The sequence below is a fragment of the Paraburkholderia sp. ZP32-5 genome (assembly GCF_021390495.1).
Taxonomy (GTDB): domain Bacteria; phylum Pseudomonadota; class Gammaproteobacteria; order Burkholderiales; family Burkholderiaceae; genus Paraburkholderia.
This window is the reverse complement of sequence record NZ_JAJEJP010000001.1, coordinates 3,516,609-3,571,495: the sequence shown is the minus strand read 5'-3', so window position 1 is coordinate 3,571,495 and position 54,887 is coordinate 3,516,609. Positions and strand designations below refer to the sequence as shown.

The following is a 54,887-nucleotide window of genomic DNA, read 5'->3' as shown; positions in this document are numbered from 1 at the left end:
ACTTCTCGAGCACCGACGCCGGCACCGGTACGTTGGCGCGGCCGATCACCTCGCCATGCTGGAACATCAGCAGGTCGCCCGGTGCGAACGCGGTCCACACTTCGTTGTCGGTCAGCGGCTTGGTCGCGATCACCGCGACGCGGTCTTCCGGCGTCGTGTACTTGGCGAAATCGATCGATACATCCGCGTCGACCAGATGCGCGGTCGAAAACGGCCAGCGCCTCACCAGGTAGTGCAGATGCGTCGAGCAATGCGCGAACAGCGCCTGGCCATTCGACATCAGGAAGTTGAACACGCCGTACTGCGTGATGTCGCGTGTCAGCGATTCGAGCGCGGTGAACAGCTCTTCGAGAGGTGGCTGCTGTGCGCCGGGAAATGCCTTGCGCAAGCCTTCCAATAGCGCGCAGAACGCGAGTTCGCTGTCGGTCGTGCCGACCGCCTGATAGACGCCGGTCAATTCAGGCGCATACGCTTGCAGGTCGCCGTTGTGCGCGAAGATCCAGTGACGCCCCCACAATTCGCGCATGAACGGGTGGCAGTTTTCGAGCAGGATATGTCCCTGCGTCGCCTTGCGGATATGCGCGATCGTGTTCTTCGATTTGATCGGGTAGCGCTTGACCATCTCCGCGATCGGCGAGGTGGCCGACGATTGATGATCGATAAAGAGACGGCAGGCTTTGTCTTCGAAGAAAGCGATACCCCAGCCGTCGGCGTGGTGATCGGTGACGCCGCCGCGCGCCGCAAAGCCGGTGAATGAGAACGTGACGTCCGTCGGCGCGGCGCAGTTCATTCCGAGAAGTTGGCACATGTTGCTGGTGAGCCTGTGAACGGAACGAGCCGTTACAATGATGATTTTCCAAGCATATCACCGAGCCGAAGCCGCCAAATAGCAAAATTGACGTGTGTTTAAGCCGCAACAGCGCGGTTTGACCGGGTCGATTGGCTGTGCGCGCAAAGTCTCGTTCCCCTTGCCATGACCGCTAACATTTCCCCCGATTCCATCACGCTCGTCCGTCCGGACGACTGGCATCTGCACGTGCGCGACGGCGCGATGCTGGCGGCCGTGCTGCCCGATACCGCTCGCCAGTTCGGCCGCGCGATCATCATGCCGAACCTGAAGCCGCCGGTCACGACGACCGCGATGGCGCAGGCGTATCGCGAGCGCATCGTCGCCGCGATTCCGGAAGGCTCGAAGTTCGAACCGCTGATGACGCTGTATTTGACCGACAACACGCCGCCAGACGAAATCCGCCGAGCGCGCGAAAGCGGCTTCGTGCATGCGGTGAAGCTGTACCCGGCGGGCGCGACGACGAACTCGGACGCGGGCGTCACCAATCCGATGAAGTGCGCGAAGACCTTCGAAGCGATGCAGGAAGCCGGCATGCCGCTGCTCGTGCACGGCGAGGTCACCGATTCGGACATCGATCTGTTCGATCGCGAGAAGGTCTTCATCGACCGCGTGATGACGCCGCTGCGCCGCGAGTTTCCGGCGCTGAAGGTAGTGTTCGAGCACATCACGACGAAAGACGCGGTCGACTACATCCGCGATGCGGGCGCCGCGCCGGAGCTGCTTGGCGCGACGATCACCGCGCACCATCTGCTGTACAACCGCAACGCGATCTTCCAGGGCGGCATTCGCCCGCATTACTACTGCCTGCCGGTGTTGAAGCGCGAGACGCATCGCGTCGCGCTGGTCGAGGCGGCGACCTCGGGCAATCCGCGTTTCTTCCTCGGCACCGACAGCGCGCCGCATGCCAAGGGACTGAAGGAGCACGCGTGCGGCTGCGCCGGCTGCTATACGGCGCTGCACGCGCTCGAACTCTATACCGAAGCGTTCGACAAAGCCGGTGCGCTTGACAAGCTCGAAGGCTTCGCGAGCTTCTACGGCGCGGACTTCTACGGTTTGCCGCGCAATACGGAGAAGGTCACGCTGCGCCGCGAGCAATGGACTCTGCCGGCGGAACTGCCGGCGGGCGATACGCCGGTCGTGCCGCTGCGTGGCGGTGAGTCGATCGGCTGGCGGATGGTGTGAGGTCGCGGTAAATGCGAGAGCGTGGGGCTGATCGGGGAACTGTCGATGACGCCGCGCGCGATGTGATGCGCGAGGCGGCGTCCGGTGCCGGGCTTGAACTGGCACCGGCGCATGAGGTCACACCCGCAACATTGCGCGAAGCTGCACGCAAAGCAATGCCCAAGACCGAACCCCGTTCGACTTGTGGGCCAACACCGCATGCCACGCGCGAAGAAGTAGTGCAGGCATCGCCGCAATCTGCCTTCGAAGCGATCGACTGGTCGCAGCCCTGGTTCGCGCAACTCACGCCACGCGGTCCGCGTTGGCAGCACGCGGCGCTGGCTGGCTACGCCGAACTGCTCGCCGCAATGAACGCCGATGCCGCACGGATGCGGCAAACCACCGGCCGCGGCGAACCTCTCGCCTTCATCGCACAGGACGATCTGCCGCCGGGCGCTGCGTATGAGGCGCATATCGCGTCGACCGGCTGCGTGCCGACACGCCATAATCTCCACGACTTCTTCAACGGATCGATGTGGTTCGCGTTTCCGCGCATCAAGGCAGCGCTGAATGCGCGACAGTCGGCGGCGCTCGATGTGCTCGGCGTCGGTCCGACGCGCGGCGGCGTGCGCGACATGCTGACCCTCTTCGACGAAAACGCGCTGCTGTTCGCGTGCGCCGATCCGGCATTGAGCGCCGCGCTGCGCGGTTTCGACTGGCGCACGCTGTTCGTCACGCGGCGCGACGCATGGACGCGCAGTTGCGAAGTGCGCTGCTTTGGGCACGCTTTGCTGGAAAAATTGATCGCGCCGTTCAAAGGTTGTACCGGGCATGCATGGATCGTCGATGTGCCCGTCGCGTACTTCGAATGGGACTCCGCCGCGCGCGATGCCTGGCTCGACGAAGCGGTAAGCACGGCGTTGCTGGAAACCTCCGCGCTGACCAGCCGGATGTTTGCGCCGCTGCCCGTGCTCGGCATTCCCGGCTGGTGGTCCGGCAACGAATCACCGGCGTTTTACGACGACGCCACCGTGTTTCGCGCGGGGCGGCGCGAACGTTGAATATCCTGTTGGCTTTTTCTCTCCCTTAAGCCTGAAGCCGGCCGGCCGTGCCGCCGTTCGGTGTTAAAATCCGCGCCAGCAAAGCAGGTCAGGCAGTCGCGGCCTCGGCGGTTTCGGCCAACGAGGGCGAGGAAAGTCCGGACTCCACAGGGCAGGGTGATGGCTAACGGCCATCCGTGGTGACACGCGGAACAGGGCAACAGAAAGCAAACCGCCGATGGCCCGGCGCAAGCCGGGATCAGGTAAGGGTGAAACGGTGCGGTAAGAGCGCACCGCGGCTGTCGCAAGGCAGACCGGCACGGTAACCTCCACCCGGAGCAATTCCAAGTAGGCAGGCGCGCATCTTCGAGATGCAGGACGGGGCCCCCGTCTCGTCTGCGGGTAGGGAGCTTGAGCGCGTCAGTAATGGCGCGCCTAGAGGAATGGCTGCCACGCGCGCCGCGTCTTCGGACGCGGCGCGTGCACAGAATCCGGCTTATCGACTCGCTTTGCCGCTGAATAGAAAAAAGCCGGCGTCCATCGGGACGCCGGCTTTTTTATTTGGGAGGTTCGTCGCGGGCCAGGTTATTGTCCCTGCCGCCGCCGCGCTCAGGTAGCGACGATGTCGAACGAGTGCGTGAGTTCCGCGGTCTTCGCGATCATGATCGACGCGGAGCAGTATTTATCGTGCGACAGATTGATCGCGCGCTCGACGGTGGCCGGATTCAGATTCTTGCCGGTCACGGTGAAGTGAAAGTGGATCTTCGTGAACACCTTCGGATCTTCGCTTGCTCGTTCGGCTTTCAGCGTTACCGAACAGCCGGCGATTTCCTGACGGCTTTTCTTCAGGATCATCACCACGTCGTAGGCGGTGCAGCCGCCGGTGCCGAGCAACACCATTTCCATCGGACGCGGTGCCAGGTTGCGGCCGCCGCCTTCAGGCGCGCCGTCCATTGCAACCAGATGGCCGCTGCCCGTCTCGGCCGCGAATGCCATCCCGTCCTGCCCCATCCAGCTTACTTTGCATTCCATGCTGTCGCTCCACCGCGCATAGCTATTCGAGTCGGCATTGTAGCCCGGGGTTTGACGATCCGTGCGAGACCGGCTCCGTCGCGAAACTATGCACAATGACTGAGTTTGTGCTGCGGCGCGTCATCGATAGGTAATTCGGGATGCCCCTAACGATTTAGGGGTTTTACTCTAGAGGATGTCTGATGTGCATGTGATCGCCGAAAACCTTGATGATTGATCTAGAAGGCATTTTCGTGATTTCAGCGCATGCAACTAATTTGTCACATTATGAAAACTCATTTCGCAATGTAAATATTCTTGCATCGCACAAGGGTGACTTATATAATCGATTTCATTGTTGCAGCAGTTGGGCAACTTCCGCTGTCTCCTCCACCTCCTCCTTTGGTGGATTAAACCCGAACCGCTTGTTCGGGTTTTTTTTCGTCCGCGTTTTGCGTTTGCGTGTCGCTGCATTTCGCCCCATTGCGGCGAACCCATCGCACGTTTTGACTCCCCGACACGATTTCCTTTATAATTCAGGGCTTTTCCGCATCCGCGCCCGCGGAGGAAGAACCAGGGAGAGCCTGCACGCGCCTCGATGCGCACACTACAAGCAGGAAAAAACACATTGGGCGCAGCAATTTTTTTGGATCGATCATGAAGACGTTTTCCGCAAAAGCCCATGAGGTGACGCGCGAATGGTACGTGATTGACGCGACGGATAAGGTTCTCGGGCGTGTCGCCAGCGAAGTGGCACACCGTCTTCGCGGCAAGCACAAGCCTGAATTCACTCCCCACGTCGACACCGGTGATTTCATCATCGTTATCAACGCCGGCAAGCTGAAGGTCACGGGCAACAAGGTTACCGACAAGAAGTACTACCGTCACTCGGGCTACCCGGGCGGTATCTATGAAACGACGTTCGGCAAGATGCAGGAACGCTTCCCGGGCCGCGCGCTCGAGAAGGCGGTCAAAGGCATGCTGCCGAAGGGCCCGCTCGGCTACGCGATGATCAAGAAGCTGAAGGTCTACGCAGACGCAACGCATCCGCATTCGGCGCAACAGCCGAAGGCGCTCGAGATCTAAGGGGAGCCCACATGATCGGTAACTGGAATTACGGCACGGGCCGCCGCAAGAGCGCCGTCGCACGTGTGTTCATCAAGGCAGGCAAGGGCGACATCGTTGTGAACGGCAAGCCCATCGCCGACTACTTCTCGCGCGAAACGTCGCTGATGATCGTGCGCCAGCCGCTGGAACTCACGAACCACGGCACCACGTTCGACATCAAGGTCAACGTGACCGGTGGCGGTGAAACGGGTCAAGCCGGTGCGGTTCGCCACGGCATCACCCGTGCGCTGATGGACTACGACGCAACGCTGAAGCCGCAACTGTCGCACGCTGGCTTCGTGACGCGTGACGCTCGTGAAGTCGAACGTAAGAAGGTCGGCTTCCACAAGGCACGTCGCAGGAAGCAATTCTCGAAGCGTTAATCGTTTCGAGCGCGAACCGGCTTTCCAGCCGGTTTGCAGCGAAAGCCGCCAACGCTTGTGCGAAGGCGGCTTTTTTTATGGTTTATCCGAGTTCGCTAGCGAGCGCTGCGACGAGACGGCGGCAAATCGATGCCCAGCTGTTTCGACGGAAGAACCCATTGATTTTGTGGGCTTCAGCACGATATCCCGATCAGCCCTACAATAGCGGCTAAAGCTTTTTGGAGAGTTCGAATGAACGCAGTCACCGATACCCCCGTGACCGAGATGCCGGCCCCCTTCGTTTTCACCGACGCAGCGGCTGACAAGGTCAAGCAACTGATCGAAGAAGAAGGCAATCCGGAGCTCAAGCTGCGCGTATTCGTGCAGGGCGGCGGCTGCTCGGGCTTTCAGTATGGTTTCACCTTCGACGAAACGACCAACGAAGACGACACCGTGATGAACAAGAGCGGCGTCCAGCTGCTGATCGACTCGATGAGCTACCAGTACCTGGTTGGCGCTGAGATCGACTACAAGGACGACATCAACGGCGCGCAGTTCGTCATCAAGAATCCGAACGCGACGACAACCTGCGGTTGCGGCTCGTCGTTCTCGGTCTAAGCGCAACGGCTGGTCGAATCAATAAAAAACGGGGCTTCGGCCCTGTTTTTTATTGCCCGCTCGCCGCCCGGGATTGCGCGCGGCGACGCAACACCCTTGGCAGCCTACCGCGGATAGATCGCCCCCAATACGCGCTCCGCTGACGCGCCGGTCACGCTCGGCAGATTGCCCGGCAGCCGCGCGATGCAGCGCATCGCGAGCCACGCGAACGCGAGTGGTTCGACTTGGCTTGGCGGCACGCCGAGGGCATCGGTCGTCATCACGGGCACACCGCTCACGCCGCTGTCTTCAAGCGCCTGCTGCAACGCCTTCATGATTTCCGGATTGCGCGCGCCGCCGCCGCAGACGTACACCGCGCGCGCGTCGGACGCATGCCGCTCGATTTCGCGTGCGACCGTTACCGCGGTGAGCGCAACGAGTGTCGCTTGCACGTCGGCGGCAGCGACGCCGGCGAACGGCCCAAGCTTCGCGTCGAGCCAGTCGGTGTTGAACAGATCGCGGCCCGTGCTTTTCGGCGGCTGCTCCGAGAAGAACGGCTCGTCGAGCAACGCGTTCAGCAACTCGCGATTCACGCTGCCGCTCGCCGCGAAATGGCCGTTTTCGTCGAACGGCTTGCCGAGATGACGCTCGGCCCACGCATCGAGTAACGCGTTCGCCGGCCCGCAGTCGAAGCCGCGCACGCCGCCAGTCGCGTTCAGGATCGTGATATTGCTGATGCCGCCGAGATTGCAGACCACACGCGTTTCGTTCTTCGCGCCGAATATCGTCGCGTGGAACGCGGGCACGAGCGGGGCACCCTGGCCGCCGGCGGCGACATCACGGCTGCGAAAATCGGCGACCACGTCGATATGCGTCATTTCCGCAAGCAGCGCCGGATTGTTGATCTGCCGCGTGTAGCCCTTTTCCGGCCGATGTCGCACGGTCTGCCCATGCACGCCGATCGCACGGACGTCCTCGGCCGCCACGCGGCTATCCCGCAGCAGATCGTGGCAGCACACGGTATAGCGCGTCGCGAGCGCGTTGGCGGCCAGCGCCTCGCGCTCGATCTCGTTGTCGCCCGGTTGCTGGAGCGCGAAGAGCGCCTCCCGGACACCGGCCGAAAAGCCGACGAACGCCTCGGCCAGCACTTCCGGTGGCTTCCCTTCAGCGAACCGGACGGCCACGCCGTCCACGCCATCCATGCTGGTGCCCGACATCAACCCGAAATAAATGCCGTCTGCGGGGTCTTGCATCACGTCGCTGCTCCTGTCGATGTTCATTGCGATTCGTTGTAGCAGATTATCGATGCAAGCGTCGCTGAAGATAAGCTGATCGCCACCGCCGCCCGTACCGGACGCATGAAAATCCCACGCCGTCAGCCGGCCCGAGTCGCGTCAGTGGGCGCGGCCGCGCGCATCTATGGGACAATCCTGTTTTTTCGCGACTTCACGTTTCCAGCATGAGCACCGAGTCCACCAAGCCCACCCCCGCGTTTCCGATCACCGACGAAGTCCGTCATGCCCTCGCTGTCACCAAACGCGGTGTCGACGAACTGCTGATCGAAGACGAATTTGCGCAAAAGCTCGCGAGGAGCGCGGCTACGTCCAAGCCGCTGCGCATCAAGCTTGGGCTCGATCCGACCGCGCCCGATATCCACATCGGCCACACGGTCGTGCTCAACAAGATGCGCCAGTTGCAGGACCTCGGCCACACGGTGATTTTTCTGATCGGCGATTTCACATCGCTGATCGGCGACCCTTCCGGCCGTAACGCGACCCGCCCGCCGCTCACGCGCGAGCAGATCGAATCGAACGCGAAGACCTATTTCGAACAGGCCGCGCTCGTGCTCGATCGCGACAAGACCGAGATACGCTACAACAGCGAATGGTCGATGCCGCTCGGCGCAGACGGCATGATCAAGCTCGCGTCGCGCTACACGGTCGCGCGGATTCTCGAACGCGAGGACTTCACGAAGCGCTTCCAGGGCGGCGTGCCGATTTCGATCCACGAATTCCTGTATCCGCTGATGCAAGGCTATGACTCGGTCGCGCTGAACGCGGACCTCGAGCTCGGTGGCACGGATCAGAAGTTCAACCTGCTGGTCGGCCGCGAGCTGCAGAAGCAATACGGCCAGGAACAGCAGTGCATCCTGACGATGCCGCTGCTCGAAGGGCTCGACGGCGTCGAGAAGATGTCGAAGTCGAAGAACAACTACATCGGGATCAGCGAAAAGCCGACCGACATGTTCGGCAAGCTGATGAGCATTTCCGACACGCTGATGTGGCGTTACTTCGAGCTGCTGTCGTTCCGTCCGATGGACGAGATCGCCGGCTTCAAAAAGCAAATCGAGGCGGGCCGCAATCCGCGCGATTTCAAGGTGATGCTGGGTCAGGAAATCGTCGCGCGCTTCCACTCGCAGGCGGACGCCGAGCGCGCGCTCGAGGACTTCAATCATCGCGCGAAGGGCGGTGTGCCCGACGATATCCCGACGGTGACGCTCGCCGGCGCGCCGCTCGCGATCGGCCAGTTGCTGAAGCAGGCGAACCTCGTGCCGTCGACGAGCGAAGCGCTGCGCAATATCGAGCAGGGTGGCGTGAAGATCGATGGCACGACGGTGTCCGACAAGGGCCTGAAGGTCGAAGCAGGCGAGTACGTCGTGCAGGTCGGCAAGCGCCGCTTTGCGCGCGTGACGCTGACGGCTTGAGCATCGCGTGACGATGACGAACGCGATCACCCTTGAGCGCGCGGCACTTCCGGAGTCGAGTCGATGATCGCGCTGATCCAGCGTGTGCGGCGCGCCGAAGTGCGTGTCGTGGACGGTGAAAATGAGCGCGTGACCGGCGCGATCGACTCGGGCCTGCTTGCGCTCGTCTGCGCGGAGCGCGGCGATACCGAGGCCGCTGCCGACCGCCTGCTCGCGAAGGTGCTCGGCTATCGCGTATTCAGCGACGCGGCCGGCAAGATGAACCTGTCGGTGCAGAATCTCGACGGCGCCGGGCGCGCGGGCGGCTTGCTGCTCGTGTCGCAATTCACGCTCGCGGCCGATACCAACAGCGGCCTGCGCCCGAGCTTCACGCCCGCCGCGCCGCCCGACGAGGGCAAGCGCCTGTTCGACTACTTCGTCGCGGCCGCGCGCGCGAAGCATCCGATCGTCGAGACAGGCGAGTTCGGCGCGGACATGCAGGTGTCGCTCGTCAACGACGGGCCCGTCACGTTCTGGTTGCGGACCAACGCCTGAGCTTCCCCAGCTTTTCAGGCCATACCATACGCGGCGCCCCGACACCTTTGGCACGCCGCCGGCTAGGCGTGCATCCGAGCTGCCGCAGCATCGACCTCCCGAGGCGCGCCGCGTGCGCCGACCCGCGCGTCGCTTTTTGCGACAATAGCGGCTCGGCATAACCGGCGAACGGCGCTCTCTTCTTCCCATGATCACGCAGATTCTGTTTATCCGGCACGGCGAAACCGACTGGAACCGCATCAAGCGCATTCAAGGCCACATCGACATCCCGCTGGCAACCACGGGCTTCGACCAGGCGCAACGTCTCGCGCGACGCATCGCGGACGAGGCGAAGCAGGGTGCGCGGCTCGATGCGATCTATTCGAGCGACCTGCAGCGCGCACAGCAGACCGCACAGCCGATGAGCGACGCGCTCGGCCTGCCGCTACAGTTGCGCGAGAACTTGCGCGAGCGCTCGTACGGCGCCTTTCAAGGTCACGATAGCGACGAGATCGCACTGCGTTTTCCCGACGAATACGCGCAATGGCAGACGCGCGATCCGGGCTTCACGCCGCCTGAAGGCGAATCGCAGCGCGTGTTCTACCACCGCATCGTCCATGCAATCGAGCCGCTGATCGCCGCGCATCCGGGCGGGCGGATCGCCTGTGTCACGCACGGCGGTGTGCTCGATTGCGTGCGCCGCTTCGCGTGCGGCCTGTCGCTCGATGCACCGCGGGACTATCCGTTGCTGAACGCGAGCGTGAACGTTGTCGATTTCGATGACGGCCACGCGACGATCGTGTCGTGGGCGGATGTCGCGCATCTCGATGCGGGTGGTGCCGACGATGATGGGTTCAGGACCGCGCTGGACCCGAGGCGGTGAATCGGGGGAACACTGTGGGGGCGGGAAGCGAAAGGAGTGAAGCTGTCCGTTTAAGCACGTACAGTGTCGGCGCCGTGCGCTTGAGGTGCGCATGAGCCTCGCGGCTCCCAGAACAGCGCCGTCATCGATACGGTTCGATCTATTGCGGCAAGCACCGCTGCGTGCTCGTTTCTACTTCAATCCGGCTCACGCTCATTCTCACGCTCACGCATCGCCGCCGCCCGGCGCCGTGCCCGTTTCGACACTCCATTGACCAGCGCCCAGCGAATCACCGGCGCGACGAGCCGCACGCCGGGTCGCGCGAACGTCTTGCGCAGCGCCGCGTAACGGTTCAGGCCGAGCATCGTCTGCGCCCAGCCGGGTAACAGATCGACACCCGCGTTGAGCATCAGCGTGCCGGCAGGCCGCATCGCGAGGCTCGGTGCCGGCGCGTTCATCAAAATCCTGACGACTTCACGGGTGCGTTCGCTCGCCACCAGCGCGGGCCGCATCGCAAGCAGATACGCGTCGATCTCGGCGCGCGAGCGTGGAATATCGGTGGCGCCGAGCATTTCGGCGATGCGCGCGGTTTCCGCGAAATATTGATCCTGCGCCGCGACGGACAGCAGCGGATTCACGTAGCGCAGATGCGCGGTCATGAAGCTCGACACCTCCGCGACGTGCACCCAGGTCAGCAGCGCGGGCTCGCTCGCGCGATACGGCTGGCCGTCCGGTGCAATGCCGGTCACGCCGCGATGAATGGACTTCACGCGCTCGATCAGCGCGAGCGCGTCGTCGCGGCTGCCGTACGTGGTGCCGGAGATAAACGTCGCGGTGCGCCGCAGGCGTCCGAGAATATCGCTGCGAAACGTCGAGTGGTCCCACACGCCGGCGAGCGCCAGCGGATGCAACGCCTGCAGCAGCAGCGCGCTGATGCCGCCTGTCATCATCGACGTGAAGTCGGCATGGACTTTCCAGCAGATGGAGTCGGGCCCGAACAGGCCGGGGTCGCCGGGCGGCGACGAGTAGTCGAGGACGGGACCGCTGCCGGTCGTCAGATGGGTAACGCCGGCCGCGAGTTTCGCGCGCAGCCGCTGCGTGAGCGCTTGCACGAAGTTCCCGGTCGGCCGGGTCTGCTCGGACATCCTGGGCCGCCTCGCTTGCGCGCTCAGTTCGACGAATCCCACAAGCCCGGCAGCGCGCTCGACGAATCCGGCGCGGCCAGACCGAAGTGCCGGTAGGTCAGCAGCGTGGCGATGCGCCCGCGCGGCGTGCGCTGCAGGAAGCCCTGCTGGATCAGATACGGTTCGAGCACGTCCTCGATCGTGTCGCGCTCCTCGCCGATTGCCGCGGCGAGATTGTCGACGCCGACCGGGCCGCCGTCGAACTTGTGCAGGATTGCTTCGAGCAGCTTGCGGTCCATCAGGTCGAAACCGACCGCGTCGACGTCGAGCATCTTCAGTGCCGCGTCGGCGACCTGCGCGGTGATGTTGCCATCGGCCTTGACTTCGGCGAAGTCGCGCACGCGGCGCAGCAGCCGGTTGGCGATACGCGGCGTGCCGCGCGCGCGCCGGGCGATTTCGAACGCGCCGTCCGGATGGATTTGCGCATTGAGCAGCGACGCCGAACGCGTGACGATGCGCGCGAGTTCCTCGGCGTTATAGAACTCCAGCCGCGCGACGATACCGAAGCGGTCGCGCAGCGGGTTGGTCAGCATGCCCGCGCGGGTGGTCGCGCCGACCAGCGTGAACGGTTGCAGGTCGAGCTTCACGCTGCGCGCGGCCGGCCCTTCGCCGATCATGATGTCGATCTGATAATCCTCGAGCGCCGGGTACAGGATTTCCTCGACGACCGGCGAGAGCCGGTGGATTTCGTCGATGAACAGCACGTCGTTGGCTTCGAGATTGGTCAGCAGCGCGGCGAGGTCGCCGGCGCGTTCGAGCACCGGCCCGGAGGTTTGCCGCAGATTGACGCCCATCTCGCGCGCGATGATGTGCGCGAGCGTGGTTTTGCCGAGCCCTGGCGGGCCGAACAGCAGCACGTGGTCGAGCGATTCGGAACGCCGCTTGGCAGCCTCGATGAAGATCTCGAACTGGCCGCGCACCTTTTCCTGCCCGACATATTCGTCGAGCTGACGCGGGCGCAACGCGCGCTCGAACGCTTCTTCGTTCGGCGACGCGGGCGTGGCCGCGATGATGCGCTCGGCGGCGAGTTTGTCGGTTTCGATCATGCGGCCATTGTACCGCGCGCGGGTGGGGCGTCAGGCCTTCGACAGCGCCTTCAGCGCGAGCTTGATGCCCTCGGACACACCGGTGCCGGCCGGCACGTTCTTGATCGCGGCGAGCGCTTCTTTCTCCGAGTAGCCGAGCGCGAGCAGCGCGTTGAGGATGTCCGATGCGTGATCGGATGGTGACGCCGCACCGGCCATTGCGCCGAGGTCGGCACCGAGCTTGCCCTTCAGTTCGAGCAGCAGCCGCTCGGCGGTTTTCTTGCCGATGCCCGGCACGCGCGTGAGGCGCGCCGCATCCTGCAGCGTGACGGTCTGCGCGAGTTCGGCCACGCTCATGCCCGACAGCACCGCGAGCGCCATGCGCGCGCCGATGCCGGAAATCTTCAGCAGTTCGCGGAAGGTCGCGCGCTCCTGCGCGGTGCCGAAGCCGTACAGCAGATGCGCGTCCTCGCGCACGATCATCTGCGTGAGCAAAACGATGCGCTCGCCGGTCGACGGCAGGTTGTAGAACGTGCTCATCGGCACGTCCACTTCATAGCCGACGCCGTTGCAGTCGACGAGCAGATGCGGCGGGGTTTTTTCCAGCAGAACGCCGGCGATGCGACCGATCATGGCGGATTCAGTTTTTAGAGTCGGGTGGGAAAGGGCGAGTGTAGCGCAGCGAATCGGCGGCGCGTAGGCGGTTGTCGAGCGGAGCGCTTTGCTTCCCCCTTCGCTATCCGACGAGGCGCCCGCGCCGAACGCGCAGTCCCTTCTTCGCCAGCGCGGGCGCGATGCCGCCGAGCGTGCTCAGGGTCGTGCCGCCGTGCGCGTGACAGATCGCCATGCCGAGCGCGTCGGCGGCGTCGGTGCCCGGCACGCCCGACAGGCACAGCAGCCGCACGACCATCTGCTGCATCTGCTCCTTGGTCGCGCGGCCGTAACCGACGACCGCCTGCTTCAGTTGCAGCGCAGTGTATTCCGCGACCGGCACGCCGCCCGCGACCAGCCCGCAGATCGCCGCGCCACGCGCCTGGCCGAGCAGCAGCGTCGACTGCGGATTGACGTTGACGAACACTTTTTCGATCGCCGCCTGATCCGGCGAATGTTCGCGGATCAACGTCGAGATGCCTTCGAAGATGGTGCCGAGCCGCGAGGGCAGATCGGCGTCGGCGGTGCGGATCACGCCGCTCGCGACGTAGCTGAGCGCGTGGCCGTGTTGTTCGATCACGCCGAAGCCGGTTACGCGCAGGCCCGGGTCGATGCCGAGAATTCTCATGAGGTGCCGCGAAAGCGATAAAAACCAGGTGCCTGCGATACTACAACGAACGCATCGCGCGGCGGTCCGCGGATGTCCTGTCCGGCGGAATAAAAACTGCTGGTTCTTCGTCGCAAGGAGGCGGGGCGCAGATGCAGCGTTACGGCAATCTCAGTGGCGACTCGGGCGTCGACGCTTATGAGATCGGCGACGATTTCATCGCGGTGCGGTTTCGATCGGGGGTCGTGTATTGGTACACAGAGCGAAGCGTCGGCGCGGCGCATCTTGATGAACTGAAGCGTCTCGCGCGGCGGGGAAGGGGGTTGGCCACGTACATCAGCCAACATCCGGACGTAGGTGATGGTTACGAGAGAAAAGAGCCGGACGATTGAGCGACCACACACCGGCGCAAACGCTCGCCATCAAAACAAACGGCCCGGTGGAAAATTCCACCGGGCCGTTGTTCGTCAGTCATGCCGGCAAGCGTCGCTTCTCGTGCTTACGTTCGGTTCTTCAGTTCATCGCGAACGCAGCAGCCGTTACCGGCCAAGCCTGCATCGATCAATGACGGAAGTGACGTACACCCGTCAGCACCATCGCGATGTTGTGTTCGTCCGCTGCGCTGACCACTTCGTCATCGCGCATCGAGCCGCCCGGCTGGATCACGCAGGTCGCGCCCGCGGCCACCACGACGTCCAGACCGTCGCGGAACGGGAAGAACGCATCCGATGCGACCGCCGAGCCGCTCAGCGTCAGACCGGCGTTCTGCGCCTTGATGCTGGCGATCCGCGCCGAGTCCACGCGGCTCATCTGGCCCGCACCGACGCCGAGCGTCATGCCGTTCGCGCAGAACACAATCGCGTTCGACTTCACGTACTTCGCGACGCGCCATGCGAACAGCAGGTCGTCCATTTCCTTCGGCGTCGGATGACGCTTCGTCACGACGCGCAGCTCGCGCGGCTGCACGTTCTTCGAGTCGAGCGACTGCACCAGCAGACCGCCGCCGACGCGCTTCAGATCGAACGTGTTATGCCCATCGCCCAGCGCGATTTCGAGCAGACGCACGTTCTGCTTGGCCGCGAACACCTGGCGCGCTTCGGCGCTGAACGACGGCGCGATCAGCACTTCGACGAACTGCTTCGCGACCGCTTGCGCAGCCGCTTCGTCGACTTCACGGTTGAACGCGATGATGCCGCCGAATGCCGAGGTCGGATCGGTCTGGAATGCCTTCGAGTACGCCTCGAGTGCATTCGCGCCAATCGCGACGCCGCACGGATTCGCGTGCTTGACGATCACGCAGGCCGGCACGTCGAAGGTCTTTACGCATTCCCACGCCGCGTCGGAGTCGGCGATGTTGTTGTAGGACAGTTCCTTGCCCTGCAACTGGTTGTAGTTCGCGAGCGCGCCGGCCGGCACCGTCAGGTCGCGGTAGAACGCCGCGCTCTGATGTGGGTTCTCGCCGTAGCGCAGATCCTGCACCTTCTCGTACGCCATATTGAAGGTCGCCGGATACGCATTGCGCGACGAATGCCGCAGTTCGTCGGTCAGGCTCGTCAGATAGTTCGTGATCGCGCCGTCGTACTGCGCGGTGTGCGCGTACACCTTGGTCGCGAGGCGGAAATTCGTTTTGTACGACACCGTGTTGCCGTTCGCGCGCATTTCGTCGAGCACGACCGCGTAGTCGGCCGGGTCGACCACCACCGTCACGTCACGGTGATTCTTCGCGGCCGAGCGCAGCATCGTCGGGCCGCCGATGTCGATGTTCTCGATCGCGTCTTCGAGCGAGCACTCTTCCTTCGACACCGTCTGCACGAACGGGTACAGGTTCACGACCAGCAGGTCGATGGTCGGGATGCCGTGCTTGTCGAGCGCGGCCATGTGTTCGGGCAGATCGCGGCGCGCGAGGATGCCGCCGTGCACCTTCGGATGCAACGTTTTCACGCGCCCGTCGAGCATTTCCGGGAAGCCCGTGTAGTCGGCGACTTCGGTGACGGACAGGCCCGCGTCCGCGAGCAGTTTCGCGGTGCCGCCGGTCGACAGGATCTGGATGCCGAGGTCCGACAGCGACTTGGCGAAGTCGACGATGCCTGACTTGTCGGAAACGGAGATGAGCGCTTGCTTGATCATGATGAAGACGAAAAGCCGAAGGGGAAACGTGGCAGGGCGCGAGAAACTACAACCCGCTACAGCAAACCGTGTTGTTGCAGCTTCTTGCGCAGCGTATTGCGGTTGATGCCGAGATACTCGGCGGCCAGCGACTGATTACCGCCGGCCTGCTCGAGCACCACTTCGAGCAAGGGTTTTTCCACGCATGAAATGACCATGTCGTAGACGTCGTGCGGATTGGAGCCGTCGAGATCCTGGAAATACACGTCCAGGCTGTCGCGGACAGATTGTTCGATATTGTTCTTGCTCATGCTGCTAGTCGGTCGGTGTGGTCCTCGCCCTGGCTGTCGGCTGATTCGTCGACATAGACGAGGCGGTCTGAGATCGCCTTCTGTGCGTCAAAAAATTCGTTGACGGCGAGGAGTTGTTCGCGCGTGGTGTCCAGCGTATTCATGCGATGCCGGAACAGGTTGGCGCCGGAAAGGCCGCGAGTGTACCAGCCGATGTGCTTGCGCGCAGTGCGCACGCCGGTAAATTCCCCGTAGAACGCGTAGTGATCTTCGAGATGCTCGTTCATCACCTGCTGGATTTCGTCGATACGCGGCGGCGGCAGCAGTTCGCCGGTTCGCATGAAGTGTTCGATTTCGCGGAACAGCCATGGCCGGCCCTGCGCGGCGCGGCCGATCATGATCGCGTCGGCGCCGGTGGCGGCGAGCACCTCGCGCGCTTTTTGCGGCGATGTGATGTCGCCGTTCGCGACGACCGGAATGCCGGCCGCCGCTTTCACCGCGGCGATCGTGTCGTACTCGGCGTCGCCGTGATAGAGGTCGGCGCGCGTGCGGCCGTGCACGGTCAGCATCGAGATACCGGCCGCTTCGGCCAGGCGCGCAACGTTCAATGCGTTCTTGTTCTCGCGATTCCAGCCGGTGCGGATTTTCAGCGTGACGGGCACCGCATCGGGGCCGACGCCGACCGCGTTCACCACCGCTTCGACGATACGCTGCACGAGCGGTTCGTTCTGCAGCAGCGCCGAGCCGGCCGCGACGTTGCAGACCTTCTTGGCCGGGCAGCCCATGTTGATGTCGATGATCTGCGCGCCGTTGGCGACGTTGTAGCGCGCGGCTTCGGCCATCATCGCCGGATCGGCGCCGGCGATCTGCACTGCGATCGGCTCGACCTCGCCCTCGTGGTTCGCGCGGCGCATGGTCTTTTCGCTTTTCCACAGCTGCGCATTCGACGCGACCATCTCCGACACCGCGTAGCCCGCGCCGAGCCGTTTGCACAGCTGGCGAAACGGCCGGTCGGTCACGCCGGCCATCGGGGCGACGAACAGGTTGTTACGCAGATTGTGAGAGCCGAGAGTGGGCATGACGTGAGCGTGCGCCGGCGGCTGTGCGATTTAACAATCGATGCCGCTGCGAAATGCGAGGGAAAACTGCCATTTTAGCGTTAACAGATAAGCGGAACTCGCCATCTGTATCTCGTAACTCGTTAAATCTTCTATGAAAGTGGCGTCTTTCATAGAACCGGGCGACGACGGGCGCGGCTGTTATGCGCGGCTGCGGCGTGGCTGCGAACGGGCCACTGCGGCATCGAGTTGAGCGGGATGGCGCGCTCGGGCAGCGCGATTGCTGCCCGAGTGTCGTGTATGTGTTGCGCGTTTCTTATGACGCCGGTCGCCGCAACAAAGTCGCCGCGGCGCAAGCGCGCTGCCCGCCTAGCGGCGTTGGCCGAACATCATTTGCCGCGCGAGCGCGGTCTTCACCGGCGGCACGAATTCGAGCGCGGTGAGCGCGAGGCCACGCAGCACCGCGAGCGGCGGGAAGTCGACGGTGAACAGACGCGCGAGCGTGTCGGTCGAGCCGATCGTCAGGCGCCGGTCGAGCGCGCGGCGTTGCGTGAACGTCGCGAGCGCGAGCGGCGTCGGGCCTTCGGCCGACAGCGCATCGGCGAGCGCGTGCGCGTCGCGCAACCCGAGGTTCAGGCCTTGACCCGCCACCGGATGCAGCGTCTGCGCCGCATTGCCGATTGCGACGACGTGGCCGTTCACCAGCGTGTCGGCCGCGTTGAGCCCGAGCGGGAACGACGCGCGTCCGACGATTTTTATAAAGCGTCCCATCCGGTCGCCGAACGCCGCATCGAGTTCGCGCAGGAACGCTTCGTCGGGGAGCTGCGCGCGGCGTGCGGCTTCCTCGGGCGCGCAGCACCAGACGAGCGCGTAGTCGGCGCCGCGCACGCCGCCCATCGGCAGCAACGCGATCGGGCCTTGCGACGTGAAGCGCTCCCACGCGACGTGCGGGCGCGGCGCGGACACGGTGACCGTGCCGACCAGCGCGGTTTGCCCGTAGTCGCGCGAGCCGGCGCCGCTGCCGCCTTTGCCCGGTCCGCCGGTTGCCTTGGCAGCAGTGTTGAGTGTGGAGGTTGCCACGCCGGTTGCAGTTTCGACGGCGCCATCGGCCTCGCCGGCCGTGTCGTCCGCCTCGTCGCCCGCATGCTTGCCGATACGGCCGCCGCGCTTCTGATCACCAAACACGCCGCCCTCGGCATTCACCAGAATCCGCGTGCGCAGCTGCCGCGCGACACCGGCGGTCTCGATCGGCAGCGTGGCGCCGTCGAGCTCCTGGGTCGGCGCGCCAGCCGACGTCGAGCGGAACCAGTGGACCGGCGTCGCGCGCACCGCGTCGGCCAGACCATGCACGATCGAGCCGTAGCGCAGCACGTAGCCGAGCGCGGGCAAGCCGTGCTCGCGATGATCGATCAGCGTGCGGCCGAAGTGACCGCGCTGCGACACGTGGATGCGTTCGATCGCGGTTGCGTCGGCGGGCCAGCGCAGCGGTTCGAGGATCATCCGGCTGCCGTGCGACACCGCGATCGCGCGTGGATCGGCGATCGAGTCTTCCGGTTCGCGCGCGTCGACGAGCGCGATTTTCAGCTCGCGCGTCACGCTGCGGCGCGCGAGCCAGCCGGCGAGCGCGAGGCCGACCGGCCCGGCGCCGACGATCGTCACGTCGAAATCGAAGGCCTGCTGGTGAGAGGCGGGCTTCAGGATCACCACCGATGGAGAGGCTTCGTTCATCGCGCGTCAGATCCCCGCTGCATGTGCCGTTGCTTGCGCCGTGCGCGCCTGCTGCATCAGCGCTTCGATCTCGGCCGCGGCCACCGGCACGTCGCGCGTGATCAGCTCGCAGCCGTTCGGTGTCACGATCGCGTCGTCTTCGATACGGATGCCGATGTTCCAGTAGCGCTCGGGCACGCCTTCAGTCGGGCGGATGTACAGGCCCGGCTCGATCGTCAGCGTCATCGACGGATGCAGCGTTCGCCACGGCAGCGCGCCCGTCTCGTCGCGCGGCGCGCCGCGCTCGCGGTAATCGCCGCAGTCGTGCACGTCCATGCCGAGCCAGTGGCCGGTGCGATGCATATAGAACGGCGCATACGCGCGCTCGGCGAGCACGTCGTCGACCGACGCGAATTTGTCGCGCGCGACGATGCCGGTGTCGAGCAGCCCCTGCGACAGCACGCGCAGCGCCGCCTGGTGCGGATCGTCGAAGCTCGCGCCGGCGCGTGTCGCATCGATCGCGGCCTGCTGCGCAGCCAGCACGATGTCGTACAGCTCGTGCTGCGCGGGCGTGAAGCGGCCGCTCGCCGGGAACGTGCGCGTGATGTCGGATGCATAGCCGTCGAGTTCGCAGGCTGCGTCGATCAGGATCAGATCGCCGTCCCGCGCGATCGCGTTGCCGGCCGGGTAGTGCAGCACGCAGGCGTTCGCGCCCGCCGCGACGATCGACGTATAGGCCGGCGCCTGCGCGCCGAACTTGCGGAACGTGTACAGCAGTTCGGCCTCGAGTTCGTATTCGCGGATACCGGGCCGGCACGCGGCCATCGCGCGGCGATGCGCGGCCGCGGAAATCCGGCCGGCGCGGCGCATGATCGCCAGTTCGTGGTCGTCCTTGAAGAGCCGCATCTCGTCGAGCAGCGGCAGCAGATCGCGCGCGACGACAGGCGCCGCGACACCGCCGCGGCCTAGCGCGCGCACTGAGTCGAGCCAGCCGCGCACCTGCTCGTCGAGTTTCGCCGACGTGCCGAGCGCGTAGTGCAGCGCCGGCTGATCGGCGAGCAGCCGCCGCAATTGCGTATTGACGTCGTCGAACGGGAACGCGGCGTCGAAACCGAACGCGTCGCGCGCGCCTTCGGGTCCGAAGCGGAAGCCCTCCCACGTCTCGCGCTCGATGTTTTTCTCGCGGCAGAACAGGATCGATGCCGGCGCGCCGGGCGGCGGGTTCGCGATCAGCACGAGCAGCGCCTCGGGCTCGGTGAAGCCGGTCAGATAGTAGAAGTAGCTGTCGTGACGATACGGGTAGTCGGCGTCGCGGTTGCGCAGCGCTTCCGGCGCGGTCGGCACGATGGCGACGCCGCCGCCCGCGGCGCGCAGCGCGGCGAGGACGCGCTCGCGGCGCGCGCGGTAGACGTCGATGGCGATGGTGGGTTCGGTCGGCTGGTTCATCGTGCGATTGTAGCGCTCCGTTCTGGCGCTTACCCGCGCGCCGGTCGTGGTCGGCCAGCCCGGCGCCCGCTTGCGGCGTGACGCGGGCCTTGGGGGCAGGCGTTCGATACACCGACTTATTTTGTGCGGATACTGACGGTCGGGCGGCCGCGAGCATGTTGCAATCCGCCCACAGCGAGGCCACGCGCAGCTTGCGAAGATGCCGCGTAGCACTCGTGAAAGCTTTAGACCACTTATACTTTCGCCGGATTCAGAAAAAGGCAGATGGTCATGATGAAACTCATCGGTTCAGTCGCCAGCCCGTTCGTGCGTAAAGCGCGGATCGTGCTCGCCGACAAGAAGATCGACTACGAACTGGTGCCCGAGAACGTCTGGGCGCCGGATACCCGGATTCACACCTTCAATCCGCTCGGCAAGGTGCCGTGCCTCGTGATGGAAGACGGCGAAGCCGTGTTCGATTCGCGGGTGATCTGCGAATACGTGGATACGCTGTCGCCGGTCGGCAAGCTGATTCCGCCGTCCGGGCGTGAACGCGTCGAAGTGCGCTGCTGGGAAGCTCTCGCCGATGGGGTGCTCGACGCGGCCGTGCTGATCCGTCTCGAAGGCACGCAGCGCGCGCCCGAGCAACGGGTCGACGCGTGGGTCGCGCGGCAGCAGCGCAAGATCGACGAAGGTCTGGTCGCGATGTCGCAGGGCCTCGGCAGCAAGCCGTGGTGCGCGAGCAATCACTACACGCTTGCGGATATCGCGGTGGGTTGCGCGCTCGGCTATCTCGACTTCCGCATGCCCGAGCTGAACTGGCGCGAAGCGCATCCGACTCTGGACAAGCATTTCCAGAAGCTCGCGCTGCGCCAGTCGTTCATCGATACGGTGCCGGCGAACTGACGGACCTAGGTGAATCCCGAGTTCGGGCGCGTGACTGATGGCCTGAACCGGAACGCTTGCCTGTGAAGAAAAAAATGCGCCTGAATCTGTCAGGCGCATTTTTTTATGCGTGTTGCGTTTCCGTGTTGGGGGGGGCGTGCGGCGCCGTTTGTGCGTTGCCTGCCCGGCTGTTGTCCGGCTGTCGCCCCGCCCGTCGCCGCTTACTTCGCGCCGTTACGCCGCCGCACGATTGCCGGTCCGAATGCAAAACCGAACGCCAGCAGCAGCACCGACACCGCCAGCACCGTGTTGTTGCCGCTCGTCACGTAAGGCGTATTGCCCGATGTGCCTTGCACGGTCACGTCGAGCGAGCCGATCGTGAACGGCGTGAGACGGCCGATCACGCGTCCGTTCGCATCGATCGCGGCGGTCATGCCCGTGTTGGTCGCGCGCAGCATCGGCCGGCCGGTTTCGAGCGAGCGCATGCGCGCGATCTGCAGATGCTGGTCGAGCGCGATCGTGTCGCCGAACCACGCGAGGTTGGTCGAGTTGACCAGCACGCCCGCCGGGGTTGCGTTCTCGCGCAGCGTGCGCGCGATTTCCTCGCCGAAGATGTCCTCGTAGCAGATGTTCAACGCGACCGGCTGGTTATGCACGATGAACGGTTTCTGCACCGGCGCGCCGCGGAAGAAGTCGCCGAGCGGGATGTTCATCAGATTGACGAACCAGCGGAAGCCCCACGGCACGAATTCGCCGAAGGGTACGAGGTGATGCTTGTCATAGCGGTACATCACATGCGAGCCGGGCGTGACGCCGAACAGGCTGTTCGTGTAGTCGACCACCTGGCCATCCGGCGTGATCGTGCCGCCGATCGCGCCGAACAGGATCGCGCTGCCGGTCGAATCCGCGAACTGGCGGATCGCCGCGGCGAACGGTAGCGGCAACTGCTGCGCGAGCACCGGAATCGCCGTTTCCGGTGTGACGATCAGATCGGCCGGCTTCGCGGTGATCATCTGCTGATACTCGTCGACCGCCGCGCGCAGGCCAGCTTCCTCGAACTTCATCTCCTGCTTGACGTTGCCTTGCAGCAGACGCACCTTCAGCGGCGCGTTGGCCGGCGTGGTCCACTGGATCAGCGGCAGCAGCAGGCCGATGACGATCAGCGCCAGCGCGACGCCGGCCGGCAGCGCGATGCGCGCGATGTGGCGCGGCGCGGCCTCGCCGCCGCGCGGGTCATGCGCGGGCTGAGCAGGCGGCGCGACAGGGGCGGCGCGCGCCTGAGTCAGCGGCAGCAGCGCCTGCACGATCAGCGCGGCCGCGAGCGCAAGCACCCAGCCGACGCCATACACACCGACCACCGGCGCAAACCCGGCAAACGGGCCATCGACCTGCGCATAGCCGGAGGCCAGCCACGGAAAGCCGGTAAACACGGTGCCGCGCAGCCATTCGCCGATCGCCCACGCGCTCGCGAACGCCAGCGCGCCATGCCAGGTCGGCGAGAACGGCCGACGGTCATCAGCCGCGCCGTTGCGCGCGTGGCCCGCGCAGAACGACCACACCCCGGCCGCAAGCGCCGGGTAGACAGCCAGATACAGCGAAAACAGCGCCAGCGCGGCGCCGGCGAGCGGCGCCGGCATCCCGCCGTAGAAGTGCATGCTGACGTACAGCCACCACACGCCGGTGACGAAATTGCCGAAGCCGAACGCACCGCCCGTCAGCGCCGCGCTTTTCCAGCCGGTGCTGCGCGTGAGCCACGCGAAAAAGAACACGAAGATCGCGAGTTGCAGCCAGCCGCCGTGCGGCGTCGGCGCGAACGACAGCGTATTGAGCGCGCCGACGGCCAGCGCGACGAGGTAGTGCCACAGCGGCAGCGCGCGGCTGCGGGTGTTGTCGGCGAGGGCGGCGGCGCTGATGTCGCGCCGCGGACGGGAAGTGATCGGGTCGGCCATTGTTGCGCGGTCGGCGTCGGAAGTTGAAAAAAGCGAGCGGAAAGCCGGCGAATCAGCGAAAGCCGGCGGCTCAGGTTTGCACGTGTTGCGCCTCGCGCTCGCGCTGGCCCGCGAGCGGGTCGCGGCGCACCAGCAGCATATGGATCTGGCGCGCGTCGCCGCGCAGGATTTCGAAGATCAGATCGTCGATACGCACCTTTTCGCCGCGATGCGGCACCCGGCCGAAGTGATGCGTGACCATCCCTCCGATCGTGTCGACCTCGTCGTCCGAATAATCGGTGCCGAAGGTTTCGTTGAACTGCTCGATCTCGGTCAGCGCGCGCACCCGGAAGCGCCCGTCCGGCGACGCGATGATGTTGCCGCTTTCCTCGTCGAAATCGTATTCGTCCTCGATGTCGCCGACGATCTGCTCCAGTACGTCTTCGATCGTGATCAGGCCCGCGACGCCGCCGTATTCGTCGACCACCACCGCGAGGTGGTTGCGGTTCACGCGGAAGTCGTGCAGCAGCACGTTCAGGCGCTTCGACTCGGGGATGAACACGGCCGGGCGCAGCATGCCGCGCACGTCGAATTCCTCTTCCGCGTAGTAGCGCAGCAGATCTTTGGCGAGCAGCACGCCGATGATGTTGTCGCGATTGCCCTCGTAGACCGGATAGCGCGAGTGCGCTTTTTCCAGCACGTACGGGATGAATTCGGCGGGATTGTCCGCGATGTTGATCGCGTCCATTTGCGCGCGCGGCACCATGATGTCGCGTGCGCTCAATTCCGAGACCTGGAACACGCCTTCGATCATCGACAGCGAGTCGGCGTCGATCAGGTTGCGCTCATGCGCGTCCTGCAGAATTTCCAGAAGTTCGGCGCGCGAGTCGGGCTCGGGCGAGATGAAGTCGGTCAGGCGCTCGAGCAGCGAGCGCTTTTCCTGCGGTTTGTCGAGTTGGCGTCCGGTATGGCGTCGACTGGGATACGTGTCGTTCATGGTAGTGCGCCCGGCGAGACTGGGCGCGCTGTTACAGAGCATTAAGGATACACCAGGCGCATGGCGAAACCGTGTCCCGCCGGGCCTGGGGATGAGTGAAGCGTTGGATGAAGCGGCCGCGCCGCGATGGCGCGTAGGGCCATCCTAACCGATTACCCATGGAAAAGCGCCTGTGGGCAAAAAAGTCGCGGGGCGGGATGGGGCGGGGTGCAACGGCGCGTCATGGCGGGGTGCGGCTGAGCGGCGAAGTGCGCGCTGACACGAGGTGACGCGAGGTTGCGCTAGGTGGCGTGGTTTGGCGCGAGACGGTGCCGGGATTTAACCGCGTGCCGTGCCGCTCGTCGGCGCAGCCGCGTCCGGGTTCGCGTCGCGCGCCGACGCGTCGCAGCGCGCGAGCAGCGCTTCGAGCGCGCGATCCGGCATCCCGCTTTCGCGCAGCGCGTGCACGGTACGGCTGACATAGTCGAGCGTCGTGCCATAGCGGCCGCTCGCGCAGCCAAGCACCGCCCGGATGATGTCGTCGCGCAGCTTGCCGGTGTAGCTCGGCACGTCGCGACGCATCACGAACGCGAGCGCGTCGACGCGCCGGCCGTCCGCTAGCACGCACGGCAGCCACGCAGGGCGGTACGAGCCCATCGGCATTTCGCGGCGCCACAGTGCTTCGAGATGAGGCATCGCGCCCTCGGCGGCGAGCCGGAACGCCATGCCGGTGCACGAACCGCCGCGATCGAGCGCGAGCACGAGGCCCGGCTGCTCGGGCGTGCCGCGATTCACGCGCGACCACAGATACAGCCCGCGGTGATAGTCGTGCACCTTCGAGCGCGCCGCCTCGACAGTCGGCAGCCCGGGGTTCCAGATCAGCGAGCCATAGCCGAACAGCCACAGGTCGCTCGCGCGGTCCCAGTCGCGCAACGTGCAGTCGAGTGATGCGCGCAGTTCGTCGTCCGTCAGCAGCTGTGAGTCGCCGAGCGCCGGCGGATAGTCCGGGCAGCGCGTGAAGGAATCGGCTTCGGGGGACGGGGTGCTCACGGTAGGTTCGATCGTGGTTGGCGGACGGGAGCGAGGAGACGCGGGCTGAAAGCGGCAAGCCTATTGATAGGGATCCGGAAATCCGAGCTTACCGAGGATATCGGTTTCGATCGCTTCCATTTCCTCGGCTTCCTCTTCGATCTCGTGATCGTAGCCCTGTGCGTGCAGCGTGCCGTGCACGAGCAGATGCGCGTAGTGCGCGGCGAGCGGCTTGCCCTGTTCGGCGGCTTCCTTTTCGACCACCGGGCAGCACAGGATCAGGTCGCCCGTCACCGGATCGTCTTCCGATTCGGCGTACGCGAAGGTCAACACATTGGTCGCGTAGTCCTTGCCGCGATAGGTGCGGTTCAGCGTGCGGCCTTCTTCGGCATCGACGAAGCGCACCGTCAGTTCGCCGTCCGCGAACAGCGCCGCCTTGATCCAGCCGGCCACGGTCGCGCGCGGCAGCAGCGCCTTGTGCTCCGGCCACGCTTTGGCGGCCGGGAATTGCAGGTTCAACGTCAGTTTCGGGGCGCGGCTCATGCGGTGTCGGGGTTCGGCGTTGCTGGCGTGTGTGGTTGGCGTGCGTTGTCGGTGGCGCCTCAGCGCGGGTCGACCGGCGCCGGCGCCTTCTGCGAATGCGCATCGTACGCCTCGACGATGCGCGCGACCAGCGGATGGCGCACCACGTCCGCGCTCGTGAAGCGCGTGAGCGCGATGCCGCGCACGTTCGCGAGCACCTGCTGCGCTTCGATCAAGCCGCTCTTGTGGCCGCGCGGCAGGTCGATCTGCGTCGTGTCGCCGGTGACGACCGCCTTCGAGCCGAAGCCGATCCGCGTGAGGAACATCTTCATCTGCTCGGGCGTCGTGTTCTGCGCCTCGTCGAGGATGATGAACGCATGATTCAGCGTGCGGCCGCGCATGTACGCGAGCGGCGCGATTTCGATCATCTGCCGCTCGAACATTTTCGCGGTCTTGTCGAAACCGAGCAGGTCGTACAGCGCGTCGTACAGCGGGCGCAGATACGGGTCGACCTTCTGCGCGAGATCGCCGGGCAGGAAGCCGAGCCGTTCGCCGGCTTCGACCGCCGGGCGCGTCAGCACGATGCGCTTGACCTGATCGCGTTCGAGCGCATCGACCGCGCACGCTACCGCGAGGTAGGTCTTGCCGGTGCCGGCCGGGCCGACGCCGAACGTGACGTCGTGGGAGACGATCTGCTTCAGGTATTCGCGCTGCGCCGGCGTGCGGCCGCGCAGGTCCGCGCGGCGCGTGTACAGCTTCGGGCCGTATTGCTCGAAGTCGTCTTCGCTCGCATTGAGGTCGGCGGGCTGGTCGAACGGATGATCGGGGTTGCCGGCGAAGCGCGGGTCGGCGGCGTCGTCAGCCTCGCCATTGCCGTTACCGTTGCCGTTCGGGCGATGGCGCGCCGGGTGGCGCACTTCGACGAGCGCGAGCTGGATGTCGTCGACCGACAGCGGCTCGCGCGCATTGTTGTAGAAGTTTTCGAGCGCGGTCAGCGCGAGTTTCGCGCCGCGCCCGCGGATCGTGATGCGGTGGCCGCGGCGCTGCAGGGTCACGTCGAGCGCCTGCTCGATCTGCCGCAGATTTTCGTCGAGCGGTCCGCAGAGGTTGGCGAGCCGCGCGTTGTCTTCGCGCGGTGCGGTGAATTCCAGATGCGGCTGAGTGGTCTTCAAGGCGGTGAGTCGATCCTGTCGGTTGCGGTACGCGGGTTCTTGCCTGTTTCGCTTTGCGAATTTGCCGTGAGTTCGTTCAGTGCGTCGCCGTGGAGCTGTCGTCGTGAACCATCACGAGTTCGCCGCGCAGCGAGTGCGGATATGCGTGCACGATCTTCACGTCGACCATCTGGCCGATCAGCCGCGAGTGCGATGCGACCGGCGCCGGGAAATTGACGACGCGGTTGTTCTCGGTGCGGCCCGCCAGTTCGTTCGGGTCCTTGCGCGCCGGGCGCTCGACCAGAATCCGTTCGACCTTGCCGACCATCGCATTGCTGATGCGCTGCACGTTCTCTTCGATGGTGGCCTGCAGATGTTGCAGGCGTTTGAGCTTCACTTCACGCGGCGTGTCGTCGTGCAGATTCGCGGCCGGCGTGCCGGGGCGCGGGCTGTAGATGAACGAGAAGCTGGTGTCGTATTTCATCTCGTCGACGAGCGCCATCATCTTGTCGAAATCTTCCTCGGTCTCACCGGGGAAGCCGACGATCATGTCGGTCGACAGCGACAGGTCCGGGCGGATCGCGCGCAGGCGGCGGATCACCGACTTGTATTCGAGCACCGTGTAGCCGCGCTTCATCGCCATCAGGATGCGATCGGAGCCGTGCTGCACCGGCAGATGCAGGTGGCTGACGAGCTTCGGCACCTTCGCGTAGGTGTCGATCAGGCGCTGCGTGAATTCCTTCGGATGCGACGTCGTGTAGCGAATCCGTTCGATGCCCGGAATATCGGCGACGTATTCGATCAGCGTCGCGAAATCGGCGATTTCCGCTGCGCCCGAAGTCAACGCGCCACGGTATGCATTGACGTTCTGGCCGAGCAGCGTGACTTCGCGCACGCCCTGGTCGGCGAGGCCGGCGATTTCGGTCAGCACGTCGTCGAGCGGGCGCGACACTTCCTCGCCGCGCGTGTATGGCACCACGCAGTAGCTGCAGTACTTGCTGCAGCCTTCCATGATCGATACGAATGCGCTCGGACCGTCGACACGCGCCGGCGGCAGGTGATCGAACTTCTCGATTTCGGGGAACGTGATGTCGACCTGCGCGCGGCCGCTTTCGCGGCGCTTGTCGATCATTTGGGGCAGACGATGCAGCGTTTGCGGACCGAACACCAGATCGACATATGGCGCACGCGCGACGATCGAAGCGCCTTCCTGGCTCGCAACGCAGCCGCCCACGCCAATGATCAGATTGGGATTCGCGTCCTTCAGCTCGCGCACGCGGCCGAGGTCGGAGAAGACTTTCTCTTGCGCTTTTTCGCGCACCGAGCAGGTGTTGAACAGGATCACGTCGGCATCTTCCGGCGTGTCGGTCTTGACGAGTCCTTCAGCGGCACCGAGCACGTCGACCATCTTGTCGGAGTCGTACTCGTTCATCTGGCAGCCAAAGGTCTTTACATAAACTTTCTTGGTCATCGAATTTCGCCGGTCGCAGTGGTTAACCTGGGGGCGTGGATAAAGAGGGTGAAGGGGCCGCGGGGCAGGGCAGCGCGGCGCATCTGGCCGACGTGCGAGCGTCTTTGCAGCGTAACTCGAGATTATAGCCCTTCATGGAACGGGGGTTTGGCAGCCGGTCTTGCCGGAGCGGGCGCGCTTCGCAGCGTTGTCTACCGTTTCGCCCGGTGTGCTGTTTGCCATGTCGTTTGCCATGCCGCGCGGCGGATCCGGCGGCAGCCCCAGCAGACTTTCCAGTTCATCCGATACCTGCGCGAAGCGCTCGCTCAGGAAATCCAGTAGCACGCGCACGCGCGGCGCCATGAAGCGGTTGCGGTGATAGAGCGCGTGCAGCGGCGCATCCGGATAACGCCATTCGGGCAACAGGCTTTTTAGTCCGTCTGCGCGCAGATCCGACTCCACGTCCCACATCGATTTGATCGCGATGCCGTAGCCGCGCAGCGCCCATTCGCGCGCGACCGCGCCGTCGTTGGTCTCGCGGGAGGTGTCGAGCGGCACCGTGTAGTGCTGCACCTCGTCGCCGCGCGTGAAGCGCCATTCGTTCGCCGGCCCGGATGCGGTGCCCAGCACGATGCAATCGTGGTTGGCCAGATCCTGCGGGTCTTTCGGCTCGCCCTTGCGCGCGATGTAGTCCGGCGACGCGCATAGCACGCGCCGGTTCGGCGCGAGCCGGCGCGCGACCAGCGAACTGTCCTGCGGTACGCCGAAGCGGATCGCGAGGTCGATGTCTTCCTGCACCAGGTTCGACAGCGAATCCGACAGCGTCAGCGCGAACGTCACTTCCGGGTACAGCAGGTTGAATTCGTCGAGCCAGTGCATCAGCAGATTGCGGCCGAAATCCGACGTGGCGGAAATCCGCACCTTGCCGCGCACGACGCCCTGGCCGGCTTGCAGCGCGGCTTCGGCATCGTCGAGCGATTGCAGCGCCTGGCGGCAGCAATTCAGATACAGACGGCCTTCGTCGGTCAGACGCAACTGGCGCGTGGTGCGCTCGAACAGACGCGCTTTCAGATTGGCCTCCAGTTTCGCGAGCCGCGCGCTCGCCGCGGCGGGCGTCAGGCCCATTTTGCGGCCCGCCGCCGACAGGCTGCCCTGCTGCGCCGCTTCGACGAAGAGGCGGATGTCGCCGAGATTATCCATCACTCGTTTTCAAAGAGAATTTGAAAATGCTTCAAATGCTACGCCAATTATCAAATCGCTACTGCGCGCTGATAATGCGCTCCGTGAAAACCCTTATATCGCGCGCGCACACGCCGCGACGCTTGAACCCCGATTCCATCTCGTTTGCGGAGCAGAACATGCCCATTCCTTTACTCGCGCTGGCCATCAGCGCTTTCGCGATCGGCACGACCGAATTCGTCATCATGGGCCTGCTGCCCGATGTCGCACGCGATCTGTCCGTATCGATTCCGTCGGCCGGCCTGCTCGTCAGCGGCTATGCGCTCGGCGTCGCGGTCGGCGCGCCGCTGCTCGCGGTGATCACCAGCCGGATGTCGCGCAAGTTCGCGCTGCAACTGCTGATGGGCGTGTTCATCGTCGGCAACGTGCTGTGCGCGGTGGCGCCGAGCTATTCGGTGCTGATGGTCGCGCGCGTCGTCACCTCGTTCGCGCACGGTTCGTTCTTCGGCATCGGCGCGGTGGTCGCGGCGTCGCTGGTACCGGCCGAGAAGCGCGCGAGCGCCATCGCGCTGATGTTCACCGGGCTCACGCTCGCGAACGTACTCGGCGTGCCATTCGGCACTTTCGTTGGGCAGGAGTTTGGCTGGCGCGCGGCGTTCTGGATCGTCAGCGGCTTTGGCGTGCTGTCGCTGCTGGGCGTTACCGCGCTGGTGCCGAACCGGCACGACACCGGCCCCGCCGGCCTCGGCCATGAAGTACGCGTGCTGAAGGACCCGCAGGTCTGGACCGCGCTCGCGATGACGGTGCTCGGCTTCGGCGGCGTGTTTGTCGTGTTCACCTATATCGCGCCGGTTCTCGAACAGGTGAGCGGCTTCTCGCCGCGCGGCGTGACGCTGATCCTCGTGCTGTTCGGCGTCGGCCTGACGGTCGGCAACACGCTCGGCGGCAAGCTCGCGGACCGCGCGCTGATGCCGTCGCTGATGGGCATTCTCGCCGCGCTCGCGGTGGTGATGGCGATCTTCACGCGCACCAGTCATTCGCAGGTGGCCGCGGCGATCACGGTCTTCGTGTGGGGCATCGCGGCATTCGCGACGGTGCCGCCGCTGCAGATGCGCGTGGTCGAAAAGGCCGCCGCCGCGCCGAACCTCGCGTCGACGCTGAACATCGGCGCGTTCAACGTCGGCAACGCGGCGGGCGCGTGGCTCGGCGGTCTGGTGATCGGTCACGGTCATGCGCTCGATACGCTGCCGTGGGTCGCGGCGGCGGTCAGCGTCGTGGCACTGCTGCTCACCTGGTTCGCGGCGCGCATGGATGCGCCGGCCACGCCGGTTGCGCAGCGCGCGTAAATGCTTGCCTTCGCGATGCTGATAACAGTGTGAAGATAACTTCGTTTGGCCGCGCGTAAGCCGATGCTATCTTGCCTCCACTTACTGCTTTCGCGCCGGCTGCCGGCGCTCTGGAGGCCAATATGTATTCTCCGCTCGCGCTGGTTCGCGACCCCTCGGCCGATGCCGATCCTGACGCGGTGGCGCGTCCGGCCGAACCCTTCGATGCGCTCGAACAACTGGTCGGTGTGAACCTGGCCCGGCTGCGCGCCGAACGGCAGTTGTCGCTCGACGCGCTGGCTCGCGCGTCCGGCGTATCGCGCGCGATGCTCGCGCAGATCGAATCGGCGCGCAGCGTGCCGTCGATCAAGGTGCTGTGCAAGGTGGCCGCGGCGCTGAAGGTATCGGTGGCGGCGTTTTTGCGGCGTCACGCGACCAACGGTTTCGAGCATTTGCCGGCCGAGCGTTCGGCGCGCGTCGTCAGCGCGAACGGACGCTATTCGGCGCGGCCGCTTTATCCCGACGACGAACCGGCCGCCGCCGAGTTTCACGAGCTGCGGATCGCGCCGCTGCACACCGAGACGGGCATCCGCCGCGCGCCGGGCACGACGGTGAATCTGGTGGTCAGCGACGGCACGCTCGAAGTCAGCGTGCACGATCAGCGTCAGTTGCTCGCCACCGGCGACGCGATCGTGTTCGACGCCGATCAGCCGCATAGTCTGCGCAATCCCGGCGACACCGAAGCGCGAGCGTTTCGCGTGACGCTGCGGGCCGAGACGCCGCCGCGCTGGGAGGTGCCGGCGGCGCCCGGCGCGCGCGACGATGCCGGGAGCGACAGAGCGCCGGCATGACGGCGGCGCGTTTAGCACCGTCGGCAGGGTCGTCAGTAGGGTCTTTATGCGCCGCGCTGCACGCGTGGCGTAGCTGTTGTATGCTTCGCGCGCCGGTCGATTCCGGCAATCAGTGCGTCTTCAGGGCGGGGTGAAATTCCCCACCGGCGGTAGGCCGGCAGCGCGATAGCGCGAAGCCGGCAAGCCCGCGAGCGCCCGCATCGCATCGTCTTCGCAGTCGCGAAGGCCGCGGCGGGGTCAGCAGATCTGGTCAGATTCCAGAGCCGACGGTCATAGTCCGGATGAAAGAAGATGTGCAGATAGTCATCTGCGTTCCGTGAGCTCGCCGGTTGTTCAGGCGATGCCTCAGCGCCGCTTTACGCGGTGCCTTTCGGTCGTTCGAGTCTGTTTGCAATGCCCTGAAACGTTTCTCGCCCCACTTTTGCGATGAGCGTTTCAATCATGTCTATTGCTGCTTTTCCCGCCCCGTCGACGATTGCCGAAGATGCATTCGCCGATCTCCCCTTGCTCGCCACCGAAGCCGTGCCGCCGCGTATCGCCGCCGCCTTGCAAGCCATGCGCGACGGTCGCGCGGTCGTGCTGCAGGACGACCATGATCGCGAGAACGAAGCCGATCTGATCGTGTCGGCCGAGCGTCTGTCGGTCGAAACGATGGCACTGCTGATCCGCGAATGCAGCGGCATCGTGTGCCTGTGCCTGCCCGACGACAAGATCCGCGTGCTCGAATTGCCGCCGATGGCCGTCAACAACGAAAGCCGTCATGGCACCGCGTTCACGGTATCGATCGAAGCGCGTGACGGCGTGACGACCGGCGTATCCGCGCTCGATCGCGTGACGACGATCCGCGCCGCGATCGCCGATACCGCGAAGCCGGCCGACATCGTGCGTCCGGGCCACGTGTTCCCGTTGCGCGCGATGCCCGGCGGCGTGCTGGCGCGGCGCGGCCATACCGAAGGCACGGTCGATCTCGCGATCCTCGCCGGCCTGAAGCCGGCCGGCGTGCTGTGCGAACTGATGAACGCGGACGGCACGATGACGCGCGGCGCGGACGTCGAGCGCTTCGCTGAGCAACACAACCTGCCGATGCTGACGATTGCCGAACTGGTGGAGTTTCGCGAGTCGCTCGCGCGGGTACGAGAAGGCGCGGCGGTCGAGGCTTGAGATGAGTCGCGCGTTGCGCTGACGCCAACGTCAGCGTCAGCGGCAGCGCCACCGTCAACGTGAGGGAAAGTCCGCTACGACTGCACGTCGCCGAACTCTCCTCGCACGCCCGCCTCGACGAGGCCGGGCAATTCGTCCATGTGCTGCATGATGCGCGTCATGCCCATGCCGCGCAGCGCATCCGCGTAGCCGTCCGGGATATGGCTCGCGCCGACGAAGGCGATCGTCTTCATGCCCGCCGCGCGCGCCGCGTTCAATCCCGCGACACTGTCCTCGACGACGAGGCAGCGCGCCGGCTCGACGCCGAGCGTCTGCGCCGCGAACAGGTACACATCGGGATAGGGCTTCGGCCGCGCAACCTGCTGGGCGCTGAAAATCCGCTCGCCGAAAATCTGCTGTAAGCCGGCGCGCCGCACCGATGCGGTGACGCGCGTCATGCGGCTGTTCGAGACGACCGCGGCGGGCAGCGTCACGCGTTGCAGCGCGTCGCGCACGCCGTTGACCGGACTCAGCGACGCGGCGAGTTCGAGCTCGACGTTGTGTTCGATCGTGTCGAAGAAATCGACGGGCAACGTGATGTCGAACTGTTTCTCGATGCTGGCGAGAAAGCGCGAGGTTTGCTGGCCGAACGCGGTTTTGACGATGGCGGTGAAATCGAGGCCGGGGAAGGTGGCCGTCAGCGTTTCCAGCATCACGCGATCGGCGATGACTTCGCTGTCGACGAGCACGCCGTCGCAGTCACAGATGAGGTGGTCGATCATGCCTGAAAAACGATAAGCGGGCTGCGCGCGGGCGCTGTGGTTGCCAGAGCGCGCACCGCGGTGGAAAGCCTCATCATACGTGCTTTGCGGCTGGCTTCCGCTCAGAGCTGGGACAAGTGCAGGTACAGACTGGCCGCCGCGGCGCCGCCGAGCAGCGGACCGCAGACCGGAATCCACGCGTAGCGCCAGTCGCTGTCGCGCTTGCCCGGAATCGGCAGCAGCGCGTGCATCAGCCGCGGCGACAGATCGCGCGCGGGGCTCATCGCGTAGCCGGTGGGCCCGCCGAGCGAGATGCCGATGCCGAGTACGAGCAGCGCGACCGGCAACGCATCGAGCGCGCCGAGGCCCACTTGAGGCGTCGCCAGATACAGCACGCCGAGAATCAGTACGAAGGTTGCGATCGTCTCGGTCAGCAGATTGTGCGGCACGCTGCGAATCGCGGGCGACGTGCAGAACACGCCGAGCTTCACGTCGGCGTCGCTTTCCTTGACGAAATGCTGGCGATAGGCGGCCCACATCAGCAGCGCGCCGGCCATGCCGCCGAGCATTTGCGCGGCCACGTAGCCGGGCACCTTTGACCACGCGAACTTGCCGGCGAGCGCGAGACTGACCGTCACGACCGGATTCAGATGCGCACCGCTATACGACGCGGTCACATACACCGCGATGAACACGGCCATCGCCCAGCCCATGACGATCACGATCAGGTCGGCGCCTTTGCCCTTGGTGCGCGCCAGCAGCACATTGGCAACGGCGCCGTTGCCGAGCAGCACGACGAGCGCCGTGCCGACGAATTCTGCGATGTACGGAGACATAGTCTGTTTTCGAAATAAATGGCGGATGCCGCCGCTCGGGTAAGCGGGGCATCGCGAGGAAGGAAACGGGGGGCGGCGCGCGATGTTGCTGGCGTTGATGGAACGCGGGGAACGCCGCCGCGGGTGCGCTCAGCGCATTCAGTGGGTATCGGCCCAGGCCTTCGCGGCGCGGACCGCGCGCTGCCATCCGTCGAGGCATGTCTTGACTTCGGCGTGCGGCAGCGCGGGCGTGAAGCGGCGCTCGAGCTTCCACTGGCTCTGCAGTTCGTCGATGTCCTTCCAGTAGCCGACCGCGAGACCGGCGAGATAGGCCGCGCCGAGCGCGGTCGTTTCCGCGATCCGCGGCCGCACGGCGTCGACGCCGAGAATGTCCGCCTGGAACTGCATCAGCAGATTGTTCGCGCAGGCGCCGCCATCCACCCGCAGCTCGCCGATGCGAATGCCCGAGTCGGCTTCCATCGCCTTCAGCACGTCCAGCGATTGATACGCGATCGAGTCGAGCGCGGCGCGGGCGATGTGCGCCGCGCTCGTGCCGCGCGTGACGCCGAACAGCGTGCCGCGCGCGTGCGGATTCCAGTGCGGTGCGCCAAGGCCCGCGAAGGCCGGCACCAGATACACGCCATCGCTATGCGGCACGCCGCGCGCGAGCGTTTCGATCTCGGCCGCGTTTCTGATGATGCCGAGCCCGTCGCGCAGCCACTGCACCACCGCACCGCCGATGAAGATGCTGCCTTCGAGCCCGTAGTCGATCCGCTCGCCGATCTGCCAGGCAATCGTCGTGACGAGGTTGTTGTTCGATTCGATCGGCTTGTCGCCGGTGTTCATCACCAGAAAACAGCCGGTGCCGTAGGTGTTTTTGACCATGCCGGATGTCGTGCACATCTGGCCGAACAACGCGGCCTGCTGATCGCCGGCGATGCCCGCGAGCGGAATCTTCGAGGCGAACACCGTGGTCACGGTCGAGCCGTACACGTCGGACGAAGGCCGCACCTGCGGCAGCATGCTGCGCGGAATGTCGAGCGCGGCGAGCAGTTCGTCGTCCCATTCGAGCGTGTGGATGTTGAACAGCATCGTGCGCGACGCGTTGGTCACGTCGGTCACATGCAGGCCGCCCTGGGTGAAATTCCACACGAGCCAGCTGTCGACCGTGCCGAATGCGAGACGACCCTGACGCGCTTTTTCGCGCGCGCCTTCGACGTTGTCGAGAATCCAGCGGATCTTGGTCGCGGAGAAATACGAATCGATCGGCAGGCCGGTTTTCGCGCGCACTTTGGCTTCGAGTCCTTGCGCCTTGAGCTCGTCGCAGAAGTCGGCGGTGCGGCGATCCTGCCAGACGATCGCGTTGTAGATCGGCAGGCCGGTCTCGCGATCCCACACGATCGTGGTTTCGCGTTGATTGGTGATACCGATCGCGGCGATCGACGCGCCGTTCATGCCCGCGCGCGTGACGGCCTCCGCGGCGACGCCGGCCTGGGTGGACCAGATCTCGCGCGGATCGTGCTCGACCCAGCCGGGCTGCGGATAAATCTGCCGGAATTCTTTTTGCGCGGTCGACACGACGTTGCCGAGCCGGTCGAACAGCATCGCGCGCGAGCTGGTGGTGCCCTGGTCGAGCGCGAGGATGTACTGCTTCTGCATTGTCTCTTCTCCGTCTGTTTTATGAATTGCCGCACGGTTTGCCGACGTTGGGGCTGTTGTTCTAGCGGGTTCTCGTGCGGTGTGATCGTGTCCGGCCGGGTGTGCCGCTTTCTTCAGCGGAGCCGGACGCGCGCGGTGCGTGCACGCGGCGCGGTTTTACGTTCCGTCGCCGGATTGCCGTTTCGCTTCGTATGGCTTCCAGTCTAGTTCGCGACTTCGTTACGGGCCTTGTCGCGCGCAGAGGCGTGCGCAATCCATATATCGATGTCGCGCGCGACCTGTTCGAGCGTGCCTGGCTCGACATGCAGCCCGAGTTTCGACCGTCGCCACAGCACGTCCTGCGCGGAGCGCGCCCATTCGGTATTGCACAGATAGCTCAGCTCGGCTTCGTAAAGGCCTGGCGCGAACTCGCGGCCAAGCTCGGCGAGCGAGCGTGCATTGCCGATCACGCGATGCGCGCGCGTGCCGTACGCCCGAGCCAGCCGATGCGCGAGCGCGGCTGGCAGCCACGCATGCTGCCGGTGGAATTCAGCGAGGAAGCGCTCGAAGTTCGCGTGCGCGATATCGCCGCCGGGCAACGGCGCGCCGACAGTCCACACGGGCGCGTTGCGTTGCAGCGCTTCGGCGAGCGTATCGACCGCCTGCTCGGCGAGCTTGCGAAACGTCGTGATCTTGCCGCCGAACACCGACAGCAGCGGCGCTTCGCCGGCCGGCGCGTCGAGTTCGAGCGAGTAGTCGCGCGTGAGCGCCGACGGATTGTCCGCGTTCTCGTCCTCCAGCAGCGGGCGCACGCCGGAGTAGGTCCAGCGCACGTCGGCCGGCGAGATTTTCTGCTTGAAGTAGCGGTTGATCGAATCGCACAGATACTGCGTTTCGCTTGCGTCGATCGCGACCTGCGACGGGTCGCCGCCGTATTCGAGATCGGTCGTGCCGATCAGCGTGTAATCGTGCTCGTACGGGATCGCGAAGATGATCCGCTTGTCCGGGTTCTGAAAGATATATGCGTGGTCGTGCTCGAACAGGCGCCGCGTGACGATGTGGCTGCCCTTGACGAGCCGCACGCTGTGCGACGCCGGCCGGCCGAGCGCGCCCTTCAGCAGTTCGCCGACCCATGGGCCCGCCGCGTTCGCGATGGCCGCGGCACGCACGTCGAGCGTCGAGCCGTCCGCGCGGCGCAATTGCGCACGCCATTCGCCGCTGGCGCGTACCGCGTTGACGAGCTTCGTGCGCGTGAGGATCGTGGCGCCATGCTCTTGCGCGTCGAGCGCGTTCAACACGACGAGGCGCGCGTCGTCGACCCAGCCGTCCGAATAGACGAAGCCACGCTTGATCGAATCGACGAGCGGCGCGCCGGCCGCGTGCTGCCTCATCACGATGCCGCGCGAACCCGGCAGCAGTTCGCGGCGCGCCAGATGGTCGTAGAGGAACAGGCCGGCGCGGATCATCCAGGCGGGACGCAGATCGGGCATGTGCGGCATCACGAAGCGCAGCGGCCGGATGATGTGCGGGGCGGCGCGCAGCAGCGTTTCGCGCTCCCGCAGTGCTTTGCGCACGAGCCCGAACTCGTTGTATTCGAGGTAGCGCAGTCCGCCGTGGATCAGCTTGGTGCTCGCCGACGACGTATGCGCCGCCAGATCGTCCTGCTCGCACAGCAGCACCGACAGGCCGCGGCCGGCGGCGTCGCGAGCGATGCCGGCGCCGTTGATCCCACCGCCGATAACGAGCAAATCGTATTTCGAGCCTTGCATCACCTGCTGGGTCCTCTGCGTCGAATCTGAAAGGGAAAGCGTGCTGGCCACACGGACCGCACCGCATCGAATGACGAGTGTCTTGGTATTGGAACGCCAATCGAACAAAGAATGTTCGTTTTCGAAACTTTAATGAACATATTCGAAAAAGTAAAGTTCACTTGATTCGATGCGGACCTGGCCGGATGGCGAGGGGAGTGGCGCAACGCGCGGGCACGGACGATACTCTCGGCACCAGCCATTTCGAGGTGAAGAATGCGTGGACTTTTGATGATCGCCGCCGCGGCGGTGTTGGCCGGATGCGTGAGCTCGCCGAGCCTGGAGGGGACGATGGGAGCGCCGTCGTTCGACGCGTTGCAGAAGATGTGTTCGCCGCAGACGGTCGACTACGGCCCCGACGCGCAGTCCGTCTATGCGACGTTTTTCGACGCCTACGTGGCCAACCGGCGCGGCCGGCTGTCGAAGGAAGATTTCTGCGCGTTCCAGGCGTCGATCGCGCAACGCCACGCCAGCGAGGCGACCAGCAGCGATCCGAAGGTGCGCAACCAGTGGGTCGAGTTCTTCACGCAGCAGCGTGCTCAGGCGATCAGCTGGCGCTCGGCGGTCGACCCTACTTTGCGTGCTGGTTGAGTGTCGTGCGATGACCCGGCCGTGAGGTGGCGGGATCTGCTCCGGATGGGGCGCGTTGGGTACCGGGTATGCACGCGAGCGGGATATCCGCCGCGCGAACGTGCTGGATAAATCACTTGCGCATGACGAAGGGCCGCGAAAGCGGCCCGCTGCTGCGCGGTTGGAAAACTCGGAAAAGCGTCAGGAAAAACGTTTGATGGCCCGCAACGCGTCGTCGCCGCTTTCCGTCACACGCCATTGTTCATTGCCCGATGCGAGGCGTTCGAGTTGCACCAACTGGCGTTCGAGCAATGCATCGAGTTCTTCGCGGTCCATATCGACCTGATTGGGGGCGTCCTTGACGAGCAACAACGTGGCGAATTCATGCGGACTCAGCATCGTTCTCTCCATGTCAGGCAATCGCGGACAGCCTCGTGGGCAACCGGCCAAGCCGGTTTGGGTCCGCTAACGGATCAGGGCGGGAAGTACGGCTTATACGAAAGATTCACGCAGCCGGCAGTGCGCAAAATGCGCAACGCAACGCCGGGGAACTGGAGTGTAGGCGACCACCAATGAAACGCCAACCCGGACCCCGTAAATTTTCCCTTTGACAATTGAGCACCCGAGCGGCGGTCCGGTGCGGCGGGCAAATCCTTGATTTCACTCGAGGTTTTGCGTGCACCGCAGCATGGCGGAGAACGTCTGGCGCCGTCGGTGAAGATCCCGCGGATATCCGCCGGATCAGGTGGCGATATAGACCTGGCAGTTCGCGGCAGTGAGCGCCTCGGTCATGTCAGCCGGCGGCGCGGCGTCGGTGAAAAGCGCGTCGATCTGTTCCAGATGCCCCTGGCGAACCAGCGCCGGTCGGCCGAATTTGGAGCTATCGGCGGCGAGAAACACGGTGCGCGCGTGCTCGATGATCGCTTCGGCCACGCGTACTTCGCGGGTGTCGAAATCGCGCAGCGTGCCGTCGGGTTCGATGCTCGACGTACCGATGATCGCGAAATCGACCTTGAACTGGCGGATGAAATCGATCGCAAGTTCGCCGACGATCCCCTTGTCCCACGGCCGCACGATGCCGCCCGTCACCAGCACCTCGCAATCCGGGTAGCCGCTCATCATGCTCGCGACGTTCAGATTGTTGGTGATCACGCGCAATCCGCGATGGCGGTTCAGCGCGCGGGCGACTTCCTCGGTCGTCGTGCCGAGATTGATGAAGAGCGATGCCTGATCGGGAATGTGAGTGGCCACTAACGCCGCGATACGCCGCTTCTCGTCATGGAACATTCGCTGGCGCGCGGTATAAGAGACGTTCTCGGAACTGGTCGGGAGGCTCGCGCCGCCGTGATAGCGGCGCAGCAGGTTCATGTCGGAGAGCCAGTTGACGTCGCGGCGGATCGTCTGCGGCGTCACGTCGAAGTGGCTCGCGAGGTCGTCCACGGTCACGAAGCCGTCGCGTTGCACCCACTCCAGCAATTCCTGTTGCCGGGCGTTGAGAGTCAGGCGGGGGTCTCGTGTCATCGGTCTCGTATCGTGGATGTGATGGCGGTGCAGCTCCGCTGCGCGGTCGTCGCGTGGGCAGCGCGCGCAAACCGGGGCGAATCAGCAGGTGCAAACAGAGCGCAAGCCGGGCGCAAATTGAGCGCAAGCCGGATACGATCATGCAAGCGCCGGCTCGGACGGCTGGTGGCTATTGTAAGACCAGCGTGCCTTTTGTCCGCCAACTCGCGCGATCCGCGAGGCAGCCGCCGAAGCTTCGACCACCTATTCAGGCGAATTACGCATTTATTCATTTGATAAATGAATTTGTTTTTTAGCTTGGTTCGCGCTGCAATCCGGGGTTCCGCGCTTTACCTGTTTTACAACTTTTCCCATGATGTCCGGCGACTTTTCCGTGCCGGCCCGCGCTTTCGAGAGTGTTCGACATGACTCGCTTCAACTGGCAAAACCCCTATCCGACACAGCGTCTGCCCGTATTCGCACGCAACATCGTTTCGACGTCGCATCCGCTCGCCGCGCAGGCCGGGCTGCGCATGCTGTGGAAAGGCGGCAATGCCGTCGATGCGGCGATCGCGGCGGCCGCTGCGATCACGGTCGTCGAGCCGGTGTCGTGCGGTCTTGGCGGCGATGCGTTCGCGCTCGTATGGGACGGCAAGAAGCTGCATGGCCTGAACGCGTCGGGCGTGTCGCCGGCCGCGTGGAACGTCGATTACTTCAAGCGCAAATACGGCGAGGAAAACGGCCTCGCTAAACAGCCCAAGCGCGGCTGGGATGCGGTCACGGTGCCGGGCGTGATCGCCGGCTGGGAAGCGCTGCATCAGAAGTTCGGCAAGCTGCCGTTCGCCGACCTGATGGAGCCGGCCATCGAGATCGCCGAGCGCGGTCACGCGGTGGCGAGCATCGTCGCTTACAAGTGGGCGGCCGCGATCCCCGAACTGAAGGATCAGCCGGGCTTCGCGCAGACCTTCATGCCGCACGGCCGCGCGCCGGAAGTAAGCGAACTGGTGCGTTTCCCCGGTCACGCAAAGACGTTGCGCAAGCTCGCCGAGCAAGGCCCGCGCGCCTTTTACGAAGGCGAAATCGCCGAGCGGATCGCCGCGTTCGCGCGTGAAGGCGGCGGCGCGATGACCGCCGACGATCTGCGCAACTATCGCGCGGACTGGGTCGAGCCTATCGGCAAGGACTATCGCGGCTACACCGTGCATGAGATTCCGCCGAACGGCCAGGGCATCGCGGCGCTGGCGGCGCTGGGCATCCTCGAAAAATTCGACGTGCAGTCGTTGAAGGTCGATAGCGTCGAGTCGCAGCATCTGCAGATCGAAGCGATGAAACTCGCGTTTGCCGATCTGTATCGCTACGTCGCGGATCCGCGTTCGATGGAGGTCACGCCCGAGCAGATGCTCGACGACGCGTATCTGACATCGCGCGCGAAGCTGATCGATCCGAAGCGCGCGACGCATTTCGACTTCGGCATGCCGAAGGCGGGCGGCACGATCTACATGTCGGCGGCCGACGAGAACGGCATGATGGTGAGCTTCATCCAGTCGAACTACATGGGCTTCGGCTCGGGCATCGTGGTGCCGGACAGCGGCATCTCGCTGCAGAACCGCGGCTGCGGCTTCTCGATGGATCCGAAGTCGCCGAACGTCGTGGAAGGCGGCAAGCGGCCGTTCCACACGATCATCCCGGCGTTCCTCACGCAGCAGGTGAATGGCCAGCAGGAAGCGGTGATGAGCTTCGGCGTGATGGGCGGCGACATGCAGCCGCAGGGCCATCTGCAAACGGTGGTGCGGATGCTCGATTACGGCCAGCAGCCGCAAGCCGCGTGCGATGCGCCGCGCTGGAAGGTCAATCGCGACTTCACCGTCGATATCGAGTCGACGCTCGATCCGCAGACCACCGAGGGCCTGAAAAAGCTCGGCCACACGATCAAGTCGGTCGACGATCCGTACATGGACTTCGGCTCCGGCCAGTTCATCTGGAAGCTCGATCGCAACGAGCCGGAGCGTGGCTACGTCGCGGCGAGCGACAGCCGCCGCGATGGTCTTGCCGCCGGCTTCTGAGCGGCGGCATCAGGCCCGGATCCACACTCATCATTCCAACGTGATGCGCGGCGCCTCGCACGCCGCGCCAGATCATGCCGGGTCAACGCTGCGTTGAGCCGGCATGGTCCGCAAGCGTCGCCTCGTTCGCATCGCGCGCGGCGCTCCACGAATAACAGCTACCCGTTTCTCGCATTAAGTATTAGAAAGGCAGGAGACCAACATGCAAAATCCCGCGTCGACATCGACGAGTGCTTCCCCTCATATCTCGCCCGCGCCGCTTTCCAAAGCGGTGGTGCGGCGGATTGTTTTTTCGTCGTCGGTCGGTAACGCGCTCGAGTGGTTCGACTTTCTGGTCTACGGCTACTTCGCAACGATCATCGCGAAACAGTTCTTCCCGATGCACGACGAGTGGCTGTCGACGCTGCTCGCCATCGCCACCTTCGGCATCTCGTTCCTGATGCGCCCGCTCGGCGCGATCGTGCTGGGCATCTACGGCGACCGCAAGGGCCGCAAAGCCGCGCTGACGCTCGCGATCGCGCTGATGATGATCGGCACCTTCACGATGGCGGTGATGCCGCCGTTTTCGTCGATCGGCCTCGCGGCGCCGCTGCTGGTGCTGGTTGCACGGCTGATTCAGGGCTTCGCGGTGGGCGGCGAATTTGGCAGCGCGACCGCGTTCATGGTCGAACACAGCGCGTCGCGTCGCGGCTATTACGCGAGCTGGCAGTTTGCGAGCCAGGGTCTCGCGGCGATCACCGCGGCGGCCTTCGGTTCGCTGCTGACCGCCTGGCTGCCCGCCGAGCACCTGAATAGCTGGGGCTGGCGCGTGCCGTTCGTGTTCGGTCTGCTGGTCGGCCCGGTCGGCTATTACATCCGTTCGCATCTGGACGAAACTCCGGAATTCCTCGCGATGCGCGAGGAACGCGCGGCCCGCGAGGCGGCCGGCGAGCACAGGGCCGTGGACGAATCGAAGGATGCGTCGTTCTCGAATCAGTGGGTCAACCTGGTGCTCGCGATCGGTATCGTCGCGCAGTCGACGGTCGGCGTGTACGTGCTGCAGCTCTACATGCCGCTCTACGCGGTCAAGCAGTTGCATATGGCCGCCGCCGCGTCGTTCGGCGTGGTGGTGCTCAACGGCGGCATGCAGTTCATCTTCTCGCCGATCATGGGCGCGCTGTCCGATCGCATCGGCCGTATTCGCATCATGCTGACGACGTCGATCCTGATGGGCGTGCTGATCTATCCGATGTTCGCGTGGCTGCAAACGCATCCGACGATCGGCTGGCTGCTGCTGTTGCAAGGCATCGCCGGCCTGTTCAAGGCGGCCTACTCGGGGCCGATGCCGGCGCTGATGTCGGAAATCTTCCCGACCCAGGTGCGCTCGACCGGTCTTTCGATCGGCTACAGCATCGGCGTGACGCTGTTTGGCGGCTTTGCGCCGACCATCGTCGAAACTTTCATCCATCTGACCGGCGACAAGCTCGCGCCGAGTTATTACGTGCTGCTTGCAGCGGTGTTGTCGGGCATCTCGCTCGTCATCGTTGCGGTGCGCATGCGCCGCGTGCGTATCACGCAAGGCAGTGCGCAGGCCGCCTGAACGCGCGGCGCCCGCCGCGTTTGCGAGTCCGCCGTGGCGGGCTCACAGTGGTCGCCATGCCTGATCCGGAGTACCGCCGTCAGCCTCGACGGGCTTGCCGCCCGGACCGAAAGCCAGCTCATCGAGCTGGCTTTTTTTATACTCGCGCGCCGCTTTAATCCGCCGAAAGATTTTGGCTATCCTCGAACTGGAACTGGGACGGTTCGGCACGGTCTGTGCTGAGTGCTCTGCATGACCGGATAACTCCGGCTAACATGCAGAGTACGAGGTCCCAACTCTAATTCACAGCGTTGTATCCGGCACGGCAAAACACCACGGCGCGGGGGCGGTTGCGAACAGGTTGCGCCAGTCGGTACAGCATTGGAGCAAGACACGATGCACACAGAGCAGAACCATGTCATGCCCTGGCGGATCGAGGATATCGACCTCACCCGCATTGATCGGCAGAAGGCCGCCGCGAACGAAGACCTGCTGCTGTTGCTGTGCGCGGCTTCGTTTATCGAAAGCGGCACCGATCTCTACACCAGCAACCTCAGCACCTTTTTCAACGGCGATCCGGAAGTGTCGGCGTGGCTCAACTGCGAGTGGGAGCCCGAGGAAATGCAGCATGGCCGCGCGCTTAGGACCTATGTCGCTTACGTGTGGCCCGAGTTCGACTGGGACACCGCGTTTCGCAATTTCATGGCCGAGTATTCGCTGACCTGCTCGGTCGAGGACTTCGAGAAGACCCGCGCGCTCGAAATGGTGGCGCGCTGCGTGGTCGAAACTGGCACGGCGACGCTGTATCGCGCGATCGGCGAATGTTCGGACGAACCGGTACTGAAGGAAATCACCGACAACATCCGCACCGACGAAGTCCGTCACTACAAGCACTTTTTCAAGTACTTCAAGAAGTACAACCGGATCGAGGGCAATGGCCGGCTCGCGGTGCTCGGCGCGCTGATGCGTCGCGTGATCGAGATCAAAAACGAGGATTCGGAGATCGCGTTGCGGCATGTGTTTGCGATCCGCTATCCGGAGCGCGTGCATGACTCCGCCTATAACCGCACGCGCGCGGCGCGCATCAATACGCTGGTGCGGCGCAATCTGTCCGCCGACATGTGCGTGAAGATGCTGCTCAAGCCATTGGACATTCCGGCGCGGATTCAGTCGGGCGTGCATTACCCGCTCGCGAAGATCACGCAGCATGTGTTCTTTCGCTGAACCGGCGATCGATTGGCGATGAACTGGTGATAAGACCGCCGCGCGTTTGCATAACGACCGCGCAACGACCACGCAACAACATGACGATAGCCAAGGCCCGCCGATGCGGGCCTTGCTGTTTTCGAGGCATGATTGAGCTTTGCCTACTTCATCAACCGGATCTACCGTATGAGCGATTCCTCCGCCTCCTCGCCCGCCCCAGCGCGTCCACTTGAACAGAACATCTTCGACGAATGGCCGGCCAATGTGCGCGCGCTGTTCGACGGCTCGTCGCTGGCGGACAAACCGGGCTTTACCGCATCGCTGCTCACCGTCGATGCGAACGGCCACGTGCGCACGTCGTTGCTGAGCCTCGGCGAACTCTACGCGCCCGATTCACGCACGCTGTGCATCGCGTTATGGCCGCAGGCGCGCGCGACGCGCGCGATCGCGCAGAATGGCCGCGCGGCGCTGAGCTTCGTGTGCGATGAAGCGTTCTATCAGGTGCAGTTGCGCGTCGTGCCGATGCCGTCAGCGGCCGGCGATGACAGCGGGCTCGTCTATCTGCTCGCTTCGATCGACGCGGGAGAATCGCAGAGCGTGCGCTATGCGCGCCTGACAGGCGGCATCACGTTCGAACTGCAAGGAGAGGGGAGTAAGGTGCTCGAGCGATGGGAACAGCAGCTCGAGCGTCTGAAGCAAGCCGCCGCCGCGCAGAGCCGTTAGTTCTTCGAGCAGGACAGAACCAACGGCCGCGAGGCGGTGACTTCGAAGCGGGCGAAGCCGGGACGGCAGAACGCTTAACGGTTGCGTTCGCCGTTGCGCGACTGCGGTGCGCGCGGCGCGTCGTTGCGAGGCTTCGCGCCGCCACCGAGCAACGCGCCCGGATTGCCGTTGTGCGAGCGATTGCCTTGCGGTTTGCGCGGCGCGTGATGCGCGGGGCCACCTTCATGTGCGGCGGCACGCGGACGGTCGTCGTGACGTTGCGCGTCCCGGCGCGGCTGTCCGCCATTGCCATTGCCATTACCGTTGCCATTACCGGCCGACTTCGCGGCAGCCTGCGGCCGCGGCGCGTGCTGAGCGTTCTGCCCGTTCGACGCACGCTGCCCCGAACGTTGTCCCGAGTTTTGGCCCGCGCCTTGCGACGGCTTGGCCGTGGCGCCACCCGCACCGGCGCCATCGCGTCGTCCGCCGCCTTGCCCTTGCCCCTGCCCCTGACGCGGCGAACGTCCGCCACCACCACCCTGGCTGCGTCGCTGGATCGGTTCCGGCTTCGCGGTTGGATCCGGCTCGAAACCGGCGATCACTTCCTGCGGAACCGGACGCTTGATCAGCTTCTCGATGTCCTTCAGCAACTGCAATTCGTCGACGCACACGAGCGATACCGCTTCGCCCGTCGCCCCCGCGCGCCCCGTGCGGCCGATCCGGTGCACGTAGTCTTCCGGCACGTTCGGCAGATCGAAGTTGACCACGTGCGGCAGTTGATCGATATCGATGCCGCGCGCGGCGATGTCGGTCGCGACCAGCACCTGCAACGTACCGTCCTTGAACTCGGCGAGCGCGCGTGTACGCGCCGACTGGCTCTTGTTGCCGTGAATCGCGAGCGCGCTGATGCCGTCCTTCGCCAATTGTTCGGCGAGACGGTTCGCGCCGTGCTTCGTGCGCGTGAACACGAGCACCTGGAACCAGTTGTGCTGGCGGATCAGATGCGTAAGCAGTTCGCGCTTGCGGTCGCGATCGACCGGGTGAATTTTCTGCGCGACGGTTTCCGCCGTCGTATTACGGCGCGCGACTTCGATCAGCGCCGGCGAGTCGAGCAGGCTGTCGGCGAGCGCCTTGATCTCGTCGGAGAAGGTCGCCGAGAACAGCAGGTTCTGACGCTTCGGCGGCAGCTTCGCGAGCACGCGCTTGATGTCGTGAATGAAGCCCATGTCGAGCATGCGGTCCGCTTCGTCGAGCACGAGGATCTCGAGGTGCGACAGGTCGATGGTCTTCTGCTGCATGTGATCGAGCAGACGGCCCGGCGTCGCGACGACGATATCGACACCGCGCTTCAACGCATCGATCTGCGGGTTGATGCCGACGCCGCCGAACATCACGGTCGACTTCAGCTTCAGATACTTGCCGTACGCGCGCACGCTTTCTTCGACCTGGGCCGCGAGTTCACGCGTCGGCGTGAGGATCAGCGCGCGCACCACGCGCTTGCCACCGGCGGCCGGCGGCATCGCGTTCAGGCGCTGCAGGATCGGCAGCGTGAAGCCGGCGGTCTTGCCGGTGCCGGTTTGCGCGCCGGCGAGCAGATCGCCGCCGTTGAGCACGGCGGGAATCGCCTGCGTCTGGATCGGAGTCGGGGAGGTGTAGCCCAGTTCGTGCACGGCACGGACCAGCGGTTCGGACAAGCCGAGAGAATCAAAAGACATAAAAGCTCTTTGCAATGCAGTTTCGCGAACGGCGCGCGCGGGCATGACAGACCCAAACGCGGCAAAACCGAAGCGGCATCGATACGCTCACATTGCGTATTCGAGGCCGAGGCCCGGTTCCGTTCACGGAGAAATCGGCGGCACGCTCAGACATGTGCCGAATGTTTCAACGCGCTATGCAGACACGTTGACTGGCTTTAAGTTGCACTTCGCCGCCGCGGAATGTCACGCGACATAGCGCGCGACACTGACGAATTGACACAGACTGCCCGCCAGTACGAACAGGTGCCAGATACCATGTCCGTGGCGGATGCGCTCGTCGTTGACGAAGAAGTAGATGCCCGCGCTATAGATGACGCCGCCGGCCACGAGCCAGGCGGTGCCCGCTGCCGGTAACGCATGCAGCAACGGACGGACGGCTACGAGCGCGAGCCATCCCATCAGCACATACAGCACCATCGACACGCTGCGGGTGCGTCGCCCGAGCGTGAGTTCCTGCACGATGCCGAGGGCGGCGAGCCCCCAGCTGACGCCGAACAGCGACCAGCCCCACGGTCCGCGCAATGTGACGAGCGTGAACGGCGTGTAGCTGCCGGCGATCAGCAGATAGATCGCCGAGTGATCGCATTTCTGCAGAATCGCCTTCAGGCGCGGATGGCTGACGCTGTGATAGAGCGTCGAAATCGCGTACAGCACGAACAGCATCGCACCATACACGCTGAAGCTGACCACCTTGTACGCGTCGCCGGCGAGTGCGCCCATCGTGACGAGTGTCGCCAGCCCCACCACCGACAGCACGGCGCCGACGAGATGGGTCATGCTGTTCAAACGCTCACCGACAGGCACGGCTCTTTCCTCCTGCGCGGTCTCACACGGGTGACCGCAAACGTTCACGGGCCCACATGATACCGGTCCTGAAAAAACGAAGGGCGCGGCTGCGATATCCGCAGGCCGCGCCCGGGGTGCATCGAACGCCGCTTAGTCGAGCGGCGCCGAACGCAGGTCGGACACTTGCTGCGGCGACACGGCCGTACCGTGGTTGCCCCACGACATACGGATGTACGTCACGACCGCCGCGACTTCCTGATTCGACAGTGCTTGCGCGAACGGCGGCATGCCGTACGGATGCGGGTTCGCTTCCGTGCTCGGCGGATAACCGCCGTTCAGCACCATACGGATCGGGTTGACCGCCGACGGCATCTGGATCGACTGGTTGTTCGCGAGCGGCGGGAACGCCGGCGGCATGCCGAGACCGTTTTCCGCATGGCACTTCGCACAGTTGTCAGCGTAGATCTTCTGACCTTGCTTCAACAGTTCGCCGCCGAACTTTTCGGACGTCTCGAGCTGCATCGCCTCCGGCGCTTCCTTCTTTTGCGGAATCGTCTTCAGGTACGTCGCCATCGCGTTGATGTCTTCCGGCGACAGATATTGCAGGCTGTTGTGCACCACTTCGGCCATCGGACCGAACACCGCGCCACGGTTCGACACGCCGCTCTTCAGCAGGTCGGCGATGTCCTTCAGGTCCCAGTCGCCGAGGCCGGCTTCCTTGTTCGACGTCAGCGACGGCGCATACCAGTTCTGCAGCGGGATCAGACCGCCCGCGAACGCCGCCGAGCTGACCGGGCCGCCCATTGCGTTGATCGACGTGTGGCACATGCCGCAGTGACCGAGGCCTTCGACCAGATACGCACCGCGGTTCCATTCGACCGACTTGGTCGGATCCGGCTTGAACTCGCCTTCACGGAAGAACAGCGTGCGCCAGCCGATCAGCATGTTGCGCTGGTTGAACGGGAATTTCAGTTCGTGCGGACGGCTCGGTACGTTGACCGGCGTGACCGAGCGCAGGTACGCATAGATTGCGTCCGAGTCGGCGCGCGTGACCTTCGTGTAGCTCGTGAACGGGAAGCCCGGATAAAGCAGGCTGCCGTCTTTCGAGCGGCCGGTGTGCATCGCGCGATAGAAGTCGTCCGAAGTCCACTTGCCGATGCCGTACTGGTCGTCCGGCGTGATGTTCGGCGTGAACATCGTGCCGAATGGCGTGGCCATCGGCAGACCACCGGCGAACGGCTTGCCGCCGCGCACCGTGTGGCAGGCGATACAGTCGCCGGCGCGGGCGAGGTACTCGCCCTTCTTGATCAGGTCGGCCTGGTCGGCGGGCGTGGCTGCCATGGCCGCGCCGTTGTGCAGGTTGTCACCGCCCGACCACAGGACGGGAACGAGTGCGGCGGCCGCGACCACGACGACTGCCGAGAGGGCAAACAATGACTTGCGTTTCATTTGTGAGTTTCTCCCGGCGCCTTATTGCGGTTCGCTGCCGCAGGCAAGCGGAGTCTTCAAGGAGCGGGCCGGAGCCGGCACGGGGTTTTGCGGAGCCTGCTGGGTGGAGAGCCAGGCCGCGACGGCGTTCACGTCTTCGTCGGTGAGGCGCGTGGCGACCGTATGCATGCAGTCGGGATCGATCGCGCGACGCGTGCCTGAGCGCCATGCGCCAAGCTGCGCGCTGATGTAGTCGGCGTGCAGGCCGACCAGACCCGGGATCGCCGGTTCCATACCGGTCAGCGCCTTGCCGTGGCAGGCCGCGCAGGCGGGAACCTGTTTCGCTGCGTCGCCGTGCAGCACGATCTGTTCGCCGCGCGCGAGCGTGGCGGCCGATACCGTCGGCTTGGCCGGCGGCGGATAGGGCGGACGTTGCTGCGAGAAGAACGTGGCGATCTGATGGAGGTAGTCGTCGGAGAGATACGTGACGAGGTAGTTCATGGGCGGGTACTTGCGATGCCCGTCGCGGAAGTTCTGCAACTGATTGAACAGATAGTCCGCCGGCTTGCCCGCGAGGCGCGGGAAGTAATCGTTGTCAGTACCTTGCCCATGCGAGCCGTGGCAGGCCGTGCAACCTTGCACGCGCGCTTCCATCGTGTCGGGGGCCTTCGGTTGAGTCTGCGCTTGCGCTGCGCTGTAGACACCCGCGGAGCCGATCAGCAGAAGGGCAAGCAACGGGCGGAAGAGGCGTCTTGAAGACACGCGTAACTCCATCAGAATCGGGGACCTGACCGAACTTCGAGCGGCTCGGTGTGAAGGACAGCCGTCGCTGCGGCAGTCGTCGCTGCGGCGACGCAGCATTCTATCATCGAAGGGTGATGATGACTATTTGACGCATTCAGGACAGTTCCCGGTGTGACCACCGTGCGACAGTCTGTCGCACGGTGCGGGGAGAGCCGCCGAGCCTTTCGATTCGACAAAGCCGGATTGAACCGATGCGCATGAAGACCATCGAAGCGTACACTTCCGGGCTCGCCGGCCGCCGTGCGACCGACGCGGCTCGCGCGCCCGGCCCTTGCCCGGTTTGTTCCGGTTCGTTCCCATCCGCTCTCGGCCTTACATGAAGCTATTCGATTTTTTCTCTCCGGTGCCGCGTGGGTTGATGTGCGGCGCCGTCGCGCTGGTGGTGTCGTCGAGCGTGTTTGCACATGCGCATCTGATCTCGAGCATGCCGGCCGCGAACGCCGATGCCGTCGCGCCCACCGAACTGACGATCCATTTCACCGAGCCGCTCGAACCGGCTTTCAGCAAGATCGCGCTCGTCGACAAGAGCGGCAAGTCGGCGCTGACGGCGGCGTCCACGGTTGATAGCCAGGACGCCCGTGTGATGCGCGTCGCCCTCCCGCAACTGGACGCCGGCCGCTATGCGGTGCACTGGGTCGCGGTGGCCGCCGACGGTCATCGCACACAAGGCGACTTCGCGTTCAACGTCAAATGAACCTCGACGCACTCTGGATCGGGCAGGTCGCAATGGCCGCGCTCATGAATGTCGCGTTCGGTTTCGCCGTCGGTTCGGCGCTGCTTGCCGCATGGCTCGCGAACGACGCACGGCAAAGCGTGTCGCCCGCGCGGCCCGGATGGATGAGGGCGCACCGCTCGATGCTCGCGGCCACCATCGTGCTGGTGCTCGCGGATCTCGGCTGGTTGTTGTATCAGAGCGCGTCGATGAGCGGCGTCGCGCTGCCCGCGGCGTTTGGTATGGTGCCGACCGTGCTGACGCAAACGCATGTCGGCCACGGCTGGAGCGTTGCGTTCGTTGGCGCGCTGGTGCTGCTCGGCACCGCGCTCAGTCATGGCACTGGCATCGTGCGCAACGCGTTGCTGTGGCTCGCGGTGCTCGCCATTGCGGCCGGCAAGGCGTCGCTCGGACATGCGGCCGATGCCGGCCTCGCGTCCGCGGCGATTGCGATGCAGACGCTGCACGTGCTCGCGACCAGCGTCTGGGGCGGCCTCGCGATGGCCTCGGGGCTCGCGGTGCTGCCGGCGCTCGGTGCATCGACCGCGCGCGGCATGCTGATCCGTACCGCGACCCAGGTGTCGAACGTGTCGATCGTCGCGGTCGCGCTCGTGCTGCTGTCGGGGGTCTTCAATGCGGTGCGCGGCTCGGGCGGCTCGCTCGAAGCGATTCAGGCGAGCACCTGGGGTCATGTGTTGACGCTCAAGCTGGTGCTGGTCGCGCTCGCGCTCGTGCTCGGCGGGTTGAACCGCGTGTCGGCGCTGCCGCGCCTGCGCCGTACCGCCTCGACGATGGATGCGCACACGTTCGTCAACGTGCTGTATCTGGAAGCGCTCGTGATGATCGGCGTGTTCGTCGTCGCGGCCGCCCTGTCGCATAGCGTGCCGGCGTTCGCGGCGCTCGGCTGAACGAGCGGCGTCGACCGGCATCGCCCAGCATCGCATGGCGGCGGGAGGCTGGCTCTGACGCTTGCCCGCTACGCTTCAATCCTGAGACATCAGCGGCACCAGCCCGCCACATAAAAAAGCGCCGCACTGTCAGCAACGTGCGGCGCAATACACACGGTCGCGTGGCTTGGGGCCATCGCATCCGTTACTGCTCTTCGGGCCGCGAGCGCGCGCTCGTGCACCCGTCTCAGCGTCTCAAGAAAAACGGCTCCCGCGTCCCGCTCGAAGCCCGCTCACTCGAAGCCGAGCCGATGACCCAGTATCGGCGCGCAGAACAGCGCGATCGCGCAACCCGCGACCTTGCCTTCGAGTTCCGCGGCCGCCGCGCGCGAGCCGGCCATCTGCGTAAGCAAATCGAAAATCTGCGGCAGGCAATACAGCGCCGCGGCGGCGATAAAGCATTTGCCGACCAGCGAGATATTCCAGCCGCGCTCGTAGGCGAGCATCGCGCCGATCACGCGCAGCACGCCGAACGCGACCAGCGCGCCGACCGCTGCCTGTTCGCGGATCAGATAGTCAGGAAGGAATTCGCCCATGGTGCCCCCGCTGCATGTGTTGTTTGCATGCATTTCAGCAAGGAGTGCGCCATGCGTATGTCCGATACCGAACAAACGGTTCAGGAGGCCGTCGCACAGGGCGGTGCGGGGAGCCGGGTCGAACCGCCGAAGGCATTGAAATGTCTTTGCCAGCCGGATCGGTCCGGGATGTCACGTAACTGCGACGGCCCGCGCGTCACATTGCCGTAACGTGGCGCGGGCGCGTGATTCAACTCATCACCATTCGGCGACGCTGCCATCCGCATGACGCCACACCGGATTGCGCCAGCGATGGCCGACCTTCGCCATCTCCCGCACCTTCTCTTCATTGACTTCGATGCCGAGGCCCGGACCCTGCGGAATCGACACGAAGCCGTCTTCGTATTTGAAGACCTCGGGATTCTTGATGTAGTCGAGCAGGTCGTTGCCCTGGTTGTAGTGGATGCCGAGGCTCTGTTCCTGGATGAACGCGTTGTAGCTGACCGCGTCGATCTGCAGGCAGGTGGCGAGCGCGATCGGGCCGAGCGGGCAATGCAGCGCGAGTGCGACGTCGTAGGCTTCGGCCATCGACGCAATCTTGCGGCACTCGGTGATGCCGCCCGCGTGCGACGCGTCCGGCTGGATGATGTCGACGTAGCCGCCCGACAGGATGTGCTTGAAGTCCCAGCGCGAGTACAGCCGCTCGCCGAGCGCGATCGGCGTGTTGGTCTGGTTGACGATGTCGCGCAGCGCTTCCGCGTTTTCCGACAGCACCGGCTCTTCGATGAACAGCAGCTTGTACGGATCGAGTTCCTTCGCGAGCACCTTGGCCATCGGCTTGTGCACGCGGCCGTGGAAGTCCACGCCGATGCCGATGTTCGGGCCCACGGCCTCACGCACTGCCGCGACGTTGTTGATCACGCCTTGCACCTTGTCGAAGGTGTCGATGATCTGCAGCTCTTCCGAGCCGTTCATCTTCACGGCCTTGAAGCCGCGTTCGACCACCGCGCGCGCGTTGTTGGCGACATCGCTCGGGCGATCGCCGCCGATCCACGAATACACCTTGATCCGGTCGCGCACCTGGCCGCCGAGCAGCGCGTGCACCGGCACGCCATGATGCTTGCCCTTGATGTCCCACAGCGCCTGGTCGACACCGGCGATCGCGCTCATCGTGATCGGGCCGCCGCGATAGAAGCCGGAGCGGTACATCACCTGCCAGTGGTCTTCGATCAGCAGCGGGTCCTTGCCGATCAGATAGTCCGCGAGTTCGTCGACCGCCGCCGCGACCGTATGCGCGCGGCCTTCCACCACCGGTTCGCCCCAGCCGACGATGCCTTCGTCGGTCTCGATCTTCAGGAAGCACCAGCGCGGCGGCACGATGAAGGTTTCGAGTCGGGTGATTTTCATGGCGTGCGTCTCCTTGGGGCCTGGTGCCGGCAAAAAATTTCGGGGATTCACATGCTACCGCAAAAGCCTTTTTTAATACTATTAATAGTATTATTCGCCAAATAGTGGCGAAACCGGGCCTCATCGCTGCCCCGGAATGCCGCTTTACAGAAAGCATCAGCCGCCTGGAGAACACCATTCAGCACGACCTGCACGGGCGCACCGCACAACAGCTCGCGACCGCGATTCTGCGCGGCGACTACCCGCCCGAATCGATCCTGCCGCGCGAAGCCGAATTGATGGAAACGTTCGGCGTGAGCCGCACGGTGCTGCGCGAGGCGCTGCGCACGCTGACGTCGAAAGGGCTGATCGAATCACGGCCACGCGTCGGCACGCGGGTGCGCGCGAAATCCGCGTGGAATCTGCTGGACGCCAATCTGCTCGACTGGTACTCGCGCGTCGCCGAGCCAGTCGCGTTCGCGTTGAAGCTGCAGGAGATGCGCGAAATGATCGAGCCGTACGCGGCCGGTCTCGCGGCCGCGTCGCACACCGGCGATACGTTGCGCGCGCTCGCCGCCGCGCACGCGGCGATGGCGGCGGCGCGCAATGTCGACGAATGGGTGCGCGCCGATCTGCAGTTTCATCTGAGCGTGCTGAGTGCATGCAGCAACGAACTGCTGATCCCGCTCGGCGCGCTGATCGAGCGCACGCTCGAAGCACAGTTGCGGCTCAATGCGAAACGCGCGGATGTGTTCAATGCATCGCTCGCCGAGCATACGGCGGTATTCGACGCGATCAGCACGCGCAATGCCGCCGCGGCTCAAGCAGCGATGGCATCGTTGCTCGGCGTGACGCGCGAGCGGATCGAAGGGTGATGCGTAAGCAGGTGGCTGGCGCCGTTCAATCCATCGCCGCGTGCGCCGCCGATGCATCCGGCGCCTTGTGCGTCGGCCGGATCAACAGCAGCAGCGGAATCACCAGCAGCGTCGCCACGAACATCAGCTTGAAGTCGTTCAGATACGCGACCATCGACGCCTGCTGCGTGATCGACGCGTTCAGCGCCGCGATGTCGTAGTTCGAGCCGCTGTCGAGCATCGGCTGGATCGCCGGATTGAAGGCGGTCACGTTCGCCGCGAGGTCCGCGTGCGAGATCTGCGTGTTGCGCGTCATCAGCGTCTGCACGATCGAAATGCCGATACTGCTGCCGATATTGCGCATCAGGCTGTAGGTCGCGG

The 54,887-nt window shown here is 64.8% G+C and carries 55 protein-coding genes, 1 other RNA gene and 1 riboswitch (2 of these 57 cut by a window edge); of the genes, 24 read left to right on the top strand and 32 right to left on the bottom strand.

What is annotated here, in order from left to right:
* Window positions 1–808, bottom strand: the 5' portion of a protein-coding gene (locus tag L0U82_RS15455) for a class II glutamine amidotransferase (protein ID WP_233832060.1). Its footprint begins 152 nt before the window's first position; 808 of the gene's 960 nt are visible here — the first part of the coding sequence; its start codon is at window positions 806–808; the stop codon falls past the left edge of the window.
* A gap of 165 nt (window positions 809–973) precedes the next feature.
* Between L0U82_RS15455 and pyrC the strand changes: the two genes are divergently transcribed.
* The 3 genes from pyrC to rnpB all read left to right on the top strand — a co-directional run bounded on the left by pyrC (window position 974) and on the right by rnpB (window position 3,566).
* Window positions 974–2,032, top strand: coding sequence for a dihydroorotase (gene pyrC / locus L0U82_RS15450; RefSeq protein ID WP_233832059.1), 1,059 nt, complete (start codon window positions 974–976; stop codon window positions 2,030–2,032).
* 11 nt (window positions 2,033–2,043) lie between these two features.
* Window positions 2,044–3,072 carry a DUF3025 domain-containing protein gene (locus L0U82_RS15445; protein ID WP_442793621.1) on the top strand — a complete coding sequence of 343 codons (1,029 nt, stop codon included), beginning with the start codon at window positions 2,044–2,046 and terminating at the stop codon, window positions 3,070–3,072.
* Between the two features lie 80 nt (window positions 3,073–3,152).
* Window positions 3,153–3,566: RNase P RNA component class A (gene rnpB, locus L0U82_RS15440), an RNA gene on the top strand.
* A 94-nt stretch (window positions 3,567–3,660) separates the two neighbouring features.
* On the opposite strand, the gene L0U82_RS15435 is transcribed toward rnpB, so the two are convergent.
* On the bottom strand, window positions 3,661–4,083 hold the full coding sequence (locus L0U82_RS15435; protein WP_233832057.1) for an OsmC family protein: 423 nt from the start codon (window positions 4,081–4,083) through the stop codon (window positions 3,661–3,663).
* A gap of 209 nt (window positions 4,084–4,292) precedes the next feature.
* Between L0U82_RS15435 and L0U82_RS15430 the strand changes: the two genes are divergently transcribed.
* The 4 genes from L0U82_RS15430 (at window position 4,293) to erpA (ending at window position 6,149) form a co-directional block, all read left to right on the top strand.
* A complete protein-coding gene (locus L0U82_RS15430) occupies window positions 4,293–4,748 on the top strand; it encodes a hypothetical protein (protein WP_233832056.1) in 456 nt (151 codons plus the stop codon).
* A complete protein-coding gene (gene rplM, locus L0U82_RS15425; RefSeq protein ID WP_013090508.1) occupies window positions 4,720–5,148 on the top strand; it encodes a 50S ribosomal protein L13 in 429 nt (142 codons plus the stop codon). Before L0U82_RS15430 ends, rplM begins: the two co-directional genes overlap by 29 nt.
* Window positions 5,149–5,159: 11 nt before the next feature.
* Window positions 5,160–5,552 carry a 30S ribosomal protein S9 gene (gene rpsI / locus L0U82_RS15420; RefSeq protein WP_085487754.1) on the top strand — a complete coding sequence of 131 codons (393 nt, stop codon included), beginning with the start codon at window positions 5,160–5,162 and terminating at the stop codon, window positions 5,550–5,552.
* A 231-nt stretch (window positions 5,553–5,783) separates the two neighbouring features.
* Window positions 5,784–6,149, top strand: a complete 366-nt coding sequence (gene erpA / locus L0U82_RS15415) for an iron-sulfur cluster insertion protein ErpA (protein ID WP_233832055.1) — start codon at window positions 5,784–5,786, stop codon at window positions 6,147–6,149.
* Between the two features lie 104 nt (window positions 6,150–6,253).
* Here erpA and L0U82_RS15410 read toward each other — a convergent pair whose 3' ends face one another.
* Complete coding sequence (locus tag L0U82_RS15410) at window positions 6,254–7,384, bottom strand: anhydro-N-acetylmuramic acid kinase (protein ID WP_233833297.1); 1,131 nt, start codon at window positions 7,382–7,384, stop codon at window positions 6,254–6,256.
* Between the two features lie 203 nt (window positions 7,385–7,587).
* Between L0U82_RS15410 and tyrS the strand changes: the two genes are divergently transcribed.
* The 3 genes from tyrS to L0U82_RS15395 all read left to right on the top strand — a co-directional run bounded on the left by tyrS (window position 7,588) and on the right by L0U82_RS15395 (window position 10,228).
* Window positions 7,588–8,832, top strand: coding sequence for a tyrosine--tRNA ligase (gene tyrS / locus L0U82_RS15405; protein WP_233832054.1), 1,245 nt, complete (start codon window positions 7,588–7,590; stop codon window positions 8,830–8,832).
* Window positions 8,833–8,895: 63 nt separating this feature from the next.
* A complete protein-coding gene (gene dtd / locus L0U82_RS15400; protein WP_233832053.1) occupies window positions 8,896–9,366 on the top strand; it encodes a D-aminoacyl-tRNA deacylase in 471 nt (156 codons plus the stop codon).
* 187 nt (window positions 9,367–9,553) lie between these two features.
* Window positions 9,554–10,228 carry a histidine phosphatase family protein gene (locus tag L0U82_RS15395; RefSeq protein ID WP_233832052.1) on the top strand — a complete coding sequence of 225 codons (675 nt, stop codon included), beginning with the start codon at window positions 9,554–9,556 and terminating at the stop codon, window positions 10,226–10,228.
* A 176-nt stretch (window positions 10,229–10,404) separates the two neighbouring features.
* On the opposite strand, the gene L0U82_RS15390 is transcribed toward L0U82_RS15395, so the two are convergent.
* The 4 genes from L0U82_RS15390 to ruvC all read right to left on the bottom strand — a co-directional run bounded on the left by L0U82_RS15390 (window position 10,405) and on the right by ruvC (window position 13,695).
* Entirely contained in the window at window positions 10,405–11,352 is a 948-nt protein-coding gene (locus tag L0U82_RS15390; protein ID WP_233832051.1) for an oxygenase MpaB family protein, read from the bottom strand.
* 23 nt (window positions 11,353–11,375) lie between these two features.
* The gene (gene ruvB / locus L0U82_RS15385) at window positions 11,376–12,437 is read right to left on the bottom strand and encodes a Holliday junction branch migration DNA helicase RuvB (protein WP_233832050.1); all 1,062 of its coding nucleotides are present in this window, start codon (window positions 12,435–12,437) and stop codon (window positions 11,376–11,378) included.
* Between the two features lie 30 nt (window positions 12,438–12,467).
* Window positions 12,468–13,049, bottom strand: coding sequence for a Holliday junction branch migration protein RuvA (gene ruvA / locus L0U82_RS15380; RefSeq protein WP_233832049.1), 582 nt, complete (start codon window positions 13,047–13,049; stop codon window positions 12,468–12,470).
* Window positions 13,050–13,152: 103 nt separating this feature from the next.
* A complete protein-coding gene (gene ruvC / locus L0U82_RS15375) occupies window positions 13,153–13,695 on the bottom strand; it encodes a crossover junction endodeoxyribonuclease RuvC (protein ID WP_233832048.1) in 543 nt (180 codons plus the stop codon).
* 131 nt (window positions 13,696–13,826) lie between these two features.
* Here ruvC and L0U82_RS15370 point away from each other — a divergent pair, with 131 nt between their 5' ends.
* Window positions 13,827–14,066, top strand: a complete 240-nt coding sequence (locus L0U82_RS15370) for a hypothetical protein (protein ID WP_233832047.1) — start codon at window positions 13,827–13,829, stop codon at window positions 14,064–14,066.
* A complete protein-coding gene (locus tag L0U82_RS15365; RefSeq protein ID WP_233832046.1) occupies window positions 14,063–14,242 on the top strand; it encodes a hypothetical protein in 180 nt (59 codons plus the stop codon). Before L0U82_RS15370 ends, L0U82_RS15365 begins: the two co-directional genes overlap by 4 nt.
* On the opposite strand, the gene purH is transcribed toward L0U82_RS15365, so the two are convergent.
* The 5 genes from purH to L0U82_RS15340 all read right to left on the bottom strand — a co-directional run bounded on the left by purH (window position 14,236) and on the right by L0U82_RS15340 (window position 20,281).
* A complete protein-coding gene (gene purH / locus L0U82_RS15360) occupies window positions 14,236–15,801 on the bottom strand; it encodes a bifunctional phosphoribosylaminoimidazolecarboxamide formyltransferase/IMP cyclohydrolase (RefSeq protein WP_233832045.1) in 1,566 nt (521 codons plus the stop codon). The two genes, L0U82_RS15365 and purH, sit on opposite strands and share 7 nt — an antisense overlap.
* A 56-nt stretch (window positions 15,802–15,857) precedes the next feature.
* Window positions 15,858–16,091 carry a Fis family transcriptional regulator gene (locus tag L0U82_RS15355; protein WP_008919619.1) on the bottom strand — a complete coding sequence of 78 codons (234 nt, stop codon included), beginning with the start codon at window positions 16,089–16,091 and terminating at the stop codon, window positions 15,858–15,860.
* A complete protein-coding gene (dusB, locus tag L0U82_RS15350) occupies window positions 16,088–17,149 on the bottom strand; it encodes a tRNA dihydrouridine synthase DusB (protein WP_233832044.1) in 1,062 nt (353 codons plus the stop codon). Before dusB ends, L0U82_RS15355 begins: the two co-directional genes overlap by 4 nt.
* A gap of 348 nt (window positions 17,150–17,497) precedes the next feature.
* Window positions 17,498–18,856, bottom strand: a complete 1,359-nt coding sequence (locus L0U82_RS15345) for a UbiH/UbiF/VisC/COQ6 family ubiquinone biosynthesis hydroxylase (RefSeq protein ID WP_233832043.1) — start codon at window positions 18,854–18,856, stop codon at window positions 17,498–17,500.
* Window positions 18,857–18,862: 6 nt separating this feature from the next.
* Window positions 18,863–20,281 (bottom strand): aminopeptidase P N-terminal domain-containing protein, encoded by a 1,419-nt coding sequence (locus L0U82_RS15340; RefSeq protein ID WP_233832042.1) that lies wholly within the window; start codon window positions 20,279–20,281, stop codon window positions 18,863–18,865.
* 264 nt (window positions 20,282–20,545) lie between these two features.
* On the opposite strand from L0U82_RS15340, the gene L0U82_RS15335 reads away from it, so the two are divergent.
* A complete protein-coding gene (locus tag L0U82_RS15335) occupies window positions 20,546–21,166 on the top strand; it encodes a glutathione S-transferase N-terminal domain-containing protein (RefSeq protein WP_233832041.1) in 621 nt (206 codons plus the stop codon).
* Window positions 21,167–21,366: 200 nt separating this feature from the next.
* Here L0U82_RS15335 and lnt read toward each other — a convergent pair whose 3' ends face one another.
* The 7 genes from lnt to L0U82_RS15300 form a co-directional block, all read right to left on the bottom strand.
* A complete protein-coding gene (gene lnt, locus L0U82_RS15330; RefSeq protein ID WP_233832040.1) occupies window positions 21,367–23,094 on the bottom strand; it encodes an apolipoprotein N-acyltransferase in 1,728 nt (575 codons plus the stop codon).
* A 70-nt stretch (window positions 23,095–23,164) separates the two neighbouring features.
* Window positions 23,165–24,070: an HlyC/CorC family transporter gene (locus L0U82_RS15325; protein ID WP_233832039.1), complete on the bottom strand. Its 906-nt coding sequence runs from the start codon at window positions 24,068–24,070 to the stop codon at window positions 23,165–23,167.
* A 318-nt stretch (window positions 24,071–24,388) separates the two neighbouring features.
* Window positions 24,389–25,099, bottom strand: a complete 711-nt coding sequence (locus tag L0U82_RS15320; RefSeq protein ID WP_233832038.1) for a gamma-glutamylcyclotransferase — start codon at window positions 25,097–25,099, stop codon at window positions 24,389–24,391.
* Between the two features lie 60 nt (window positions 25,100–25,159).
* Complete coding sequence (gene ybeY / locus L0U82_RS15315) at window positions 25,160–25,621, bottom strand: rRNA maturation RNase YbeY (RefSeq protein WP_233832036.1); 462 nt, start codon at window positions 25,619–25,621, stop codon at window positions 25,160–25,162.
* A 59-nt stretch (window positions 25,622–25,680) separates the two neighbouring features.
* Window positions 25,681–26,772 (bottom strand): PhoH family protein, encoded by a 1,092-nt coding sequence (locus L0U82_RS15310; RefSeq protein WP_233832035.1) that lies wholly within the window; start codon window positions 26,770–26,772, stop codon window positions 25,681–25,683.
* A gap of 76 nt (window positions 26,773–26,848) precedes the next feature.
* The gene (gene miaB / locus L0U82_RS15305; RefSeq protein WP_233832034.1) at window positions 26,849–28,222 is read right to left on the bottom strand and encodes a tRNA (N6-isopentenyl adenosine(37)-C2)-methylthiotransferase MiaB; all 1,374 of its coding nucleotides are present in this window, start codon (window positions 28,220–28,222) and stop codon (window positions 26,849–26,851) included.
* Between the two features lie 132 nt (window positions 28,223–28,354).
* A complete protein-coding gene (locus tag L0U82_RS15300; protein ID WP_233832033.1) occupies window positions 28,355–29,401 on the bottom strand; it encodes a LysR family transcriptional regulator in 1,047 nt (348 codons plus the stop codon).
* A gap of 158 nt (window positions 29,402–29,559) precedes the next feature.
* On the opposite strand from L0U82_RS15300, the gene L0U82_RS15295 reads away from it, so the two are divergent.
* The 3 genes from L0U82_RS15295 to ribB all read left to right on the top strand — a co-directional run bounded on the left by L0U82_RS15295 (window position 29,560) and on the right by ribB (window position 32,717).
* Window positions 29,560–30,726 carry an MFS transporter gene (locus L0U82_RS15295; protein WP_233832032.1) on the top strand — a complete coding sequence of 389 codons (1,167 nt, stop codon included), beginning with the start codon at window positions 29,560–29,562 and terminating at the stop codon, window positions 30,724–30,726.
* A 122-nt stretch (window positions 30,727–30,848) separates the two neighbouring features.
* Window positions 30,849–31,556, top strand: coding sequence for a helix-turn-helix domain-containing protein (locus tag L0U82_RS15290; RefSeq protein ID WP_233832031.1), 708 nt, complete (start codon window positions 30,849–30,851; stop codon window positions 31,554–31,556).
* Between the two features lie 112 nt (window positions 31,557–31,668).
* Window positions 31,669–31,853: riboswitch (FMN riboswitch) on the top strand.
* A 144-nt stretch (window positions 31,854–31,997) separates the two neighbouring features.
* Window positions 31,998–32,717, top strand: coding sequence for a 3,4-dihydroxy-2-butanone-4-phosphate synthase (ribB, locus tag L0U82_RS15285; RefSeq protein WP_233832030.1), 720 nt, complete (start codon window positions 31,998–32,000; stop codon window positions 32,715–32,717).
* A gap of 74 nt (window positions 32,718–32,791) precedes the next feature.
* On the opposite strand, the gene L0U82_RS15280 is transcribed toward ribB, so the two are convergent.
* The 4 genes from L0U82_RS15280 to glpD form a co-directional block, all read right to left on the bottom strand.
* Entirely contained in the window at window positions 32,792–33,478 is a 687-nt protein-coding gene (locus tag L0U82_RS15280; protein ID WP_233832029.1) for an HAD family hydrolase, read from the bottom strand.
* 101 nt (window positions 33,479–33,579) lie between these two features.
* The gene (locus tag L0U82_RS15275; protein ID WP_233832028.1) at window positions 33,580–34,293 is read right to left on the bottom strand and encodes an MIP/aquaporin family protein; all 714 of its coding nucleotides are present in this window, start codon (window positions 34,291–34,293) and stop codon (window positions 33,580–33,582) included.
* A gap of 138 nt (window positions 34,294–34,431) precedes the next feature.
* Window positions 34,432–35,931 carry a glycerol kinase GlpK gene (gene glpK / locus L0U82_RS15270; protein WP_233832027.1) on the bottom strand — a complete coding sequence of 500 codons (1,500 nt, stop codon included), beginning with the start codon at window positions 35,929–35,931 and terminating at the stop codon, window positions 34,432–34,434.
* Window positions 35,932–36,134: 203 nt separating this feature from the next.
* The gene (gene glpD, locus L0U82_RS15265; RefSeq protein ID WP_267929444.1) at window positions 36,135–37,679 is read right to left on the bottom strand and encodes a glycerol-3-phosphate dehydrogenase; all 1,545 of its coding nucleotides are present in this window, start codon (window positions 37,677–37,679) and stop codon (window positions 36,135–36,137) included.
* Window positions 37,680–37,949: 270 nt separating this feature from the next.
* On the opposite strand from glpD, the gene L0U82_RS15260 reads away from it, so the two are divergent.
* Entirely contained in the window at window positions 37,950–38,309 is a 360-nt protein-coding gene (locus tag L0U82_RS15260; RefSeq protein WP_233832025.1) for a hypothetical protein, read from the top strand.
* A 180-nt stretch (window positions 38,310–38,489) separates the two neighbouring features.
* On the opposite strand, the gene L0U82_RS15255 is transcribed toward L0U82_RS15260, so the two are convergent.
* Together L0U82_RS15255 and L0U82_RS15250 are read right to left on the bottom strand one after the other, a co-directional pair.
* Window positions 38,490–38,687, bottom strand: a complete 198-nt coding sequence (locus L0U82_RS15255; protein ID WP_233832024.1) for a hypothetical protein — start codon at window positions 38,685–38,687, stop codon at window positions 38,490–38,492.
* 342 nt (window positions 38,688–39,029) lie between these two features.
* Window positions 39,030–39,809: a DeoR/GlpR family DNA-binding transcription regulator gene (locus L0U82_RS15250; protein ID WP_233832023.1), complete on the bottom strand. Its 780-nt coding sequence runs from the start codon at window positions 39,807–39,809 to the stop codon at window positions 39,030–39,032.
* Window positions 39,810–40,213: 404 nt separating this feature from the next.
* On the opposite strand from L0U82_RS15250, the gene ggt reads away from it, so the two are divergent.
* The 4 genes from ggt to L0U82_RS15230 all read left to right on the top strand — a co-directional run bounded on the left by ggt (window position 40,214) and on the right by L0U82_RS15230 (window position 45,338).
* Window positions 40,214–41,851 carry a gamma-glutamyltransferase gene (gene ggt / locus L0U82_RS15245; protein ID WP_233832022.1) on the top strand — a complete coding sequence of 546 codons (1,638 nt, stop codon included), beginning with the start codon at window positions 40,214–40,216 and terminating at the stop codon, window positions 41,849–41,851.
* A gap of 202 nt (window positions 41,852–42,053) precedes the next feature.
* Entirely contained in the window at window positions 42,054–43,430 is a 1,377-nt protein-coding gene (locus L0U82_RS15240; RefSeq protein ID WP_233832021.1) for an MFS transporter, read from the top strand.
* A 375-nt stretch (window positions 43,431–43,805) separates the two neighbouring features.
* Window positions 43,806–44,633: a ferritin-like domain-containing protein gene (locus L0U82_RS15235; RefSeq protein ID WP_233832020.1), complete on the top strand. Its 828-nt coding sequence runs from the start codon at window positions 43,806–43,808 to the stop codon at window positions 44,631–44,633.
* A gap of 168 nt (window positions 44,634–44,801) precedes the next feature.
* Window positions 44,802–45,338: a pyridoxamine 5'-phosphate oxidase family protein gene (locus L0U82_RS15230; RefSeq protein WP_233832019.1), complete on the top strand. Its 537-nt coding sequence runs from the start codon at window positions 44,802–44,804 to the stop codon at window positions 45,336–45,338.
* A gap of 74 nt (window positions 45,339–45,412) precedes the next feature.
* Here the strand turns inward: L0U82_RS15230 and L0U82_RS15225 are convergent, their stop codons facing one another.
* From L0U82_RS15225 to L0U82_RS15210, 4 genes are all read right to left on the bottom strand, one after another.
* The gene (locus L0U82_RS15225; RefSeq protein WP_233832018.1) at window positions 45,413–47,032 is read right to left on the bottom strand and encodes a DEAD/DEAH box helicase; all 1,620 of its coding nucleotides are present in this window, start codon (window positions 47,030–47,032) and stop codon (window positions 45,413–45,415) included.
* Between the two features lie 225 nt (window positions 47,033–47,257).
* Window positions 47,258–47,878: a PAQR family membrane homeostasis protein TrhA gene (gene trhA, locus L0U82_RS15220; RefSeq protein WP_233832017.1), complete on the bottom strand. Its 621-nt coding sequence runs from the start codon at window positions 47,876–47,878 to the stop codon at window positions 47,258–47,260.
* Between the two features lie 132 nt (window positions 47,879–48,010).
* Window positions 48,011–49,309, bottom strand: a complete 1,299-nt coding sequence (locus L0U82_RS15215; RefSeq protein WP_233832015.1) for a c-type cytochrome — start codon at window positions 49,307–49,309, stop codon at window positions 48,011–48,013.
* Window positions 49,310–49,330: 21 nt separating this feature from the next.
* Window positions 49,331–50,062 (bottom strand): c-type cytochrome, encoded by a 732-nt coding sequence (locus L0U82_RS15210; RefSeq protein ID WP_233832014.1) that lies wholly within the window; start codon window positions 50,060–50,062, stop codon window positions 49,331–49,333.
* A 346-nt stretch (window positions 50,063–50,408) separates the two neighbouring features.
* Between L0U82_RS15210 and copC the strand changes: the two genes are divergently transcribed.
* A complete protein-coding gene (copC, locus tag L0U82_RS15205) occupies window positions 50,409–50,786 on the top strand; it encodes a copper homeostasis periplasmic binding protein CopC (RefSeq protein WP_233832013.1) in 378 nt (125 codons plus the stop codon).
* Window positions 50,783–51,712, top strand: a complete 930-nt coding sequence (locus tag L0U82_RS15200; protein ID WP_233832012.1) for a CopD family protein — start codon at window positions 50,783–50,785, stop codon at window positions 51,710–51,712. Before copC ends, L0U82_RS15200 begins: the two co-directional genes overlap by 4 nt.
* Window positions 51,713–51,984: 272 nt before the next feature.
* Here L0U82_RS15200 and L0U82_RS15195 read toward each other — a convergent pair whose 3' ends face one another.
* Together L0U82_RS15195 and dgoD are read right to left on the bottom strand one after the other, a co-directional pair.
* Window positions 51,985–52,287 carry a hypothetical protein gene (locus L0U82_RS15195; RefSeq protein WP_233832011.1) on the bottom strand — a complete coding sequence of 101 codons (303 nt, stop codon included), beginning with the start codon at window positions 52,285–52,287 and terminating at the stop codon, window positions 51,985–51,987.
* Window positions 52,288–52,524: 237 nt separating this feature from the next.
* Entirely contained in the window at window positions 52,525–53,673 is a 1,149-nt protein-coding gene (gene dgoD / locus L0U82_RS15190) for a galactonate dehydratase (RefSeq protein WP_233832010.1), read from the bottom strand.
* A gap of 122 nt (window positions 53,674–53,795) precedes the next feature.
* Here dgoD and L0U82_RS15185 point away from each other — a divergent pair, with 122 nt between their 5' ends.
* Window positions 53,796–54,527, top strand: a complete 732-nt coding sequence (locus L0U82_RS15185) for a FadR/GntR family transcriptional regulator (protein WP_442793641.1) — start codon at window positions 53,796–53,798, stop codon at window positions 54,525–54,527.
* A 25-nt stretch (window positions 54,528–54,552) separates the two neighbouring features.
* Here L0U82_RS15185 and L0U82_RS15180 read toward each other — a convergent pair whose 3' ends face one another.
* Window positions 54,553–54,887, bottom strand: partial view of a DHA2 family efflux MFS transporter permease subunit gene (locus L0U82_RS15180; protein WP_233832008.1) — the 3' end only. 1,204 nt of this gene lie beyond the right edge of the window; 335 of the gene's 1,539 nt are visible here — the last part of the coding sequence; its start codon lies off the right edge, out of view; it ends in the stop codon at window positions 54,553–54,555.

Bases quoted from the DNA above. Each gene is read 5' to 3' on its own strand.
- L0U82_RS15195 (WP_233832011.1), bottom strand. From the start codon at position 52,287: ATGGGCGAATTCCTTCCTGACTATCTGATCCGCGAACAGGCAGCGGTC.
- L0U82_RS15250 (WP_233832023.1), bottom strand. From the start codon at position 39,809: ATGACACGAGACCCCCGCCTGACTCTCAACGCCCGGCAACAGGAATTG.
- L0U82_RS15300 (WP_233832033.1), bottom strand. From the start codon at position 29,401: ATGGATAATCTCGGCGACATCCGCCTCTTCGTCGAAGCGGCGCAGCAG.
- copC (WP_233832013.1), top strand. From the start codon at position 50,409: ATGAAGCTATTCGATTTTTTCTCTCCGGTGCCGCGTGGGTTGATGTGC.
- L0U82_RS15370 (WP_233832047.1), top strand. From the start codon at position 13,827: ATGCAGCGTTACGGCAATCTCAGTGGCGACTCGGGCGTCGACGCTTAT.
- erpA (WP_233832055.1), top strand. From the start codon at position 5,784: ATGAACGCAGTCACCGATACCCCCGTGACCGAGATGCCGGCCCCCTTC.
- L0U82_RS15345 (WP_233832043.1), bottom strand. From the start codon at position 18,856: ATGAACGAAGCCTCTCCATCGGTGGTGATCCTGAAGCCCGCCTCTCAC.
- ruvB (WP_233832050.1), bottom strand. From the start codon at position 12,437: ATGATCGAAACCGACAAACTCGCCGCCGAGCGCATCATCGCGGCCACG.
- tyrS (WP_233832054.1), top strand. From the start codon at position 7,588: ATGAGCACCGAGTCCACCAAGCCCACCCCCGCGTTTCCGATCACCGAC.
- purH (WP_233832045.1), bottom strand. From the start codon at position 15,801: ATGATCAAGCAAGCGCTCATCTCCGTTTCCGACAAGTCAGGCATCGTC.
- rplM (WP_013090508.1), top strand. From the start codon at position 4,720: ATGAAGACGTTTTCCGCAAAAGCCCATGAGGTGACGCGCGAATGGTAC.
- ruvC (WP_233832048.1), bottom strand. From the start codon at position 13,695: ATGAGAATTCTCGGCATCGACCCGGGCCTGCGCGTAACCGGCTTCGGC.
- glpD (WP_267929444.1), bottom strand. From the start codon at position 37,679: ATGCAAGGCTCGAAATACGATTTGCTCGTTATCGGCGGTGGGATCAAC.
- L0U82_RS15325 (WP_233832039.1), bottom strand. From the start codon at position 24,070: ATGAACGACACGTATCCCAGTCGACGCCATACCGGACGCCAACTCGAC.
- L0U82_RS15395 (WP_233832052.1), top strand. From the start codon at position 9,554: ATGATCACGCAGATTCTGTTTATCCGGCACGGCGAAACCGACTGGAAC.
- ggt (WP_233832022.1), top strand. From the start codon at position 40,214: ATGACTCGCTTCAACTGGCAAAACCCCTATCCGACACAGCGTCTGCCC.
- dtd (WP_233832053.1), top strand. From the start codon at position 8,896: ATGATCGCGCTGATCCAGCGTGTGCGGCGCGCCGAAGTGCGTGTCGTG.
- ruvA (WP_233832049.1), bottom strand. From the start codon at position 13,049: ATGATCGGTCGCATCGCCGGCGTTCTGCTGGAAAAAACCCCGCCGCAT.
- L0U82_RS15235 (WP_233832020.1), top strand. From the start codon at position 43,806: ATGCACACAGAGCAGAACCATGTCATGCCCTGGCGGATCGAGGATATC.
- rpsI (WP_085487754.1), top strand. From the start codon at position 5,160: ATGATCGGTAACTGGAATTACGGCACGGGCCGCCGCAAGAGCGCCGTC.
- miaB (WP_233832034.1), bottom strand. From the start codon at position 28,222: ATGACCAAGAAAGTTTATGTAAAGACCTTTGGCTGCCAGATGAACGAG.
- L0U82_RS15210 (WP_233832014.1), bottom strand. From the start codon at position 50,062: ATGGAGTTACGCGTGTCTTCAAGACGCCTCTTCCGCCCGTTGCTTGCC.
- L0U82_RS15430 (WP_233832056.1), top strand. From the start codon at position 4,293: ATGATTGATCTAGAAGGCATTTTCGTGATTTCAGCGCATGCAACTAAT.
- L0U82_RS15240 (WP_233832021.1), top strand. From the start codon at position 42,054: ATGCAAAATCCCGCGTCGACATCGACGAGTGCTTCCCCTCATATCTCG.
- L0U82_RS15255 (WP_233832024.1), bottom strand. From the start codon at position 38,687: ATGCTGAGTCCGCATGAATTCGCCACGTTGTTGCTCGTCAAGGACGCC.
- pyrC (WP_233832059.1), top strand. From the start codon at position 974: ATGACCGCTAACATTTCCCCCGATTCCATCACGCTCGTCCGTCCGGAC.
- L0U82_RS15230 (WP_233832019.1), top strand. From the start codon at position 44,802: ATGAGCGATTCCTCCGCCTCCTCGCCCGCCCCAGCGCGTCCACTTGAA.
- L0U82_RS15390 (WP_233832051.1), bottom strand. From the start codon at position 11,352: ATGTCCGAGCAGACCCGGCCGACCGGGAACTTCGTGCAAGCGCTCACG.
- L0U82_RS15295 (WP_233832032.1), top strand. From the start codon at position 29,560: ATGCCCATTCCTTTACTCGCGCTGGCCATCAGCGCTTTCGCGATCGGC.
- L0U82_RS15435 (WP_233832057.1), bottom strand. From the start codon at position 4,083: ATGGAATGCAAAGTAAGCTGGATGGGGCAGGACGGGATGGCATTCGCG.
- L0U82_RS15275 (WP_233832028.1), bottom strand. From the start codon at position 34,293: ATGTCTCCGTACATCGCAGAATTCGTCGGCACGGCGCTCGTCGTGCTG.
- L0U82_RS15340 (WP_233832042.1), bottom strand. From the start codon at position 20,281: ATGAACCAGCCGACCGAACCCACCATCGCCATCGACGTCTACCGCGCG.
- L0U82_RS15215 (WP_233832015.1), bottom strand. From the start codon at position 49,309: ATGAAACGCAAGTCATTGTTTGCCCTCTCGGCAGTCGTCGTGGTCGCG.
- dusB (WP_233832044.1), bottom strand. From the start codon at position 17,149: ATGCCCACTCTCGGCTCTCACAATCTGCGTAACAACCTGTTCGTCGCC.
- L0U82_RS15280 (WP_233832029.1), bottom strand. From the start codon at position 33,478: ATGATCGACCACCTCATCTGTGACTGCGACGGCGTGCTCGTCGACAGC.
- glpK (WP_233832027.1), bottom strand. From the start codon at position 35,931: ATGCAGAAGCAGTACATCCTCGCGCTCGACCAGGGCACCACCAGCTCG.
- ybeY (WP_233832036.1), bottom strand. From the start codon at position 25,621: ATGAGCCGCGCCCCGAAACTGACGTTGAACCTGCAATTCCCGGCCGCC.
- L0U82_RS15290 (WP_233832031.1), top strand. From the start codon at position 30,849: ATGTATTCTCCGCTCGCGCTGGTTCGCGACCCCTCGGCCGATGCCGAT.
- L0U82_RS15225 (WP_233832018.1), bottom strand. From the start codon at position 47,032: ATGTCTTTTGATTCTCTCGGCTTGTCCGAACCGCTGGTCCGTGCCGTG.
- L0U82_RS15445 (WP_442793621.1), top strand. From the start codon at position 2,044: ATGCGAGAGCGTGGGGCTGATCGGGGAACTGTCGATGACGCCGCGCGC.
- lnt (WP_233832040.1), bottom strand. From the start codon at position 23,094: ATGGCCGACCCGATCACTTCCCGTCCGCGGCGCGACATCAGCGCCGCC.
- L0U82_RS15335 (WP_233832041.1), top strand. From the start codon at position 20,546: ATGGTCATGATGAAACTCATCGGTTCAGTCGCCAGCCCGTTCGTGCGT.
- dgoD (WP_233832010.1), bottom strand. From the start codon at position 53,673: ATGAAAATCACCCGACTCGAAACCTTCATCGTGCCGCCGCGCTGGTGC.
- L0U82_RS15355 (WP_008919619.1), bottom strand. From the start codon at position 16,091: ATGAGCAAGAACAATATCGAACAATCTGTCCGCGACAGCCTGGACGTG.
- L0U82_RS15200 (WP_233832012.1), top strand. From the start codon at position 50,783: ATGAACCTCGACGCACTCTGGATCGGGCAGGTCGCAATGGCCGCGCTC.
- L0U82_RS15260 (WP_233832025.1), top strand. From the start codon at position 37,950: ATGATCGCCGCCGCGGCGGTGTTGGCCGGATGCGTGAGCTCGCCGAGC.
- ribB (WP_233832030.1), top strand. From the start codon at position 31,998: ATGTCTATTGCTGCTTTTCCCGCCCCGTCGACGATTGCCGAAGATGCA.